The 54794-nt window shown below is 69.5% G+C and carries 53 protein-coding genes (2 of these 53 only partly in view); 20 read left to right on the top strand and 33 right to left on the bottom strand.

Features of this window, described 5'->3' with window-relative positions:
* On the bottom strand, nt 1–221 hold the start of the coding sequence (locus ABU113_RS04950; protein WP_454558376.1) for an SUF system Fe-S cluster assembly regulator. The gene continues 310 nt to the left of window position 1, outside the view; only the first 221 of its 531 coding nucleotides appear in the window; the start codon lies at nt 219–221; its stop codon lies beyond the left edge, outside the window.
* A 42-nt stretch (nt 222–263) separates the two neighbouring features.
* Nucleotides 264–1091, bottom strand: a complete 828-nt coding sequence (locus tag ABU113_RS04945; RefSeq protein WP_454558375.1) for a helix-turn-helix domain-containing protein — start codon at nt 1089–1091, stop codon at nt 264–266.
* A 340-nt stretch (nt 1092–1431) separates the two neighbouring features.
* Here ABU113_RS04945 and ABU113_RS04940 point away from each other — a divergent pair, with 340 nt between their 5' ends.
* On the top strand, nt 1432–1782 hold the full coding sequence (locus ABU113_RS04940) for a DUF952 domain-containing protein (RefSeq protein WP_454558374.1): 351 nt from the start codon (nt 1432–1434) through the stop codon (nt 1780–1782).
* Nucleotides 1775–2830, top strand: coding sequence for a quinone-dependent dihydroorotate dehydrogenase (locus ABU113_RS04935; RefSeq protein WP_454558373.1), 1056 nt, complete (start codon nt 1775–1777; stop codon nt 2828–2830). The genes ABU113_RS04940 and ABU113_RS04935 overlap by 8 nt, the downstream gene beginning before the upstream one ends.
* A gap of 2 nt (nt 2831–2832) precedes the next feature.
* On the opposite strand, the gene ABU113_RS04930 is transcribed toward ABU113_RS04935, so the two are convergent.
* On the bottom strand, nt 2833–3723 hold the full coding sequence (locus ABU113_RS04930; protein WP_454558372.1) for a ribose-phosphate diphosphokinase: 891 nt from the start codon (nt 3721–3723) through the stop codon (nt 2833–2835).
* Complete coding sequence (locus ABU113_RS04925) at nt 3723–5249, bottom strand: thymidine phosphorylase family protein (RefSeq protein WP_454558371.1); 1527 nt, start codon at nt 5247–5249, stop codon at nt 3723–3725. Before ABU113_RS04925 ends, ABU113_RS04930 begins: the two co-directional genes overlap by 1 nt.
* A 1-nt stretch (nt 5250) precedes the next feature.
* On the opposite strand from ABU113_RS04925, the gene ABU113_RS04920 reads away from it, so the two are divergent.
* Both ABU113_RS04920 and ABU113_RS04915 read left to right on the top strand, forming a co-directional pair.
* Nucleotides 5251–5376 carry a hypothetical protein gene (locus tag ABU113_RS04920; RefSeq protein WP_454558370.1) on the top strand — a complete coding sequence of 42 codons (126 nt, stop codon included), beginning with the start codon at nt 5251–5253 and terminating at the stop codon, nt 5374–5376.
* 79 nt (nt 5377–5455) lie between these two features.
* Entirely contained in the window at nt 5456–7444 is a 1989-nt protein-coding gene (locus tag ABU113_RS04915) for a putative bifunctional diguanylate cyclase/phosphodiesterase (protein WP_454558369.1), read from the top strand.
* Nucleotides 7445–7510: 66 nt separating this feature from the next.
* Here the strand turns inward: ABU113_RS04915 and ABU113_RS04910 are convergent, their stop codons facing one another.
* Nucleotides 7511–7963 carry an Lrp/AsnC ligand binding domain-containing protein gene (locus ABU113_RS04910; RefSeq protein WP_454558368.1) on the bottom strand — a complete coding sequence of 151 codons (453 nt, stop codon included), beginning with the start codon at nt 7961–7963 and terminating at the stop codon, nt 7511–7513.
* Nucleotides 7964–8084: 121 nt separating this feature from the next.
* Here ABU113_RS04910 and putA point away from each other — a divergent pair, with 121 nt between their 5' ends.
* Nucleotides 8085–11189, top strand: coding sequence for a bifunctional proline dehydrogenase/L-glutamate gamma-semialdehyde dehydrogenase PutA (gene putA / locus ABU113_RS04905; RefSeq protein WP_454558367.1), 3105 nt, complete (start codon nt 8085–8087; stop codon nt 11187–11189).
* Between the two features lie 24 nt (nt 11190–11213).
* Here the strand turns inward: putA and ABU113_RS04900 are convergent, their stop codons facing one another.
* The 3 genes from ABU113_RS04900 to ABU113_RS04890 are packed head-to-tail and all read right to left on the bottom strand — an operon-like array spanning nt 11214 to nt 14655.
* On the bottom strand, nt 11214–12620 hold the full coding sequence (locus ABU113_RS04900) for a 2-oxo acid dehydrogenase subunit E2 (RefSeq protein ID WP_454558366.1): 1407 nt from the start codon (nt 12618–12620) through the stop codon (nt 11214–11216).
* Nucleotides 12621–12642: 22 nt separating this feature from the next.
* Nucleotides 12643–13653 carry an alpha-ketoacid dehydrogenase subunit beta gene (locus ABU113_RS04895; protein WP_454558365.1) on the bottom strand — a complete coding sequence of 337 codons (1011 nt, stop codon included), beginning with the start codon at nt 13651–13653 and terminating at the stop codon, nt 12643–12645.
* Nucleotides 13654–13674: 21 nt separating this feature from the next.
* Nucleotides 13675–14655 carry a thiamine pyrophosphate-dependent dehydrogenase E1 component subunit alpha gene (locus ABU113_RS04890; protein ID WP_454558364.1) on the bottom strand — a complete coding sequence of 327 codons (981 nt, stop codon included), beginning with the start codon at nt 14653–14655 and terminating at the stop codon, nt 13675–13677.
* A gap of 194 nt (nt 14656–14849) precedes the next feature.
* On the opposite strand from ABU113_RS04890, the gene ABU113_RS04885 reads away from it, so the two are divergent.
* Entirely contained in the window at nt 14850–16259 is a 1410-nt protein-coding gene (locus ABU113_RS04885) for an amino acid permease (protein WP_454558363.1), read from the top strand.
* 18 nt (nt 16260–16277) lie between these two features.
* Here the strand turns inward: ABU113_RS04885 and ABU113_RS04880 are convergent, their stop codons facing one another.
* Nucleotides 16278–17393: an aminotransferase class V-fold PLP-dependent enzyme gene (locus ABU113_RS04880; protein WP_454558362.1), complete on the bottom strand. Its 1116-nt coding sequence runs from the start codon at nt 17391–17393 to the stop codon at nt 16278–16280.
* Nucleotides 17390–18166 carry a tryptophan 2,3-dioxygenase family protein gene (locus ABU113_RS04875; RefSeq protein ID WP_454558361.1) on the bottom strand — a complete coding sequence of 259 codons (777 nt, stop codon included), beginning with the start codon at nt 18164–18166 and terminating at the stop codon, nt 17390–17392. Before ABU113_RS04875 ends, ABU113_RS04880 begins: the two co-directional genes overlap by 4 nt.
* Nucleotides 18167–18302: 136 nt before the next feature.
* Between ABU113_RS04875 and ABU113_RS04870 the strand changes: the two genes are divergently transcribed.
* Nucleotides 18303–18764, top strand: a complete 462-nt coding sequence (locus tag ABU113_RS04870) for an Lrp/AsnC family transcriptional regulator (RefSeq protein WP_454558360.1) — start codon at nt 18303–18305, stop codon at nt 18762–18764.
* Between the two features lie 35 nt (nt 18765–18799).
* Here the strand turns inward: ABU113_RS04870 and cysQ are convergent, their stop codons facing one another.
* The 5 genes from cysQ to ABU113_RS04845 form a co-directional block, all read right to left on the bottom strand.
* The gene (gene cysQ / locus ABU113_RS04865) at nt 18800–19630 is read right to left on the bottom strand and encodes a 3'(2'),5'-bisphosphate nucleotidase CysQ (protein WP_454558359.1); all 831 of its coding nucleotides are present in this window, start codon (nt 19628–19630) and stop codon (nt 18800–18802) included.
* A gap of 41 nt (nt 19631–19671) precedes the next feature.
* A complete protein-coding gene (cysN, locus tag ABU113_RS04860; protein WP_454558358.1) occupies nt 19672–21561 on the bottom strand; it encodes a sulfate adenylyltransferase subunit CysN in 1890 nt (629 codons plus the stop codon).
* Nucleotides 21561–22508, bottom strand: a complete 948-nt coding sequence (gene cysD, locus ABU113_RS04855; RefSeq protein WP_454558357.1) for a sulfate adenylyltransferase subunit CysD — start codon at nt 22506–22508, stop codon at nt 21561–21563. Before cysD ends, cysN begins: the two co-directional genes overlap by 1 nt.
* 171 nt (nt 22509–22679) lie before the next feature.
* Nucleotides 22680–23222, bottom strand: a complete 543-nt coding sequence (locus tag ABU113_RS04850; RefSeq protein ID WP_454558356.1) for an ActR/PrrA/RegA family redox response regulator transcription factor — start codon at nt 23220–23222, stop codon at nt 22680–22682.
* On the bottom strand, nt 23219–24538 hold the full coding sequence (locus tag ABU113_RS04845; RefSeq protein WP_454558355.1) for an ActS/PrrB/RegB family redox-sensitive histidine kinase: 1320 nt from the start codon (nt 24536–24538) through the stop codon (nt 23219–23221). The genes ABU113_RS04850 and ABU113_RS04845 overlap by 4 nt, the downstream gene beginning before the upstream one ends.
* 49 nt (nt 24539–24587) lie before the next feature.
* Here ABU113_RS04845 and ABU113_RS04840 point away from each other — a divergent pair, with 49 nt between their 5' ends.
* Nucleotides 24588–25241, top strand: a complete 654-nt coding sequence (locus ABU113_RS04840; protein WP_454558354.1) for a histidine phosphatase family protein — start codon at nt 24588–24590, stop codon at nt 25239–25241.
* Nucleotides 25242–25313: 72 nt separating this feature from the next.
* Here the strand turns inward: ABU113_RS04840 and ABU113_RS04835 are convergent, their stop codons facing one another.
* Nucleotides 25314–25949 (bottom strand): ankyrin repeat domain-containing protein, encoded by a 636-nt coding sequence (locus ABU113_RS04835; protein WP_454558353.1) that lies wholly within the window; start codon nt 25947–25949, stop codon nt 25314–25316.
* Nucleotides 25950–26001: 52 nt separating this feature from the next.
* Here ABU113_RS04835 and ABU113_RS04830 point away from each other — a divergent pair, with 52 nt between their 5' ends.
* From ABU113_RS04830 to ABU113_RS04820, 3 genes are read left to right on the top strand one after another with little or no spacing between them, the layout of a single operon-like run.
* Nucleotides 26002–26631, top strand: coding sequence for an SCO family protein (locus ABU113_RS04830; RefSeq protein ID WP_454558352.1), 630 nt, complete (start codon nt 26002–26004; stop codon nt 26629–26631).
* Nucleotides 26628–27071: a YcgN family cysteine cluster protein gene (locus tag ABU113_RS04825; protein ID WP_454558351.1), complete on the top strand. Its 444-nt coding sequence runs from the start codon at nt 26628–26630 to the stop codon at nt 27069–27071. Before ABU113_RS04830 ends, ABU113_RS04825 begins: the two co-directional genes overlap by 4 nt.
* 58 nt (nt 27072–27129) lie before the next feature.
* On the top strand, nt 27130–27858 hold the full coding sequence (locus tag ABU113_RS04820; RefSeq protein ID WP_454558350.1) for a M48 family metallopeptidase: 729 nt from the start codon (nt 27130–27132) through the stop codon (nt 27856–27858).
* Here the strand turns inward: ABU113_RS04820 and ABU113_RS04815 are convergent.
* The 6 genes from ABU113_RS04815 to cobA all read right to left on the bottom strand — a co-directional run bounded on the left by ABU113_RS04815 (nt 27826) and on the right by cobA (nt 34200).
* Nucleotides 27826–29913 carry a transglycosylase domain-containing protein gene (locus ABU113_RS04815; protein ID WP_454558349.1) on the bottom strand — a complete coding sequence of 696 codons (2088 nt, stop codon included), beginning with the start codon at nt 29911–29913 and terminating at the stop codon, nt 27826–27828. The genes ABU113_RS04820 and ABU113_RS04815 overlap by 33 nt on opposite strands.
* Before the next feature lie 121 nt (nt 29914–30034).
* Nucleotides 30035–30814 carry a phosphoadenylyl-sulfate reductase gene (locus tag ABU113_RS04810; RefSeq protein ID WP_454558348.1) on the bottom strand — a complete coding sequence of 260 codons (780 nt, stop codon included), beginning with the start codon at nt 30812–30814 and terminating at the stop codon, nt 30035–30037.
* Between the two features lie 2 nt (nt 30815–30816).
* On the bottom strand, nt 30817–31368 hold the full coding sequence (locus tag ABU113_RS04805; protein WP_454558347.1) for a DUF934 domain-containing protein: 552 nt from the start codon (nt 31366–31368) through the stop codon (nt 30817–30819).
* Entirely contained in the window at nt 31361–33010 is a 1650-nt protein-coding gene (locus ABU113_RS04800) for a nitrite/sulfite reductase (RefSeq protein ID WP_454558346.1), read from the bottom strand. Before ABU113_RS04800 ends, ABU113_RS04805 begins: the two co-directional genes overlap by 8 nt.
* Before the next feature lie 3 nt (nt 33011–33013).
* Nucleotides 33014–33295, bottom strand: a complete 282-nt coding sequence (locus ABU113_RS04795; protein ID WP_454558345.1) for a DUF2849 domain-containing protein — start codon at nt 33293–33295, stop codon at nt 33014–33016.
* A 17-nt stretch (nt 33296–33312) separates the two neighbouring features.
* The gene (gene cobA, locus ABU113_RS04790) at nt 33313–34200 is read right to left on the bottom strand and encodes a uroporphyrinogen-III C-methyltransferase (protein WP_454558344.1); all 888 of its coding nucleotides are present in this window, start codon (nt 34198–34200) and stop codon (nt 33313–33315) included.
* Nucleotides 34201–34424: 224 nt separating this feature from the next.
* On the opposite strand from cobA, the gene ABU113_RS04785 reads away from it, so the two are divergent.
* Both ABU113_RS04785 and ABU113_RS04780 read left to right on the top strand, forming a co-directional pair.
* The gene (locus ABU113_RS04785; RefSeq protein WP_454558343.1) at nt 34425–35258 is read left to right on the top strand and encodes a universal stress protein; all 834 of its coding nucleotides are present in this window, start codon (nt 34425–34427) and stop codon (nt 35256–35258) included.
* A gap of 89 nt (nt 35259–35347) precedes the next feature.
* Nucleotides 35348–36055, top strand: coding sequence for a DUF4197 domain-containing protein (locus ABU113_RS04780; protein ID WP_454558342.1), 708 nt, complete (start codon nt 35348–35350; stop codon nt 36053–36055).
* Nucleotides 36056–36100: 45 nt separating this feature from the next.
* On the opposite strand, the gene ABU113_RS04775 is transcribed toward ABU113_RS04780, so the two are convergent.
* Genes ABU113_RS04775 through ABU113_RS04760 form a run of 4 tightly spaced genes read right to left on the bottom strand, consistent with a single transcriptional unit; the run spans nt 36101 to nt 41088 of the window.
* The gene (locus tag ABU113_RS04775) at nt 36101–37423 is read right to left on the bottom strand and encodes an N-succinylarginine dihydrolase (protein ID WP_454558341.1); all 1323 of its coding nucleotides are present in this window, start codon (nt 37421–37423) and stop codon (nt 36101–36103) included.
* Nucleotides 37420–38856, bottom strand: a complete 1437-nt coding sequence (gene astD / locus ABU113_RS04770; protein ID WP_454558340.1) for a succinylglutamate-semialdehyde dehydrogenase — start codon at nt 38854–38856, stop codon at nt 37420–37422. The genes ABU113_RS04775 and astD overlap by 4 nt, the downstream gene beginning before the upstream one ends.
* A complete protein-coding gene (locus tag ABU113_RS04765; RefSeq protein ID WP_454558339.1) occupies nt 38843–39850 on the bottom strand; it encodes an arginine N-succinyltransferase in 1008 nt (335 codons plus the stop codon). The genes astD and ABU113_RS04765 overlap by 14 nt, the downstream gene beginning before the upstream one ends.
* On the bottom strand, nt 39847–41088 hold the full coding sequence (locus ABU113_RS04760; RefSeq protein WP_454558338.1) for a hydrolase: 1242 nt from the start codon (nt 41086–41088) through the stop codon (nt 39847–39849). The genes ABU113_RS04765 and ABU113_RS04760 overlap by 4 nt, the downstream gene beginning before the upstream one ends.
* Nucleotides 41089–41190: 102 nt before the next feature.
* On the opposite strand from ABU113_RS04760, the gene ABU113_RS04755 reads away from it, so the two are divergent.
* Nucleotides 41191–41664, top strand: coding sequence for an Lrp/AsnC family transcriptional regulator (locus tag ABU113_RS04755; RefSeq protein ID WP_454558337.1), 474 nt, complete (start codon nt 41191–41193; stop codon nt 41662–41664).
* A gap of 91 nt (nt 41665–41755) precedes the next feature.
* Here ABU113_RS04755 and ABU113_RS04750 read toward each other — a convergent pair whose 3' ends face one another.
* Nucleotides 41756–42829, bottom strand: a complete 1074-nt coding sequence (locus ABU113_RS04750; RefSeq protein ID WP_454558336.1) for a ferritin-like domain-containing protein — start codon at nt 42827–42829, stop codon at nt 41756–41758.
* Nucleotides 42795–43664, bottom strand: a complete 870-nt coding sequence (locus ABU113_RS04745; RefSeq protein WP_454558335.1) for a MerR family transcriptional regulator — start codon at nt 43662–43664, stop codon at nt 42795–42797. The genes ABU113_RS04750 and ABU113_RS04745 overlap by 35 nt, the downstream gene beginning before the upstream one ends.
* A gap of 132 nt (nt 43665–43796) precedes the next feature.
* Here ABU113_RS04745 and ABU113_RS04740 point away from each other — a divergent pair, with 132 nt between their 5' ends.
* From ABU113_RS04740 to ABU113_RS04720, 5 genes are all read left to right on the top strand, one after another.
* A complete protein-coding gene (locus ABU113_RS04740; protein ID WP_454558334.1) occupies nt 43797–44720 on the top strand; it encodes a sulfite exporter TauE/SafE family protein in 924 nt (307 codons plus the stop codon).
* Entirely contained in the window at nt 44717–45472 is a 756-nt protein-coding gene (locus ABU113_RS04735) for a TIGR02186 family protein (RefSeq protein ID WP_454558333.1), read from the top strand. The genes ABU113_RS04740 and ABU113_RS04735 overlap by 4 nt, the downstream gene beginning before the upstream one ends.
* Nucleotides 45473–45630: 158 nt before the next feature.
* Nucleotides 45631–46629 (top strand): NAD-dependent epimerase/dehydratase family protein, encoded by a 999-nt coding sequence (locus ABU113_RS04730; RefSeq protein WP_454558332.1) that lies wholly within the window; start codon nt 45631–45633, stop codon nt 46627–46629.
* A gap of 174 nt (nt 46630–46803) precedes the next feature.
* Nucleotides 46804–48414, top strand: a complete 1611-nt coding sequence (locus ABU113_RS04725) for an ATP-binding protein (protein ID WP_454558402.1) — start codon at nt 46804–46806, stop codon at nt 48412–48414.
* 258 nt (nt 48415–48672) lie between these two features.
* The gene (locus tag ABU113_RS04720; RefSeq protein ID WP_454558331.1) at nt 48673–49494 is read left to right on the top strand and encodes a precorrin-2 dehydrogenase/sirohydrochlorin ferrochelatase family protein; all 822 of its coding nucleotides are present in this window, start codon (nt 48673–48675) and stop codon (nt 49492–49494) included.
* Here ABU113_RS04720 and ABU113_RS04715 read toward each other — a convergent pair.
* Nucleotides 49481–49669 (bottom strand): hypothetical protein, encoded by a 189-nt coding sequence (locus ABU113_RS04715; protein WP_454558330.1) that lies wholly within the window; start codon nt 49667–49669, stop codon nt 49481–49483. The two genes, ABU113_RS04720 and ABU113_RS04715, sit on opposite strands and share 14 nt — an antisense overlap.
* A 91-nt stretch (nt 49670–49760) precedes the next feature.
* On the opposite strand from ABU113_RS04715, the gene ABU113_RS04710 reads away from it, so the two are divergent.
* The gene (locus ABU113_RS04710; RefSeq protein ID WP_454558329.1) at nt 49761–50582 is read left to right on the top strand and encodes a class I SAM-dependent methyltransferase; all 822 of its coding nucleotides are present in this window, start codon (nt 49761–49763) and stop codon (nt 50580–50582) included.
* A 60-nt stretch (nt 50583–50642) separates the two neighbouring features.
* On the opposite strand, the gene amaB is transcribed toward ABU113_RS04710, so the two are convergent.
* The 4 genes from amaB to ABU113_RS04690 form a co-directional block, all read right to left on the bottom strand.
* Nucleotides 50643–52142, bottom strand: a complete 1500-nt coding sequence (gene amaB, locus ABU113_RS04705) for an L-piperidine-6-carboxylate dehydrogenase (protein WP_454558328.1) — start codon at nt 52140–52142, stop codon at nt 50643–50645.
* A gap of 11 nt (nt 52143–52153) precedes the next feature.
* Complete coding sequence (locus tag ABU113_RS04700) at nt 52154–53800, bottom strand: thiamine pyrophosphate-binding protein (protein ID WP_454558327.1); 1647 nt, start codon at nt 53798–53800, stop codon at nt 52154–52156.
* A gap of 112 nt (nt 53801–53912) precedes the next feature.
* Complete coding sequence (ppa, locus tag ABU113_RS04695; protein ID WP_454558326.1) at nt 53913–54446, bottom strand: inorganic diphosphatase; 534 nt, start codon at nt 54444–54446, stop codon at nt 53913–53915.
* Between the two features lie 138 nt (nt 54447–54584).
* Nucleotides 54585–54794, bottom strand: the end of a protein-coding gene (locus ABU113_RS04690; RefSeq protein ID WP_454558325.1) for a protein adenylyltransferase SelO family protein. 1245 nt of this gene lie beyond the right edge of the window; the window shows 210 of its 1455 coding nt (coding positions 1246–1455); its start codon lies off the right edge, out of view; it ends in the stop codon at nt 54585–54587.

Genomic DNA, 54794 nt, shown 5'->3' with positions numbered 1-54794 from the left:
ATCTTGCCCATCAGCTTGGCCACCGTCGGCGTCGGAATCGCCGTCGCGGCCGACACCGCCGCGGCCGACAGCCGGGTATCGGCGCTCATCGCCGCCTGACACATGACAACCACGGCGTAATCGGCTAGATTGGACAACCGCACCATGTGCGCGTCTCCTCGCAGGACTAAAATAAGACGAAAATCGTCTTGTTTATGTGTGAAACACAGGGCGGAAGTCAAGCCGGTTGCAGCCGACTTTCTGCGATTTTCCGGTATCGCCCGTCAACTGATGAGAGCGAGCGGCGACAATCCCGGCAGAGAGCGCTTGAGCGTCATGGTCACCCGGGCGATGGCGGCGTTCTGGGCCATGAACTGACCCGGCGTCATTCCTGAAAACGCCTTGAAATCCCTGATGAAATGCGACTGGTCGTAGAAATCGTCGCCGGCTGCGTCAAGCCAGCGGCTGTCGGCGTCGTTGACCATGACCGACACCGCGCGCAGGAAACGGTACTTGCGCACCAGCCGCTTGGGGCTGCAGCCATAGACGCCGTTGATCAGCCGCTCGACCTGGCGGGTGGACAGATCGAGCCGCGCCGCCAGCCCGTCCACCGAGGAATTGCCAGCACCGACCAGCCAGTTGTCCACGGCATCAATGAACCACGGCGATTCGCGCCGGCTCTGCCGCGCCATGGCCAGAAACAGATCATCGGCGGCAGCGGCCAGCGCCCCGTCGTCGCGCGCCTCCATCATCCGCCACAGCGCGCGATCAGCATCGGCACCAATGATGTCGCGCAGGTCATGGATGCCATCGGCCAGCTCGGACGCATCGACGCCGAACAGGGCATGCCAGCCCGCCGGCAGCAACCCGACACCCATCAGGCGAATGGGGCCATGGGCGCGAATCGCCAGCGGCTTGGTGCGCATGCCCACCAGCATGGCGCGCGGACACGGGCTGGGCGGGCTGCCCGGCAGCATCGCCGTCCAGCCACCCCGCAGACAGAAGCGGATGTTGGCCAGTTCCGGCAACAGCACGTCGTCCATCTGCTCCAGTGGCAGATCGAAGATGTAATAGCACGAAATATAGCGACGCAGCGGCAGCGCCGGCAGCACGTATCGCAATGGCGATGACACCATCAACCCACCGGCACCCGAAGTGCCCCCCCTCATGGCGCGCGGGCAGGCGCCACCTCAGGGGTTGTTTATAAGCGAGCCAAGGTATTAACGCCAGCGTGATTGCCGCGGCGCAACAAAAAGGACGCTCTCCGGCATCACGCCAGGAGCGCGGCCGGAGAGCGAAGTGAAAGGAGCGTTGCCCGTCCCGCGTGCGGAGTCGGCACGGGATGAACGCTCCCTGGGTCGCAGGCCGCTTGTGCCCCGGACAGACCGGCGGGTATTGGAAGAATCCGACGTCACGACACGAAACTGTCGTGACCCCTGAACAGGAGCAGGCGTGTTGAAGCTGGTCTACAAGCTCTTCCGACCGGAAGAATGGCAGCAATTCCAGAATGATATGGCTTTTTCCGGCTCGCCGGACGATCGTCGGGACGGGTTCATTCATTTCTCGACCGCCGAACAGCTCGCCGAGACCGCCCGCCGCCACTTCGCCCGCGACGACCTGATCATACTGGCGGAGGTGGAAGCCGACTCCCTGGGGAGCGCCCTGCGCTGGGAGCCCTCGCGCGGGGGCGCGCTGTTCCCTCACCTCTACGATCGGCTGCCGGCCGCCGCCGTGCGCCGCCACTGGCGCCTGACCCGTACGGACGCCGGCCACGCCCTGCCCGAGGACCTCACCCATGGCTGATTTCTACGCCCTGATTCGCCCGCTGCTGTTCACCCTCGACGCCGAGACCGCCCACGGACTGACCATCCGGGCCCTGAAGTCCGGGTTGCTGCCACCGGCGCCCGCCGACGACCCTGCCCTGGCCGTCGAGCTGTGGGGGTTGCGCTTCCCCAATCCAGTCGGCCTGGCGCCCGGTTTCGACAAGAACGCCGAGGTGCCCGACGCCATCCTGCGGCTGGGCTTCGGCTTCGCCGAGATCGGCACCGTGACGCCGCGCCCGCAGGCCGGCAACCCGCGCCCGCGCCTGTTCCGGCTGGTCGAGGATCGCGCGGTGATCAACCGCATGGGCTTCAACAACGAGGGGCTGGAGGCCGCACGGGTGCGGTTGACCCGCCGGCGCGACCGACCGGGGATCGTCGGCGGCAATGTCGGCGCCAACAAGGACAGCGACGACCGCATCGCCGACTATGCGGCGGGTATTCGCGGCATGCTGGGGCTGGCCGGCTACATCACCATCAACGTCTCCTCTCCCAACACGCCGGGCCTGCGCGCCTTGCAGTCCCGCGATGCGCTGGCCGAACTAGTCGGCCGCTGTGTGGAGGCGCGCGGCGCCGACCGCACGCCGCTGCTGCTGAAAGTGGCGCCGGACCTGACGGAGCAGGACGTGGAGGACATCGCGGCCGTGGTGCTGGCCAGCCGCATCGACGGTCTGATCGTCTCCAACACCACCATCGACCGGCCGGCGACACTGCGCAGCCCGCTGGCGGGCGAGACGGGCGGCCTGTCCGGCGCGCCGCTGTTCGTGCCCGCCACCGCGATGTTGCGCCGCTTCCGGCTGGCCCTCGGGCCGGCGGTGCCGCTGATCGGCGTCGGCGGCATCGGGTCGGGGGCCGAGGCCTACGCCAAGATTCGTGCCGGCGCCTCGCTGGTGCAGCTCTATTCCGCGCTGGTCTACGGCGGTCCGGGACTGGTGCGGCGGATCAAGGCCGAGTTGCTCGACCTGTTGCACCGGGACGGCTTCGCGTCCGTCCGCGACGCGGTGGGCATCGACACGCCGCTGACGCGCTGACGTCAGCGCGTCAGCAACCCCCTCACGCCCCCGGCCAGCAAGGGGGCCACGTCGATGGCGCCGGCGGGATGCGGCACGCTGTTGGTGGTGATGATGCGTCCCGCGCCGGCCTGGCGCAGCAAGGCCTCGGCGTTGCCGGCGAAGATGCCATGCACCGCCGCCACCACCGGCGGGCGGCAGCGGGCGGCGACCAGCTGCGCCACCACGCGGGCAACCGTGTGGCCGCTGGAAATCACGTCATCGACGATCACCGGCGTGCGGTCGCCGATGGCATCACGATCGACCGCCGACACCTCGACGTCGCGGTCGCCGTGGCGGACCTTGCTCAGCACCTGCCAGGGCGCGCCGATCGTCTCGGCGATCGCCGAGACCCACTGCGCGCTCTCGCTGTCCGGGCCGATCAGCACCGGCGCCTCGACTTCGGCGGCGATCCATGCCCCCAGCAGTGGCGCCGCCGCCAGTGTCGCCGTCGGAATGCTGTAGATCGAGGCCAGCGTCGGATGGCGATGCAGGTGCGGGTCGATGGTCACCAGCCAGTCCAGCCGCGCCGACAGCAGCCGCGCGAAGGTGACCGAGGTGATGGCCTCGCCGGCCTTGAAGCGCACGTCCTGGCGCATGTAGGGCAGATAGGGCAGCACCACGCCCACCGAGCGGGCCCCGAGTTCGCGGGCCGCGTCGGCAGCGAACAGCACCGCCAGCAGGCGGTCGTCGGGCGGACACAGATCCGCCAGCAACACCACGTCGCGACCGTCGACCGCGTTCAACAGACGAACATAGCGCTCGCCATCGGGGAAGCGACGCTGCTCGATGGCGCCCATTTCGGCGGGCAGCGCGGCGGCAAGGCCGGCCGCCAGTGCCGGCGTGTGGCCAAGCGGCAGGAGAAGCGGCGACATCATGCCGGATCCAGATCGAAGATGTCGGGATTTCTGGCGGCATACTCCAGGGCATAATGAAGTTCGCCCACCGTGTCGGCGTGGACCCAGCACAGCGGCTGCCCCAGTTCGACGCTGTCCCCCACGACCACGTCCAGTCGCAGGCCCGCCACCAGGTCGTCGGGAGCGCCGGCAAGCTTGGCCAGCCTTGACAGGCGGCGGTTGTCGATCGCCCGCAGGGTGCCCGCCCGCTCGGCGGTGATCGGCGCTCGCTGGCTGGCTTCCGCGGGCTCGCGCAGACCGCCTTGCGCTTCGCATATCGCCTGGAACTTGCTCCAGGCCTCGCCGCTGGCCAGCGCGTCCTCGGCGAGCAGCCGCCCGGCGGTCGGGGTGATGCCGCGCGCGGCGGCGACGACCGCACCGGCCACATCAATGGCGCGCGCGCGCAAGTCCTGCGGCGCCTCACGGTGGTTGCGCAGCACCGCCAGCACATCGCGGGCCTCCAGCGCCGGACCGATGCCCCGCCCCACCGGCCAGCGGCCATCGGAGAACAGCGGGATGACCTGCAGGTCGAAGTGGCTGGCGACGGCGACCAGATCATCGGCCAGCGACCGGGCGCCTTCCGACGACCGCACCTTGGCGGTCGGCCCCACCGGCACGTCGATCACCACATGGGTGGAACCGGCGGCGATCTTCTTCGACAGCACCGAGGCGACCATTTGACCCTCGCCATCGAGGTCGAGCGACCGCTCGATGCGGATCATGATGTCGTCGGCCGGACTGAGGTGCACCGCGCCGCCCCACACCAGACAGCCGCCCTCGCGCTCGACCACCCGCCGCATCACATCGAGTTCAAGATCGACGGTGGTCAGCGTCTCCATCACATCGGCGGTCCCCGCCGGCGAGGTGATGGCGCGCGACGACGTCTTGGGAATCAGGATGCCCAGCGCCGCGACGATGGCGACGACGATCGGCGTCGTCCGGTTGCCGGGCAGGCCGCCGATGCAGTGCTTGTCGGCGACAACCGGCGCCGACCAGCGCAGACGTTCGCCGGTATCGACCATCGCCGCCGTCAGCGCCCGCATTTCGTCCCGGTTGAGCGGCCGCGCCGCGCAGGCGGTGAGGAAGGCGGCGAGATCAACCGGCGAATAGCGCCCGGCGACGATGTCGGCGACAACACGCAGCGATGACGATTCGTCGAGGGGACGACCGAAAATCTTGCCGCGTACGTCGCCCAGCGACGTCAGCTGCGGCGCGTGTCGCACTTCCACCCAGTCGCCCTCGCGCACCCGCAGATCGTTCCAGGCCGCTTCCGTCAGGCCGACCTCATGCTTGGCCAGCATGTCTCCCGTCGCCAGGACCAGGGTGGCCAGCGCACGGTTGCCATTGCTGGCGATTTCGACGCGCGCCAGCGAGTCGAAGCCCTCCGCGCGACAGACATGGCAGTCCTTGTGCATCAGCACGACGCGCTCGGCGTGGGTATCGATCCCCAGCCGGCGTGCGCGATGCTGTAACGGACCGTGAGTGGATTCGGTGGTGCTGCCCACGATGATTGCTGCTCCCCGCTGGATCCTGTGCCGCGCCAACCGGCGGCTGGCCGGCTTCTATGGCGCCATCGACGCCCGCTGCCAACCCGTTGCCGACCCGGCGTGCGGCACGGCGTGCGTCCTTTAAGTCTCGTTAATACAGCGTCCCTAGTCTTTCTGGAGGTCGCGGTCACCGCGATTCGAGGGGAACAACGGACGATGCCTCTATGAACCAGCCCAGCGCCCTGCAGGCAGCCCAGACCGCCAAGCGTATCGTGCTGGCGTCGCTGCTGGGCGCGTGCGCGGTCATCGCGACGCTGCTGGGCGAGCGTGTGGCGTTCCAGCGTTCCTATGGCGAGGCCATGGTGCACGCCCGCGATGCCGCCGATCTCGGGCGCAAGATACTGCTGATCGACGAACGGCTGACGCTCACCGCCAAGCTGGCGGCGGAAACCGGCGAACGGCGCTGGCAGTTGCGCTACGAGGCCAACCTGCCGATCATGCGCCAGACCATCGATCAGGCGATCGCGCTGGCACCACCATCGATCGGCCGGCGGTTCAATGCCGCCATCACCGAGGCCAACGGTTCACTGGTCCGGCTGGAGCGGGAGGCGCTGTCGCTGGGCGCCCGCGGCGCGCGCGACGAAGCCCGCTCGATGCTGGAGGGCGATGCCTATCTCTCCGCGAAAAAACAGCTGGAACAGGCGTCACGCCAGTTCCGCGCCGCCATTGACGATCACGCCCGCGCCCAGGCCGCAACGGCGCAGCGCGAGGCCAACCTGCTGCAGACGATCGCGGTGGGCGCGGGCCTGCTGCTATTCGCCTTCCTGTGGCGCCGGCTGACCACCGATCTTGGCCGTACCGTTGTCGATTATGAACAGGCCACCGCCCAGATCGAGACCCTGGCGAACCAGGACGCACTGACCGGGCTGCTGAACCGGACGCGCCTGGCGGAGGAGCTCGAACAGATGATCGCCCGGTGCCAGCGCACCGGGGAGCAGGCCGCCCTCATCCTGCTCGACATCGACCGGCTGCGACCGATCAACGATCAGTACGGCCATGCGGTGGGCGACGGCGTGCTGAAATTCATCGGCCAGCGTATTGCCGCCACGGTCCGCAACGACGAGATCGCCGCCCGCCTCGGCGCCGACGAATTCGCCATCGCCGTCTACTGCGGTGACAACCCCGAAGCGCCGATGCGCGCGGCCCGCCGCCTGATCAACGCCATTTCAGTGCCGATGACGGTCGATGGCCATATCATCGAGGTCGGCGCCACCGCCGGTGTCGCGATGACGCCCACGGACTCGACCGATGCCAACGATCTGCTGCGCAAGGCCGACGTCGCCCTGGTCCGGGCCAAGATCGAGAGCCGGGGCAACGTCCGCTGCTTCCAGGGCCAGATGGACGCCGAGATCCGCGAACGCGGCCTGCTGCAAAGCGAACTGCGGCAAGCCATCGTCGATGGTCAGATCGTCCCCTATTTCCAGCCGCTGGTCGACCTCGCCACCGATACGGTGGTGGGTTTCGAGGTGCTGGCCCGCTGGCTGCACCCGACGCGGGGCCTGATTCCACCCGACACCTTCATACCGGTGGCGGAGGAGAGTGGCCTGATCGGCGAGTTGACGTTCGCCGTGACACGCGCGGCGCTGGAGCACAGCCACAACTGGGATCAGGCACTCACCATCGCCATCAATGTTTCCCAGCGCCAGCTGCACGACCCCTGGCTGGCCGAGAAAATCCTCGCGCTGCTGACGGAAACCGGCTTCCAGCCTCATCGCCTGGAAGTCGAGATCACCGAGAACGCGCTGGTCTCCGACCTCGGCACCGCGAAATACATCATCCAGTCGCTGCGCAACCAGGGCGTCAAGCTGGCGCTGGATGATTTCGGCACCGGCTACTCCAGCCTCAGCCACCTGGCGGAATTGCCGTTCGACAAGATCAAGATCGACCGCTCCTTCATCAAGACCATGAGGGAGCAGGCGCAGAGCGCCACCATCGTCCGCTCCATCGTCGGTCTGGGCCGCAGCCTCGGCCTGCCGACCCTGGCCGAGGGCGTGGAGACGATCGAGGACGCCAATACGCTGCGCGACATCGGCTGTACCATGGCGCAGGGCTATTATTACGCCCGCCCTCAGCCGGCGGCGGACGTGCCGGCGATGCTGCGGCAGCTGCACGACAATGCCCGAGGCACCAGCCGTCACAAACGCCGCGCCTGACAGCCGAGCCTGATCCGCCAGTGCTGCGCCGATCGGGCCGGCGCGTACCAGGATCGGCGCGCGGCTTCAGATCGGAATGGCCAGGCTGTTCTTCACTTCCTCCAGCACGGCATAGGTCCGGGTTTCCCGTACGCCGGGCAGCCGCACCAGCGTATCGCCGAGAAAGCGGCGGTAGGCCTCCATGTCCTTGACCCGCGCCTTGACCAGATAATCAAACCCGCCGGCCACCATGTGGCACTCCAGCACGTCCGGCATCCGGCGCACGGCGGCGGCGAAGTCGTCGAACACGTCCGCCGTGGTGCGGTCGAGCACGATCTCGACGAAGATCATCAGCGACCGCTCCAGCTTGGTCGCGTCCAGCAGCGCCGCGTAGCCGGTGATATAGCCCTGCTCCTTCAGCCGGCGCACCCGATCATGGCAGGCCGCCGGCGACAGGTGGTTGCGGCTGGCCAGTTCCTGGTTGGTGATGCGGCCGTTGAGCTGCAGATCGCGCAGCAGGCGACGATCAATGTCATCCATCCGAACATTCTCCAGAAAATCGCGATTTTGTCGACTAATATTCTTCAATATAAATCAACAAACAACGCACATTCGGCTGAATTGGCGCGATAAGGAATTTCATTCGGCCATGGAGTTCCTGATGTCCGCCAGCCTGTTGTCGGCCTGTCGCAATCGCCTGTCGCCGCTGTACCGCGCGCCCGAACCCGACGTGCTCGCCCGCCTGCTGCCGGCCGCCCGGCCGACACCGGAGGAGCGACCGGCTCGGACGGCGCGGGCACGCCATCTGATCGGCGCGGTGCGGGACGGCGCGCGCGGCGGCCTGATCGACCGTTTCCTGCAGCAGTACCGCCTCGACACCGACGAGGGCGTGGCGCTGCTGTCGCTGGCGGAGGCGTATCTGCGGGTGCCCGACAGCGCGACCGCCGACGATCTGATTCGCGACAAACTGGGCGGCGCCGACTGGGCGGCGCACAAGGGTCGGTCGGACTCGGCGCTGGTCAACAGCGCCACCATCGGTCTGGTGCTGACCCAGGCACTGGTGCGCGCCGACACGCAGGCCGGCGTGCTCAAACGCCTGATCGCGCGCACAAGCGAGCCGTTCGTGCGCGCCGGCGTCGCCGCCGCGATGCGGGTGATGGGCGAGCAGTTCGTCATGGGCCGCACCATCGAGGAAGCGCTCAAGCGCGCGGCCGGCAACGACCATCGCCCGTTCCGCCACAGCTTCGACATGCTGGGTGAGTCCGCCCGCACCCGTGCCGATGCCGGCCGCTACTTCGAGGCGTACCTCGCGGCCATCACCGCCGTCGGCGACGCCGCCGACCCCGCCGCCGACATCTGGGCCCGCGACACGGTCTCGGTGAAGCTCTCGGCGCTGCACCCGCGCTACGAGACGGCCCAGGCCGACCGCTGCGTGCCCGAGCTTGTCGACCAGGTGCTGCAGCTGGCGGTCGCCGCCCGCGACGCCGGCATCGGGCTGACCATCGACGCCGAGGAAGCCGACCGACTGGAGATGTCGCTCGACATCATCGCCGCCGTCGCCCGCTCGCCGCGGGTCGCCGGCTGGGACGGTCTCGGCATGGCGATCCAGGCCTACCAGAAACGCGCCAGCGCCGTGATCGACTGGGCCGACGCGCTGGCGGCGGCGACCGGCCGCCGGCTGACCACCCGGCTGGTCAAGGGCGCCTACTGGGATGCCGAGATCAAGCGGGCGCAGGAGCGCGGCCTGAGCGATTACCCGGTGTTCACCCGCAAGGCGGCCACCGATGTTTCCTACCTCGCCTGTGCCCGCGCGATGCTGGCCAAGCGCCACCTCTATCCGGCCTTCGCCACCCACAACGCCCTGACCGTGGCGTCCGTGCTCGCCTGCGCCGGCGACCGCCGCGATTTCGAGTTCCAGCGCCTGCACGGCATGGGACCGGGTCTGTACGACGGCCTGATCGCCCAAGGCTATGCCGCGCGCATCTACGCGCCGGTGGGCGGGCACCGTGATCTGCTGGCCTATCTCGTGCGCCGGCTGCTGGAAAATGGCGCCAATTCAAGCTTCGTGTACCAGCTGGCCGACGCCCGCGTTTCCGAGGATGAGCTGATGAAAGACCCCGTTGAGAGCATCGAGGCGGCCGGCCGCGCGCCCCACCCCGCCATCCCTGCCCCACGCGCCCTGTTCGGCGGCGAGCGCGCCAATTCGGCCGGCCTTGACCTGTCCGATACCCCGACCGTCGAGGCGCTGATGGCCGGCATGCGGGCGGTGTGGGCGCATCAGCCACTGGCGGCGCCGGTCATCGGCGGCCACACCATCAACGGCGTGCAGGTGCCGGTGCGTGACCCGGCGGACACCGACCGTGTGGTGGGCTATGTCATCCCCGCCACCATCGCCGATGTCGGCCACGCCATCACGCTGGCGGCCGGCGCCGCGCCCGTCTGGTCGGCGCGACCGGTGGCCGAGCGTGCCGCCTGCCTCGACCGGCTGGCCGACCTGCTGGAACGCGACCAGGTGGCGCTGATGGCGATCGCCGTGCGCGAAGCGGGCAAGAGCATCCCCGATGCCCTGGCCGAAGTGCGCGAGGCGGTGGACTTCTGCCGCTACTACGCCGCCCAGGCCCGCCGGCAGTTCGTCCCGCTGCCACTGCCCGGCCCGACCGGCGAACGCAACGAGCTGCATCTTGCCGGGCGCGGCGTGTTCGCCTGCGTCAGCCCGTGGAACTTCCCGCTGGCGATCTTTCTCGGCCAGGTGACGGCCGCCCTGGTGGCCGGCAACGCGGTGGTGGCGAAGCCGGCGCCGCAGACGCCGCTGATCGCCGCCCATGCCGCGCGCCTGATCCTGGAGGCCGGCGTGCCGGCCGACGTCTTCCACCTGCTGCCCGGCGGCCCCGAGGTCGGCCAGGCGCTGACCGCCGACCCGCGCGTGATGGGTGTCGCCTTCACCGGCTCCACCGCCACCGCCCGGCGCATCGCCCGCACCCTGCTGGAGGATGAGTCCCGGCCGATCGTGCCGCTGATCGCCGAGACCGGCGGCTTGAACGCCATGATCGTCGATTCCACCGCCCTGCCGGAACAGGTGGTGGCGGATGTCATCGTCTCCGCCTTCCAGAGCGCCGGCCAGCGCTGCTCGGCGCTGCGGCTGCTATGCCTGCAGGAGGATGTCGCGCCGCGTATTCTCGACATGCTGGCCGGCGCCGTCGCCGAGCTGCGGCTGGGCGACCCCGGCATGCTGTCGACCGATGTCGGCCCGGTGATCGACGCCGCGGCGCGGGCCAGGATCGAGGCCCACGTCGAGCGATTCGCCGACCGGCGGCTGTTCGGGCTCACCCCCGGCGAGGACGCCGCGCGCGGCCATTTCGTCGGGCCGGTGGCGCTGCGACTCGACTCGGTCGAGCAGCTGGGCGAGGAAATCTTCGGCCCCGTGCTGCACGTCGTCACCTGGAAGGCCGGCGAACTGGAGTCGCTGGTCGCCCGCATCAACGCCCGCGGCTACGGCCTCACCATGGGTCTGCACAGCCGCCTGGCGAGCGTCGCCGAGACGGTGCGCCGAAGCGCCCATGTCGGCAACCTCTACGTCAACCGCTCGATGATCGGCGCCGTGGTCGGCGTCCAGCCATTCGGCGGCGAAGGCCTGTCGGGCACCGGCCCCAAGGCCGGCGGCCCGCACTATCTGCTGCGCTTCGCCACCGAGCGGACGGTCTCGACCGACACCACGTCGGCCGGCGGCAACGCCAGCCTGCTCACCCTGCGCGAGGAGGCGGCCTGACCTCGGCCGACCCGGCCAACCGGATCAGTCGGCCAGCCTGTCGGGCTTCTCGATCAGGCCACGCAGCACGCTCATGAACTGGGCGCCCACCGCGCCGTCGATGGCCCGGTGATCGCACGACAGCGACAGGCTGAGCATCGAGGCGAAGGCCAGCGCGTAGCCGGTCTCGATCGGCGTCCGCCGGGTGGCGCCCACCGCGAGGATGGCGCCCTGGGGCGGATTGATGATGGCGTCGAACTGGTCGATGCCGAACATGCCGAGATTGGACAGCGAGAAGCTGCCGCCCTCGAACTCCGCCGGCTGCAGCTTGCCATCGCGGGCGCGGGCGGCCAGCGCCCGCACCTCCTCGGCGATCTGCGTCACCGTCTTGGTGTCGGCGGCGCGCACGATCGGCGTCAGCAGACCCTTGTCGGTGGCCACCGCGACGGCGATGTCGGCGTGCGGCAGGCGGTGGATCTCGTCGCCATGGACCTGGATGTTGACGTCCGGGCACTGCCTGAGCGCCAGCGCCACCGCCCGCACCAGATAGTCGTTGATGCTGCAGCGGGTGCCGCGCAGCATGTTGACCCGCTCGCGCAGCGCCAGCAGCGCGTCCATCCGCACGTCCATGCGCAGGTAGAAGTGCGGGATGGTGGTCTTCGACTCCGTCAGCCGGCGGGCGATCGCCTTGCGCATCGGCGACATCCGCACCACCTCGACACCGGCCGATGGTGCCGGCGCCGGCGTGGCCGCCGGCGCACGGGCGTCAATCACCGCCAGCACGTCGGCCTTGCGGATGCGGCCGCGCGCGCCGGTGCCGGTGATGCCGGCAAGCTCGACGCCGTGCAGCACCGCCAGCCGCTTGGCCATCGGCGAGGCATAGACGCCCTCGACCGAGGCGGTGGTCACGTCCACCGACACCGGGCCGTTGCCGCCCACCGGCCGCGCCGGCTTGCTCGCCTGGTCGACGTCCTGGAGCGTGATGCGCCCCCCCCGGCCGGAGCCGGCGATGGCGCCAACGTCGACGCCGGTGCGTTCCGCCAGCGCCCGCGCCGCCGGGCTGATGCGGGCATCGGCGGGAATCGCCGCCGCCGGTGCGACGGCCGGGCTGGCGGGCGCCGGCGCGGACACCGCGCCGGAGACGACCGGTTTGCCATCGAGGCCGCGGAAAGCACCGACGAAGGCGTCGATGTCCGCCTGCGGCACGTCGAGCGGGGCGAATACCGCCAGCAGCGCGCCGACCGGATAGGTCTCGCCCTCGGTGGCGACGATGCGGCGCAGGGCGCTGTCGAACTCGGCCTCGACCTCGTTGGTGATCTTGTCTGATTCGATCAGCGCGATGATCTGTCCCTTGGTGAAGGCCTCGCCCTCGGCGATCTTCCATTCGCCGACGACGCCCTCCACCATCTCGATGCCCCACTTGGGCATGGTGAATGCGCGGATGCTGCTCATGGTGCTGGGGCTCCCGCTTGGCTTACCGGTAGGACAGCGACTTGACGACCGCCGCCCGGACCTGGTCGACCGACGGCAGATACGCCCGTTCCAGCTCGCGGGCGAACGGGATCGGCGTGTGCGGCGGCGTCACCATCTCGACGGGCGCGCGCAGGGCGGCGAACGCCTTGCTGGCGACCAGACCGGCGATGTCGGTGGCAAGGCCGCAGCGCGGCGGGCATTCGTCCACCACCACCAGCCGGCCGGTCAGCTCGACACTGTCGAGAATCGCCTCCTCGTCCAGCGGGCTGGTGGTGCGCAGGTCCAGCACGTCGCAGCCGATGCCGTCCTTGGCCAGCGCGTCGGCGGCCTTCTCGGCCAGCCGCACCATCTGGCCAGTGGCGACGATGGTGGCATCCCGGCCCTCGCGGCAGACCCGGGCATGGCCGAACGGCACCAGATGCTCGCCGTCGGGCACCTCGCCCTTCACCTGGTAGAGTGCCTTGTGCTCGAAGAACATCACCGGGTCGTCGTCGCGGATCGCCTGGGTCAGCAGGCCCTTGGCGTCGGCGGGCGTGGTCGGCATCACCACCTTGAGGCCGGGGATGGCGGTCAGCAGGTTGTAGAAGGCCTGGCTGTGCTGGGCGGCGGCGTTCATGCCGGCGCCATAGACCAGCCGCACCACCACCGGGCAGCGGGACTTGCCGCCGAACATATAGCGGAACTTGGCGATCTGGTTGATCAGCTGGTCCATGCAGACGCCGATGAAGTCGGCGAACATCAGTTCGGCGATCGGCCGCTTGCCGGCAAGCGCCGCGCCGGCGGCGGCGCCGATGATGGCGGATTCGGAAATCGGGGTGTCGATCACCCGGTTCTCGCCGAACTGGGCATACAGGCCGGTGGAGGTGCCCCAGATGCCGCCGATCGCCTCGCGGCCGCCCGGTGTGCCGGAGCCGCCGACAATGTCTTCGCCCAGCATGATGACACGCTCGTCGCGGGCCATTTCAGCACGGATGGTGTCGAGGATCGCCTCGCGGATGGTCATGACTGCCATGATGTGGTGCTCCCCGGCGGCTCAGTAGGACACATAGACGTCGGTGAGGACGTCCTCGGCGGTGGGCACGGGCGCGCTGCGCGCCTCCTGGGTCGCCTCCTCGATCAGCGCCAGCACCTCGGTGTCGATGGCGTCCAGCACGTCGTGGCCAAGCAGGCCGGCCGCCGTCACCTTGTCGCGGAAGATCTTGAGGCAGTCGCGTTCGGCGCGGATGCGCTCCATCTCGCCCGGGCCGCGATAGCGCTGCGGATCGCCCTCGAAGTGGCCGAAGAAGCGTTCGGTATCCAGTTCCACCGCCGCCGGGCCGTTGCCCGCGCGGACATACTCCACCACCTCGCGCATCAGCGCGTAGGTTTCCAGGAAGTCGCAGCCGTTGCCGCGCCACACCTTCATGCCGAACGCCTCGGCGCGCCGCGCGATGTCCTTGGAGCCGACGGCATAGTCGTGGCCGGTATGCTCGGAATAATGGTTGTTCTCGAACACGAAGATCACCGGCGCCTTGACGACGACCGCCATGTTCATGGCCTCGAAGGTGGTGCCCTGGTTGCAGGCGCCGTCGCCGGAGAAGGTGACGGAGACGTTGAACGTGCCGTCGGCGCGCGGGTCGAGCTTGGCGGCGATGCCGGCGCCCACCGCCTGGGGCGCGCCGGCGCCGACGATACCGTTGGCGCCAAGCATGCCGACATTGATGTCGGCGATGTGCATGGAGCCGCCCTTGCCCTTGCCCAGGCCGTCGCGGCGGCCGTAAATTTCCTTCATCATCCCCTTCACGTCGCAGCCCTTGGCGATGCAGTGGCCATGGCCGCGATGGGTGGAAACGATGTAGTCGGCGTCGGTGAGATTCTCGCACACGCCGACGGCCACCGCTTCCTGGCCGCAATAGAGATGGGTGAAGCCGGCGATCTCGCCGGTCATGATCTCGGCGTGCAGACGTTCCTCGAATTCGCGGATCGTCTTCATCTGGCGGTAGGCCCGCTCTAGATGCTCCCGACTGAGCTGCATGGACTGCTCCCCTTGGTTTTGTCGCGCGTGTCTGACGTCAATAGACTGCCGTGGTTCCCCTGCAATCCACTGGAAATGATAGGGCCGCGATCCCGCGCGGCCAGCCGATGGCGTGGCATGACAAGTGGCGCGCCATCGCGTAACAATCTTGCGCAGGCGGCGCGCCGCCGCGCAAGGACATCGCCGGGGGGCTCATGACGTTCTGGAACCGACGTAAATCGCTGGACGCACTGGCGGGGCAACACCCGCACCATGGACTGCACCGGACACTGGGCTGGCCGCACCTGGTGGCGATGGGGGTGGGCGCCATCGTCGGCACCGGCATCTACACGCTGACCGGCATCGGCGCCGGCCTGGCGGGGCCGGGCGTCATCCTCTCCTTCGCCATCGCCGGGCTGGTGTGCGCCTGCGCGGCGCTCGCCTATGCCGAACTGGCGACGCTGATTCCCGCCGCCGGCAGCGCCTACACCTACAGCTACGCCGTGCTGGGCGAGGGGCTGGCGTGGATCGTCGGCTGGAGCCTGATTCTCGAATACACCGTGGTGTGCAGCGCGGTGGCGGTCGGCTGGTCGGGCTACATGGCGGGCTTCCTTGACTGGCTCGGTTTGCCGCTGTCGCCGGCGCTGCTGGCCGGGCCGCATGGCGGCGGGATCATCAACCTGCCGGCGGTGCTGATCTCGCTGGCGGTCGCCGGCCTGCTGATGCTGGGCACAAGGGAAAGCGCCACGGTCAACTTCGCGCTGGTGCTGGTGAAGCTGGCGGCGCTGGCGCTGTTCATCGTGCTCGCCCTGCCGGCCTTCGATCCGGACCGCTTCCAGCCCTTCATGCCCTATGGTTTTGCCTCGGTGGACGCCGAGGGGGTGAAGCGCGGGGTGATGCCGGCGGCGGCGCTGATCTTCTTCGCCTTCTACGGCTTCGACGCCATCTCGACGGCGGCGGAGGAAGCCCGCGATCCGGGGCGCGACCTCAAGATCGGCATCATCGGCTCGATGCTGATCTGCACCCTGCTCTACATGCTGGTGGCGGCCGCCGGCCTTGGCGCGGTGCCGTTCGCCGAGATGGCGGCGAGTTCGGAACCGCTGGCGTTCGTCTTGAAGTCGCTCGACCATCCGCTGGCGGCCAACCTGATCGCCTGGGCGGCGATTCTGGCGCTGCCGACGGTGATCCTGGTGTTCATGTACGGCCAGAGCCGCATCTTCTTCGTGATGGGCCGCGACGGCCTGCTGCCCTCGGCGTTGGCGCGGATCAACAGTCGCACTGGTACGCCGACGCTGGTGACCGGTGTTACCGGCGTGGTGGTGGCGGTGATCGCCGGCCTGCTGCCACTGAAGGAAATCGCCGAGCTGGCCAATGCCGGCACGCTGGTCGCCTTCGTCGCGGTGGGCACCTGCCTGCTGGTGCTGCGGCGACGCGAGCCCGCCCGTCCCCGGCTGTTCCGCGCCCCGGCGGCGTGGCTGATCGGCCCGCTGGCGATCGCCGGCTGCCTCTACCTGTTCGTCAGCCTGCCCACCGCCACCATCGTCCGCTTCCTGATCTGGAACGTGGTCGGGCTGGCGGTCTATCTCGCCTACAGCGCCCGGGCGAGCCACCTCAACGCGCGATAGCGGGGCAGGCGCCCCGGCTCAGGCGCTGAAGCAGTCGGCGACGCGGTCGGCCTCGTCGTCGGTGTTGCCGGCGTGGAAGGACAGCCGCAGCACCGCGCCGCGCTGGTCGAACCGGCAGCCGATGGCGCGCAGCCGCCCGACGAGGCCCGCCTCGTCGTCGGCCAAGGGCAGGCACAGCGTGCCGCCGCGTGCGGTGACGTCGAGCCGGTCGTGCCAGCGTGCCGGCACCGCCGCCCGCAGCCGGGCGATCAGCCGGCGGTTATGCTGCAGAATCTGCTGCACGCCCAGTGCCGCGACGGTCTCGATGCCGGCGGTGGCCAGCACATAGGGCGCCACCGACGGGGTGCCGCCCCAGAAGCGGCGCGCGTCGGGCGCGTAGCGGAAATCGTGGATGTCGAAGGCGAACGGTTCGGCGTGGGAGAACCAGCCGACGTCGAGCGGTTGCACCGCCTCGACGAGGCCTGGCGCCACCCACAGGAAGCCGGCGCCGGGGCCGCCGCACAGCCATTTGACGCACGAGCCGAGCACCGCGTCCGCCCCCCAGGCGGTGACGTCGATGGGCAGGATGCCGGCGGACTGGGCGACGTCGACGATGCTGACGATGCCCCGCGCGCGCGCCAGCGCGGCGATCTCGGTCACTGGCGAGACGGCGCCGCTGTTGGAGTGGACGTGCATGGTCAGCACCGCCGCCACGTCGTCGGTCAGCGCCGCCGCCCAGACCCCGGCGTCGGTGACATCGGCGGCGCGTGGCAGCCAGCGCAGCTGGTAACCGAGCCGGGTCATCTGCTGCAGCACGAAGCCGAGCGAGGGGAAACTCGCCTCCGCCGCCAGCAGCACCGGTCGGCGCGGGTCGACGGTCAGACCGGTGAGCAGGCGGGTGAGCCCGGCCGACAGATTGGCCTGCGGGCAGTAGTCCGCCGGCGCGCCGCCCAGCAGTCCGGCCAGGCTGGCGCGAAACCGGTCGATGGCGGCCAGCCAGTCGCCCCAGGCCTCGCCGCCTTTGGCCGCCCACGGCGCCAGCAACGCCTGGTGCAGCAGGGGCGCGGCGGCGACCGGCTGCGGGCCGACCGAATGGCTGAGCAGATAGGGCCCGCCCGGCGGCGTCAGGAAGCGGTCGCGCCAGTCGTCGTTCACGCGCGCGGCTCCGCGCCGGGGGTTTCGCTGACCCGGCTGGCCTCGCCCAGGCTGTCGCGCACCCGGCCGTAGCTGCCTCCCCAACTGTCGGTCATGGTGGCGCGGACCTCCCACAGGGCGGGGAAGAAGCGGTGCTTGGCGCCGGCCTGCAGCAGGTCGACCGAGCGGCCCTTGAGCGACGCGGCGCCCATGCCGATCGAGCGATGGATGAGGAAGATGTGGTGCCAGCGGAACTTCTGGAACAGCTCGTCGAACTCCATCAGCGCTTCCGCCAGCATATAGGCGTCGTCGTGCTGGTAGTCGCCGTCGTAGACCTGCTCGACGCTGCGGCCGGCGGGGTCGAGATAGACCCGCCGGTAGGTCTCCCACAGGCTGGGGGGAATCTGCAGCACGGCGCGGAAGCCCGGTGACTCCTGGCCGCTGCCATTGCCGAGCTGCAGGCGGATTTGCTGGTAGTCCTTGGGCGACATGGTCTCCAGCAGGCCGAGCTGGTCGATCATCAGCCGCAGGATCTGGTGCACCCGGCCGAACAGGGTGAGCGCGCGGTGGACGCGACCGGCGGCCATGTGCTCGTCGATGTCGAGCAGCGTGTAGCCCATCAGCTTCATCCACAGCTCCTCGACCTGATGGACGATCTGGAACTGCAGCTCATCGCGGTTGCAGAAGTCCTCGAACGGCTTCTGGCAGGCCAGCAGGGCCCCGGTGTTGATGTAGAGTTCGTAGTCGAGCGTCGGCTCGGCGGTCATCAGGTCGTAGAAACGCTGCCGGTCCATCCCTTGTTCTCCCTGTACGGCATGATGTTATGCCGCAGTGTAACGGGCAGCGGCCGGGACATTGTGCCTAATCGGACTTGAAAAAGCCGAAAACGAAGAACAATGTTCTGAGAATTCTGCTTGTAAGGAAAACGATATGCCGCTGGATCGCCTCGATCGCGCCATGCTGCGGGCGCTGGAAGAGGATGCCCGGTTGTCCTACGCCGATCTTGGCGAGCGGGTCGGCCTGTCCAAGTCGCCGTGCTGGAAGCGGGTGCAGGCGCTGGAGGCCGCCGGCGTCATCGAGGGCTATGGCGCGCGGCTGTCGCCGGCGGCGCTGGGGCTCGACCTGCATGCCTTCGTGCAGGTGCAGATCGCCTTTGCCCAGCACGAGGCGTTCGAGGCGGCGGTGCGGCGCCAGCCGGCGATCCTGAGCTGCCACGCCACCACCGGTGACGCGGACTATCTGCTGCAGGTGATGGCGCGCAGCATGGCCGACCTCGACCAGCTGCTGCGGCGGGATTTGTGGCGGCTGCCCGGCGTGCAGCGGTTCACCACAACGATGGTGACACGCGCCATCAAGGCACACGCGCCGCTGATGGCGGTGGTGGACGACTGACAAGCGCAGGCGGAACGCCGCCCCGCCCGCCTGGCCTACCAGGGCAGCACGCCCAGTCGTGCGGCACCCGTCGCGTCACCGACGGCGAAGAACGGCCCGTTGCTGAAGCGCTGCTTGCCATAGGCGAACGGCGCGCCGGTGGCGGGGTCGAACACCTGGCCGCCGGCGCCCAGCAGCACGGCATGGCCGGCGGCGGTATCCCATTCCGAGGTCGGGCCGAAGCGCGGGTAGATGTCCGCCTGGGCTTCCGCCAGCAGGCAGAATTTCAGGCTGGAGCCCTTGGAGACGATGGCCGGCGCGTCGAGGCGGGCGAGATAGGCGTCGGTCTCGGCGTCGCGATGGCTTTTCGAGGCGACCACCGCCAGCGGGTGGCCGGCGATGGCGCGGGCACGGATCGGCGCGAGATCGGCCTCGGCGTCGTTCTGGCGGAAGGCGCCGAAGCCCGGCCCGCCAACCCACAGCACGCCGTCGGCCGGGGTCATGACGATGCCGAACACCGGCGTGCCGTCGACGACGAGGCCGATGTTCACCGTGTAGTCGGTGCCGCCGTTGAGGAACTCCTTGGTGCCGTCCACCGGGTCAACCAGCCAGAAGCGGCTGCCGGCGTCGGTGGGGGCGACGCCGGCCGCGAACGCTTCCTCGCCAACCACGGGGATGGTCGGCGTCAGTGCCTTCAGCGCCGCCTCAAGGATGGCCTCGGCCGCCTCGTCGGCCTCGGTGACCGGCGACTTGTCGGCTTTCTCGCGGGCAACGACGCCACGGGCGCGCACGGCTTCCACCGCCGCACCCGCCTCGCGTACCGGCGCGATCAGCGCCACGCACAGGCTGCGCAGGGTTTCCTTGGCGGTGAGATCGATCGTCGTCATCGGGCGCTCCTGCGCGTGAAGGGCGGTGGCGTCCCTGCCTGTCAGATGAGCCCCTGCCTGTCGAGATAATCGACGATGCGATCGGCCGCGTCCTGCGCGCCGCCCTCGCCGGGGTGGACGACGATCTCCGGCGCTTCCGGGGCCTCGTAGGGGCTGTCGATGCCGGTGAAGTTCTTGATCTGCCCGGCCTGGGCCTTGGCGTAGAGGCCCTTGGGGTCGCGGCGGATACACTCCTCGATCGGCGTGTCGACGAACACCTCGATGAACTCGCCCTCGCCCAGCAGCTCGCGCGCCATGCGGCGCTCGGCGCGGAACGGCGAGATGAAGCTGGTCAGCACGACCAGGCCCGCATCGACGAACAGCTTGGCGACCTCGCCGACGCGGCGGATATTCTCCACCCGGTCGGCCTCGGTGAAGCCGAGGTCACCGCACAGGCCATGGCGGACGTTGTCGCCGTCCAGCATGGTGGTGTGGATGCCGCGGGCGTTGAGCTTCTGCTCGACGATGTTGGCGATGGTCGACTTGCCGGCGCCCGACAGGCCGGTGAACCACAGCACCGCCGGCTTGTGCCCTTTGATGCGGCTGCGCGCCGCCCGGTCCACCAGCAGGTCCTGGCGGTGGACGTTGGTCGCCCGGCGCAGGCCGAAGCTGATCATGCCGGCCCCCACCGTGGCGTTGGTGAAGCGGTCGATCAGGATGAAGGCGCCGGTCTCGCGGTTGTCGGCGTAGGCGTCGATGGCGACCGGGCTGGCCGTCGCCAGGTTGCAGAAGCCGATCTCGTTGAGCTCCAGCGTCTTGCCGGCCAGATGCTGCTGGGTGTTGACGCACACCTTGTGCTTGAGCGCGGTGACGCGCGCCGGCACATACTTGTTGCCGATGCGCATGAGGTATTGCCGCTCCGGCAGCAGCGCCTCTTCGCTCATCCACAGCAGGTGGGCGGCGAACTGGTCGGTCACTTCCGGCCGGGCGGTGGCCAGCGCCAGCACATCGCCCCGGGCGATGTCGATCTCGTCGGCGAGCGTCAGCGTCACCGCGTCGCCGGGGCCGGCGGTGGCGAGGTCGCCATCGGCGGTGACAATGCGGGCGACCGTCGATTCCTTGGCCGAGCTGGCGACCACCACGCGATCCCCCACCGACACGGTGCCGGCGGCGATGGTGCCGGCAAAGCCGCGGAAATCGAGGTTGGGGCGGTTGACCCACTGCACCGGGAAGCGCAGCGGCCGGGCCGCGAGGTCGGTATCGACGTCGAGACCTTCCAGCCAGTCGAGCAGCGTCGGGCCATCATACCAGGCCAGCGCGTCGGACCGGCCGGTGACATTGTCGCCAAAGCGGGCCGACAGCGGAATCGGCGTCACCGAGGCGAAGCCCAGCGTGTCGGCGAAGGCGCGGTAGTCGGCGAGAATGCGCTCGAAGGTCGCCTGGTCGTAGTCCACCAGATCGATCTTGTTGATCGCCAGCGCGACGTGGCGGATGCCCAGCAGCGCGCAGATGATGCTGTGCCGCTTGGTCTGGGTCAGCACCCCCTTGCGGGCGTCGATCAGAATGACGGCGGCGTCGGAGTTGGAGGCACCGGTCGCCATGTTGCGGGTGAACTGCTCGTGGCCCGGCGTGTCGGCGACGATGAAGGCGCGCCGGTCGGTGGTGAAGAAGCGGTAGGCGACATCGATGGTGATGCCCTGTTCGCGCTCGGCCTCCAGCCCGTCGACCAGCAGCGCGAAATCGATGTCCTCGCCGGTGGTGCCGTGCTTCTTCGAATCCTTCTCCAGCGTCGCCAGCTGGTCCTCGAAGATCAGCTTGGTGTCGTAGAGCAGGCGGCCGATCAGCGTCGACTTGCCGTCGTCCACCGAGCCGCAGGTGAGGAAGCGCAGCAGCCCCTTGGTGGGGTCTCCGGGATTGATGGGGCCCGGCGTGATGCGGAGGTCCGGTTTCATCAGAAATAGCCCTCCTTCTTCTTCTTCTCCATCGAGGCCGCCTCGTCGCTGTCGATCAGCCGGCCCTGGCGTTCGGAGGTGCGGCTGGCGCGCATTTCGGCGATGATGTCATCAAGCGACGCTGCGTCGGATTCCACCGCCGCCGACAGCGGGTAGCAGCCCAGCGAACGAAAGCGGACCATACGGATTTCCGGCTCCTCGCCGGGCAGCAGCGGCAGCCGCTCGTCGTCGCGCATGATCAGCACGCCCTGGCGCCGCACCACCGGCCGGGGGGCGGCGAAATACAGCGGCACAACGGGGATGTTTTCGGCGCGGGTGTAGTCCCAGATGTCGTATTCGGTCCAGTTGGACAGCGGGAAGACGCGGATGGTCTCGCCCTGGCGGATCCGGGTGTTGTACAGCCGCCAGAGTTCCGGCCGCTGGTTGCGCGGGTCCCAGACGTGGCCGGCGGAGCGGAACGAGAACACCCGCTCCTTGGCGCGGCTCTTCTCCTCGTCGCGGCGGGCGCCGCCGAAGGCGGCATCGAAGCCGTATTTGTCCAGCGCCTGCTTCAGCGCCTCGGTCTTCATCACCTGGGTGTGCAGCGATGACCCGGAGTCGACCGGGTTGATGCCGCGCGCCACGCCTTCTTCGTTGACGTGGACGATGAGGTCGACGCCGTAGCGCTCGGCGATCATGTCGCGGTGGGCGATCATGTCGCGGAACTTCCAGGTGGTGTCGACGTGCAGCAGCGGGAATGGCGGCTTGGCCGGGTAGAAGGCCTTCATGGCGAGATGCAGCATCACGCCGGAGTCCTTGCCGATGGAATAGAGCATCACCGGGTTGGCGAACTCGGCCGCCACCTCGCGGATGATGGCGATCGATTCGGCCTCCAGCCGGCGCAGGTGCGCCGTCAGCGGGGAGGTCCGGGGTGCTGCGTCGGCAGCGCGTGCGGTTTGTTCGGCCATGGGCGGGTCCGTGTCGATGGGCACGCCACGATAGCAGTGCCCGACTGTGGACATCACTCATGTCCGGCTCGCGGCCGTGTCGCAAAGCAGAAATTCTTGGGTGAGCTAAAGCTGGACGCGGGTATGCCCGACCATGATCCGCCAGCAGCCGTCAGCGGGCGGCGGCGTCCGTCACTTCGGTGACCGCTTGGCGAGAATGCGCTGGAGAGTGCGGCGGTGCATCTTCAGCCGCCGCGCGGTTTCCGAGACGTTGCGGCCACACAGTTCATAGACCCGCTGGATATGCTCCCAGCGCACCCGGTCGGCCGACATCGGCTCCTCCGGCGGCTCTGGCCGCTCGCCTTCCTCGGCGAGCAGGGCGCGGATGATGTCCTCCGGCTCCGCCGGCTTGGCAAGATAGTCGACAGCACCGGTCTTCACCGCCGCCACGGCGGTGGCAAGGTTGCCATAGCCGGTGAGGATGACGGCGCGCACGTCCTCGCGCACCTGCCGCAACTCGGCCACCACGTCGAGGCCGTTGCCGTCCTCAAGCCGCATGTCGACCACCGCATAGGCCGGCCGGAGCTGGGCGGCGAGCTTGCACGCCGCCGCGACGCCTTCGGCCGCCGTCACCTGGAAGCCACGCCGCTCCAGCATCACCGCCAGTCGCTGGCGGAACGCCGCATCGTCGTCCACCAGCAACAGGGTCCGCTCGTCGGCCGCTGCATCCGTCATGCCCTGGTCTCCTCCGGGTCCAATGTGTGTCTTGTCCAGCGAATGTCCACCCGCGCGCCGCCCTCGGGCACGTTGGCGAAAGTCAGCGTGCCGCCGGTGCGCTCCAGCAGCGTGGTGGCGATGAACACGCCAAGCCCGGTGCCGCCCGAACGCGACTGCGACGGCCCGAGATAGGGCTCGCCCAGCCGGGGCAGCAGTGCGGGATCGAAGCCGTCGCCATCGTCGCGCACCGTCAGCCGCACCTCGTCGCGGCCGGCCTCGATGTCGATGTCGACCTGGGCGCGGGCATGGCGCACCGCGTTGGAGACGATGTTGGCAAGCCCGTGCAACAGCTCCGGCGTGCGGGCCGCCAACACCGGCGCGGCACCCTTCAGCAGGCTCTGGCGCACGGTCAGCGCCACCCGGCCGCCCTCGAACGGTTTGACAACCTCATAGACCAGCGCTTCCAGCGGCAAGCGCGGAAACGGCTGGTCGGCCTCGGCCCGGCGGGCGATGCCGACCAGGATCTCGCGGCAGCGGGCGGCTTCCTGGCGCAGCAGCTTCACGTCGTCGCCGAAATCGGGATCGTTGCCGAGCTGGTCGTCGAGGTCGCGGGCGATCAGCGTGATGGTGCCCAGTGGCCCGCCCAGCTCGTGCGCGGCCGCCGCCGCCAGCGACCCCAGCGCCGACATCTTCTGCTCGCGTGCCAGTGCGGTCTGGGTGGCGATCAGCGCCTGCTGGCGCCGGCGGGCCTCCGCCGACACCCGCCAGGCATAGGCGGCCAGAAAGGTCATGCCGATCAGCAGCGCCACGCCCTGGCCGGCCTGATAGAGCGGCGGCAGCGCCAGCGCCGGCCCGTGCCAGGGCAGCGGCAGCGCCCACAGCGCCAGCGCCGCCAGGCAGGCGATGGCGATGCTGATCAGGATGATGGTGGAACGCAGCGACAGCAAGGTCGCCGAAATGGTCACCGGCACCAGGATGAGCACCGCGAACGGATTGTTGAGACCGCCGGTGAGGAACAGCAGCACCGCCAGCTGCAGCAGATCGAAGGCGAGATGGATGGTCGCCTCGCGACCGTTCAGCTCGGCGGTGCGCGGGTAGAGCAGGGTTGAGCCGATGTTGACGCCGACCGACGCGGCGATCGCCGCCAGCGGCGGCCAAGGCGCCAGTGGAAACCCCAGTCCGGGGCCGATGATGGCCAGCGTCGCAAGCTGCCCGGTGATGGCGATCCAGCGCAGGATGACCAGCGTGCGCACCCGTACGCCCGGCAGGCCGAGCCCTTCCGGGCCGGCGGCCGTGTCTGAAACACGATAGGATCGATCTTCTGCCCCGCTCACGCTTTCGCTATACGCCGGTGAACGCAGGAAGCAAACAGGCCGCGCGCGCGTGCCGACACAGGTGGAAGAAACATTGATGATCACCCGCTGGCACTTTGTCCGTCACGCCCCCGTCGCCACCCTCCGCGAGGCTGGCGCCGTCGTTTACGACACCCACGACGAACCCGCCGATGTCTCCGATACCCCGGCCTTCCAGGCACTGGCCGGCTTCCTGCCGAAGAACGCCGTGTGGGTGACCAGCCCGCTGATGCGCGCGGTGCAGACCGCCGACGCCATCGCCGACGCCGGGCTCGCTCCGGCCGAACGACTGGCGGACGAGCGGCTTGCCGAGCAGCACTATGGCGCCTGGCACGGCATGACCATGGAGGCGCTCAAGGCAACGCTGGCGGGCCGGCCACGCCACAAGACCTGGTTCACCACCGCCGCCGACCAGCCGCCGGGCGGCGAGAGCTTCGTCACCCAGGCGGCGCGCGTCCGCGCGGCGATGGACCAGCTGACCGCCCGCTTCGCCGGCCGGCCGATCGTCGCCGTCGCCCATGGCGGCACCATCCGGGCGGCGCTGGCGCACGCGCTGGGCATCGACCTCGACCGGGCGCTGACCATCAGTGTCGACAACCTGTCGACCACCCGCATCGATCACGTGCCCGGCGAGGGTATCGGCGGCGACTGGCGGCTGGTCTACACCAACCGCCGTGCCGGCTGAACCGGCGCGGCGGGCATGAGCCCGCGCCGTCCAGGCCCGCCCGCCCAAAACCTGGCCTCAGCGGGTCTGGCCTCAGCGGGTCTGGGGCGGGCTGACGGGCGGCGGCGCGGCCGGGGCCTGGCGTGACGCCTCCGCGTCCCTGAGCAGCCGGCGGATGTTGCCGGCCCGGCGATCCTGCTCGGCATAGTCGAGCGCGGTGTACCCGGCGACGTTGTCCGGGATGTCAACCCGGGCGCCCCCGGCGAGCAGCAACCGCACGATCTGGTCCTGGCGTGCCTGCACGGCCTTGATGAGCGCGGTCTCGCCGGCGCGGTTGCGGGCATCGGGGTCGGCCCGGCGATTGATCAGCTGGGTCACGCCGTCACCATAGCCCTGGGCGGCGGCGAGGATCAGCGGCGTGTTACCGTCGCGGTCCTCGACATTGGGGTTGGCGCCGCGCGCCAGCAGATACTCCAGCCAGCCGCCGTCGCGGCGCTTGACCACCACATGCAGCGCGGCCTCGCCGGTATCGCCGTCACGGGCGTCGATGATCGCCGAGCCCGGTTCGGACAGCAGCGTGTTGGCTTTCATGATATCCTTGTCGCGTACGGCCTTGAGAAACTGGTAGATGTTGCCGCCAACCTCGGCCCGGGCCGGCGGCGCCGCCAGCGCCAGTCCGGCACAGGCCAGCAGCATGGCGGGAATCGAGCGGATAAGCCTACGCGTCATTTTTTCCTCTCCGACTTTCGCGACAAGTCTATATACCGGGACGAGCTGAACCATGAAATCCAAACGCACCCTGTCCTTCACTCTGGTCGTCGCATTGCTGGCGGCGCTGGTGCTTGCCGCCGGCGTCGCGCTGTGGCTTGGCCCCGACAGCCGGTCCGCCGGCAGCCGCGAGGGCGACGGCGACGTGCTGATCGGCGGCCCGTTCACGCTGGTGGACCAGGACGGCCGCACCGTCACCGAGAAGAACTGGCCGGGCCAGTATCTGCTGGTGTACTTCGGCTATACCTACTGCCCCGACGTCTGCCCCACCGACCTGCAGCGCAATGCCCAGGCGATGGTGGCGCTGGAGGCCAGCAAGCCGGCCGCAGCCGCCCGGGTGCAGCCGGTTTTCATCACCGTCGACCCGGAACGCGACACCGTGGCGGTGATGAAGGCCTATGTGACCGCCTTTCACCCGCGTCTGGTGGGGCTGACGGGCAGCCAGGCGCAGGTGGATGCCGCCAAGCGGGCCTATCGCGTCTATTCCGCCAAGGCCCAGCAGGGCGAAACGGCGGCCGACTATCTGGTCGACCATTCGGCGCTGACCTACCTGATGACGCCGGACGGCAAGTATGCCGCCCATTTCTCCTCCACCGTCACCCCGGAGGAGGTCGCCGCGCGACTCGGCGACCTGGTGCGGTGAACGACAGCCCGCTGCCATTCTGGAAGCGCAAGACCCTGCGCCAGATGTCCCCTGCCGAGTGGGAGTCGCTGTGCGACGGCTGCGCCAAATGCTGCCTGCACAAGCTGGAGGACGAGGACACCGGCGAGGTGCACCACACCAACGTCGCCTGCCGGCTGCTCGACCTCTCGACCGGCCGTTGCGCCAACTACCGCCAGCGCAAGCTGCTGGTGCCGGATTGCCTGAAGCTCACGGTCGACCGCATCCGCCGCAGCGACTGGCTGCCGGCCACCTGCGCCTACCGGCTGGTGGCCGAGGGCAAGGATCTGCCGGACTGGCACCCCCTGATCACCGGCGACACCGAGTCGACCCGGCGACGCGGCCATTCAGTGGTCGGCTGGGCGGTATCGGAACGCGACGCCGGGCCGCTGGAGCAGCATGTGGTGGATGAAACGCCATGATCGCACCGCCAGCCGCGCCGGCCCCCATGCCCCGGCCGGTGTCGGGACAGAGACGGTCATGAGCATCGAGCGGCGCACGCTCGACCTCGGCGACCTCACGGTGCCACTGGAGATCCGCCGTCTGCCGCAGGCCCGGCGCCTGACGCTGACCGCGCTGGCGACCACCGGAACGCTGCGGCTGAGCATGCCGCGCCGGGTCTCGCTCACCGAGGCGCTGGCGTTCATCGACCAGCGACGGGACTGGATCGCCGCCGCCGTCGACCGCTGGCAGCCGCTGCTGCCGATCGCGCCGGGCACGCGCATTCCGGTCAACGGCGTCGAGACCCTGATCGACTGGCTCCCGGACGCGCCGCGCCGGGTGATCCACGACGGCGACCGGCTGGTGGTCGGCGGCCCGCGGGCGCGGGTGGCGGCACGGGTGGTCCGGCATCTGCGCGCGGCGGCGCTGGCCGACCTCGGCGCCCGCGTCACCGGGCTCGCCTCGGCCCCCGCCCTGCCGCGCCATGCCCGGCCGCTGGGGCGGGTCGGCATCGGCGATCCGCGCGCCCGCTGGGGCAGCTGTGCGGCGTCCGGCGACCTGCGTTTTTCGTGGCGGCTGATCCTGGCGCCGGAGCCGGTCCGTCATTACGTGGCGGCGCACGAGGTGGCGCATCTGGCCCACATGGACCACAGCCAGGCCTTCTGGTCGCTGGCCGAGCAGCTCAACGGCGGCCCCGTGCGGCCGGCACGCGCCTGGTTGCGCCAGCACGGCGCCTCACTGCACCGGGTTGTTGCCACCCCCGCCTGAGCTTGCGGCGTTACCCGGCTCCTTCAGCACCCCTTCCAGCCAGGCATCGTCAAGGCGCGGCGGCGCGGCGCGTGATGACCCGGCAGCGCCGGGGGCGGTTGTCTGGGACGGCGCGGCCGCCGGCGGGGCGCTTTGCGTCTCGGGGTCCCACACCGGCTCGACCGCCTCGATACCCTCACCCTCCGGCACCAGGCCATAGGTCTCGGCATCGGGCTCGACGCCGTCCAGCGTACTGGAATCAGCGAACAGCGGCTGGGCCGGCAGGCCCTGCGTCGCCCGGCTCATGAACGCGGCCCAGGCACGCGCCGGGGTGCGCCCCCCGGCCAGGCCGGGCACCGCCTTGTTGTCGTCACGCCCCATCCAGACACCGGCGGTCAGGTCGGCGGTGAAACCCATGAACCAGCCATCGCGGTTGGACTGGGTGGTGCCGGTCTTGCCGGCGGCGGGCCGGTCGATGCTGGCGGCGCGCGCCGTGCCTTCGTTGACAGCGGCCTCCAGCATACGCGTCATGCCGGCGGCGACTTCGGGTGTCACCAGCCCGCGCGGCGCGTCGGGCTGGTAGCTGTAGAGCGGCTTGCCGGCAACGGTGCGGATGGACCGGATGCCGTAGGGGCGGGCCTCGACGCCACCGCGGGCGAGACTGGCGTAGGCGGCGGTCATGTCGAGCAGCGTCACTTCCGAGGCACCCAGCGCCATCGCCGGCTGGCGGGAAATCGGCGTCGAGATGCCGAACCGCCGCGCCATTGCCGCCACGGTGTCGAACCCCACCTCGTCCGCGAGCCTGACCGCGATCGTGTTGATCGACTGGGCGAAGGCCTGGGTCAGCGTCACCTCGCCCTGAAAGCTACGGGTGGAATTGACCGGCGACCATTTTCCGAACGTCACCGGCTCGTCCACATAGATGGAATCCGGCGTCGCGCCGGCTTCCAGCGCCGCCAGGTAGACAAACAGCTTGAACGCGGAGCCCGGCTGCCGGCGGGCCGCCACCGCCCGGTTATAGGGGCTGGTGACATAGTCGACGCCACCGACCATCGCCCGGATGGCGCCATCATGCGCCATGGCGACCAGACCACCCTGCAACCCCGCGGGCACGTTCCATTTCAGCGCGAGCTCCGCCGCCTGCTGGGTGCGCGGGTCGAGCGTGGTTTCCACCTCCAGCGGCTGGGCCGTCTCATCGGTGAGCGTCTCCACCTGTGCCAGCACCCAGTCGGTGAAGTAGCGCACGTTGTTCTCGCGCGGCTGCGGCACAAAGCGCACCCGGTCGATCAGCGCGTTGTCGACGTCACCCGCATCCAGCAAGTTGGCATCCACCAGCGCCGCCACCACCAGCTTCGCCCGTTGCCGGGCCTGCTCGGGGTCGGACGACGGTGCGTAGCGGGTCGGCGCCTTGACCAGGCCGGCGATGATCGCCGCCTCGCCGAGGCTGAGCTGGCGGGCGGAATGACCGAAGAACTTGCGCGAGGCGGCATCGACGCCATAGGCGCCGCCGCCGAAATAGACCCGGTTGAGGTAGAGTTCGAGAATCTGCGGTTTGGAGAACTTCCACTCCAGCGCCAGCGCCAGCACCATTTCGCGGGCCTTGCGGGCGAACGTGCGCTCGGAGGTGAGGAAGATGTTCTTCACCACCTGCTGGGTGATGGTGGACCCGCCCTGGACGAAACGGCCCGCCCTGGCGTTCCGGGCCATGGCGCGGGCGATGCCGATGGGGTCGATACCGGGGTGATGATAGAAGCGCCGGTCCTCGATCGCCACCATGGCGGTCTTGATGCTCAGCGGCAGGTCGGCGGACGACAGCCATTCGCCGTAGGACGGGCCGAAGGTGATCAGCGTCGAGCCATCGGAGGCCTTGACGACGATCATCTGGCCGCGCGGCTCGCGGACGAGGGTATCGAAACTGGGCAGCGACTGGGCCGCCAGCCAGACCACGAAGGTCAGGGCGAGCGCCGTGACGGCCGCCAGCGCGCCGCCCGCCTGGAGCAGGATCAGCCACACCGGCTTGCGCCGGCGCGCGGCGCGACGGGGCCTGGGACTATCCGAGGAAGGCTGCTTCGCCATGTGTTCCCGCCGTAGCCCCAGTTCGTGGCGACTGCAAGGCCACACGGCTGACGCCGGTCACGTTTTGCCGTCCTGTCGGCTCAGCCTGTCGCCGGGGCGGCGGGACCACCGATGCCGCGGCTCAGAAAACCGGCTCATCCTCCGGCTTGTCGAGGCCGGGCAGGTGGATGCCGCATTCGGTCTTGTCCCAGCCACGCCAGCGCCCGGCGCGCGGATCCTCGCCCGGTTTCACCGGCGTGGTGCACGGCATGCAGCCGATCGACAGGTAGCCGTCGGCCTCCAGCGGGTGACGCGGCAGGTTGTAGCGGTCCATGTAGGCGTCGAGGTCGGCCTTGGTCCAGCGGGCCAGCGGGTTGATCTTCAGCCGGCCGTCGGCGATTTCGAACAGCGGCAGGTGGGATCGGGTCGAGGACTGGAACGCCTTGCGACCCGACACCCAGGCGGTCACGCCCTCCAGCCCGCGCGCCAGCGGCGCCACCTTGCGCACCGCGCAGCAGGCATCGGGATCGTAGGACCACAGCAGATACTTGGGATCGGCGGCCGCCAGCGCCACCGGCTCCGGTTCCAGCGTATGCACGCCGGTCAGCCCGAGCAGCCGGACCAGCTGGTCACGGTAGCGCAGCGTCTCGGGGAACAGGCGCAGCGTGTCGACGAACAGCACCGGCGCGGTGGGGTCGGCGGCCGCCAGCATGTGCAGCAGTACCGAGGATTCGGTGCCGAAGGAAGACACCACCGAGACCTGGCCGGCCAGCTCGCCGGTGAGCAGCCGGTGCAGCATTTCCGCCGCCGGCACCTGGTCGTAGATCGCGTTGAGCCGGTCGGCGTCCGCCTGGGTGAAGGCGCGCGGCCCCACCGGCGACACCGCCGCGTCCGTGGCAACCTTGGCGCTCAGGCTGGACATGTTCAGGCTCCCCGCTCGGCCCACACCGGCGCCCGGGCGTCGGCGGCTTTCTGGTAGACGAGCTGGAAGCGCTCCAGCTCACGCAGCGCGGTTTCCTCGCGCACGCTGGGGTCCAGCTCCAGCGCATCGAACCCGCAGCGGACCATGAAGAACAGCTGGTCGGCCAGCACCTGGCCGACGGCGCGGATCTCGCCGGAGAACTTCAGGTCGTCGCGCAGGATACGCGCCGCCGAATAGCCGCGACCGTCGCGGAAGGTGAGGAAGCCGATCTCCACCAGCGCCAGCCGGGTCAGATAGGGGGCCAGCGCCCGGGCGTCGTCGGCTGGCGCCAGCCGCACGCCGACGGCCGCGAAGCGGTTGAGGTCGAGCGTTTCCGCCAGGCGCGCCAGCGGCACCACCACGGCGCCGCCGTCCGGCAGGTCGGCATCGCCCTCGACATGCCGCCAGTCATGGTCGGCGTCGTCACGGAAGCGCAGGGTGATGCCGCCGCTGACGATCTCGCCGGCGGCGGTCGCTTCCTCGGCCGACTTGCGCTTGATTTCCACTCTAGCCATAGACGGCCTCCTTGAACGGCTGGGCGCCGACCCGGCGGTAGGTGTCGAGGAAACGCTCGCCCTCCTGCCGGATCGCGCGGTACTTCTCGATCAGCTTCTCGACGGCATCGACGACACCGGCATCGTTGAAGCCGGGGCCGATCAGCTCGCCGAGGCTGGCATCTTCCGCGCCCGAACCGCCCAGCGAGATCTGGTAGTTCTCGACGCCCTTGCGGTCGACGCCGAGGATGCCGATGTGGCCGGCGTGATGGTGGCCGCAGGCGTTGATGCAGCCGGAGATCTTGATCTTCAGCTCGCCGATGTCGCGCTGGCGCTCCAGGTCGGCGAAGCGGTTGGCGATGTCCTGCGCGATGGGGATCGAGCGGGCATTGGCGAGCGTGCAATAGTCGAGGCCCGGGCAGGCGATGATGTCGGAGACCAGCCCGGCGTTGGGCGTGGCGACCTCGATCTCCACCAGCTTGCGCCACACGGCGTGCAGGTCGGCCAGGCGGACATGCGGCAGCACCAGGTTCTGCTCGTGGGTCACCCGCACGTCGCCGAAGCTGTACTGGTCGGCGAGATCGGCAATGGCGTCCATCTGGTCGGCGGACGCGTCACCGGGGATGCCGCCCACCGGTTTCAGGCTGATGGTGGCGATGGCGTAGCCCGGCACCTTGTGGGCCACCACGTTGCGCGCCACCCAGTGGGCGAAGGCGGGATCGGCCTTCAGCGCCGCCTCATGCGCCGCCACCGGCGGCACGATGGTCTCGAACGCCGGGGGCGTGAAATAGGCGGCGATGCGCGCGACTTCCGCCGCCGGCACGTCGATGTGGGTCGGCAGTACCTGCTGCCACTCGGCCTCGACCTCCTCGCGGAACTTCTCGATGCCGATCTCGTGCACGAGGATCTTGATGCGTGCCTTGTAGATGTTGTCGCGCCGGCCATAGCGGTTGTAGACCCGCATGATCGCCTCGATGTAGCTCAGGAAGTGCTCGGCCGGCAGCCACTCGCGCACCACCTTGGCGATGATCGGCGTCCGGCCCATGCCGCCGCCGGCCAGCACCTTGAAGCCGATCTCGCCGGCCGCGTTCTTCAGGATCTCGATGCCGATGTCGTGCCACTGCACGGCGGCGCGGTCCTGCTCGGTGGCGGTGACGGCGATCTTGAACTTGCGCGGCAGGAACGAGAATTCCGGGTGGAAGGTCGACCACTGGCGCAGCACTTCCGACCAGATGCGCGGGTCCACCACCTCGCCGGCGACGGCACCGGCGAACTGGTCGGTGGTGATGTTGCGGATGCAGTTGCCCGAGGTCTGGATGGCGTGCATCTCGACGGCCGCCAGGTCGGCGAGGATGTCCGGTCCGTCCTCCAGCCGGATCCAGTTGTACTGGATGTTCTGCCGGGTGGTGAAATGGCCGTAGCCCTTGTCATACTTGCGGGCGATGTGGGCCAGCGCCCGCAGCTGCGTCGAGGACAGGGTGCCATAGGGCACCGCCACCCGCAGCATGTAGGCGTGGAGCTGGAGGTAGAAGCCGTTCATCAGCCGCAGCGGGCGGAACTGCTCTTCCGAGAGTTCGCCCGACAGGCGGCGGGCCACCTGGTCGCGAAACTGCTCGACCCGGGTCTGGACGATGGCGGCGTCGAAGCTGTCATACTGGTACATGGCTCAAAGCTCCGCTTGCTTGCCGAGATCGGTGCGCACCGACGGGCCGGAGGCGCGGACGATTTCCCGATAGCGGGTCGGCCACGGCTTGCCGTCGACGAGTTCGATGTCGATGAGATAGGGGTCGATGACACGGCGGGCCTTCACTTCGGCCTTGCCCAGCGCCTCGGCGGCGGCGGTGTCGGTGACGAGTGCCGCCTCGCGGGCGTCACGGGTCCAGCCGGCGCCGGTCCAGTAGACGACGTCGCCGGTCGGCAGGTCATTGGCAGTGATGATCTGGGACATGTTCCTGGTCTCGGTGTTTATTCAGCGGCCAGCGCCAGGCTGAGCGTGGAGGGGACGAACGGCGCCAGCACGCCGGGGCGTTCCACCGCCAGGCGGGCGACGGCGCCCACCACCAGCAGCGCCGGGCTGCGCACGGCGTTGGCCGCCAGCGTCGCCGGCAGGTCGGCCAGCGTGGTGCGGAAGGTGCGGGCGTCGGGGCGGGTGCCGCCTTCCAGCACGGCGGCCGGGGTGTGCGGCGACAGGCCGTCGGCGACCAGCTTGGCGGCGATGTCGGCGGCGGCGGCGATGCCCATGTACACCACCAGCGTGCGGCCCTCGCCGGCGAGGCCGCGCCAGTCCTGTTCGGCGAGCCCCTTGCACTGGCCGGCAACGAAGGTGACGGCGCTGGCATGATCGCGGTGGGTGAGCGGCAGCAGGCTCTCGGCGGCGCAGCCCAGCGCGGCGGTGACGCCGGGCACCACCTCGACGGCGATGCCGGCATCGCGGGCGGCCTCGACCTCCTCGCCACCGCGCCCGAAGACGAACGGATCGCCGCCCTTCAGGCGCACCACCACATGGCCGGCACGCGCCTTGGCCACCAGCAGGGCGTTGATGTCGGTCTGCGCCATGGTGTGGCGCGAGCGCGCCTTGGCGACCGAGATCATCTCGGCACCCGCCGGCGCCATCGCCAGGATGCGGGCATCGACCAGGCCGTCATGGACCACGACGTCGGCCAGCGCCAGCGCCCTGACCGCCTTCACGGTCAGCAGGTCGGGGTCGCCGGGGCCGGCACCGACGAGGATGATCCGGCCGGGGGCCTGCGCGCGCAGGCCGTCCACCGCCAGCAGATCGGCGATGGACGCTGTATAACGGGCGGTGTGGCCGGTCACGATATCGCTCCAGCCCTTCCCGGCCTTCTGAGTCATGGCATGGACTCCTCACTCCTGAGCGTGCACATTTGGCGGACCATGCCATCATGGGCAAACGAGCTTTTCTTGGGGCTGGCGTAGTCCAGCTTGTATCGGGGCAAATCATCGTGTGGTGACAAGCGGTTGAGACGCCCTCGGGCGGCGGGGGAAGTTGATTCAACGCAACGCGGCTGTCGCCTTCACGCCCTAGGGTAGCGTGACAGCCTGACAAGGAGGGAAGCATGCTGAAGGACATCGTCGTGCTGGTGGGCGACAACGGCGCCGAGGAACCGGCGCTGAAGCTGGGCCTCGACCTGGCGGCAGCGCGCGGGGCTTATCTCAACGTCGTGGTCTGCGGCGGCGTGCCCCTGTATCAGGAGTATCTGCTCGGCACGGTCATCTACGAGGCCTACCAGAGCGAGGTCGAGCGCCAGACCAAGAAGGCCAGGGCGGCCGCCGAGGCGATCGAGGCCGCCATGGGCAAGGCCGGTGTCTCCGGCGAGGTGCGCACACTGGTGGTGGACGTCGATATCCTGCCGATGGACGCGGTGGTGCACTCGCGCTACGCCGACATGGTGCTGGTCTCGGCCCGCGCCGCGTACCCCGATGGCCGCTTCTGGGACCGCCTGGTCCAGACCGTACTGTTCCACGCCGGCCGGCCAATCCTCATTGTGCCGGAAGGCGCCAAGCTGCCGCTGGCCAAGGTGGCGATTGCCTGGAACGCCAGCCGCGAGGCGATCCGCGCCGTGCATGACGGCATGGGGCTGATCACCCAGGCGACCGACGTCAACGTCGTGCTGGTGGACCCCGCGCCGTCGGACGACGGTCACGGTGCCGAGCCGGGCGCGGATCTGGCGGCCCACCTGGCGCGCCATGTCGACACGGTGAACGTGCATCGCATTCCCAGCGCCGGCCGGGCGCTGGGCCAGGCGCTCCAGCAGTTCGCGGTGGACATCGGCTGCGACGTCATGGTGATGGGCGCCTACGGTCACTCGCGGATGTGGGAGATGCTGCTGGGCGGCGCCACCCGCGACGTGTTGCTGGACACCAGGCTGCCGCTGCTGATCTCGCACTGACAACCCGTCGGCCAGGCCCCGGTTTTGCTGGCGGTCGACGGTCCGTGCGTTATGCTTCACCCATCTGGTGAATGAGGGGAGACGTTGTCATGGCGCACGGAAACCGGAGGCGAGTCGCCCTGCTGGGGCTTGGTCTGGCCGTTGTCGCGCTGGGCCTGCCCGCCGGTCTGCCGGCGGCACGGGCGGCCGAGGTGGCGCCCGCCGCGCTCGGTGGCGCCGGCGATGCCGTCAAGGAACTGATCGGCGGCGCGTCCGATGCCGCGCTTGACCGGCTGGGCAAGTCGGGCGGCTTCTGGAACGACCCGCTGGCGCGCATCGCCCTGCCGGGGCCGCTCAAGAAGGCCGACAAGCTGCTGAAATACACCGACAAGGTCGGGCTGACCGATGGCCTGAAGCGATCGCTCAACACAGCCGCCGAGCGGGCGACGGCGGTCGCCAAGCCGGTGTTCCGCAAGGCCGTCGACGACATGAGCTGGCAGGACGCCGCCGGCATCCTCACCGGCGGTGACGGGGCCGCCACCCAGTATTTCCGCGACTCGGCCGGCGACACGCTGCGCGGCAAGATGCGGCCGCTGGTCGATAAGGCGCTGCGCGACGCCGGGGCGACGCGCCAGTTCGCCAAGCTGACCAGGTCCGTACCGCTGCCGCTGGGCATGACCGACGCTGACCTTACCAACTACGTCACCGACAAGGCGACCGACGGCATCTTCCAGGCCATGGCGGCGGAGGAGAAAGCGTTGCGGGCCGATCCGGTGAAGGCCGGCAAGGCCCTGCTCAAGGCGCTGACCAACCAGTAGGACCGCCCGAACAAGCAGGGCCGTTGGGACAGGCGGGCCCCGCCGTCAGAACCCGGCGGCGGCGAGCAGCGCCTGGCGGGCGGCGCGGGCCTGGCGCCACAGGTCGGGGTTGGCGAGATCGTCCGGCCCGATGGTCTCCGGCCATTGCGCCTCGACGACGCGGGCCAGCCGGTCGCAGCGGGCCTCGTCAAGCAGGAAGCGCGGATCGACGGCGGCCAGTGCCGCCGGGCTCAAGGCGACGCGCAACCGCAGGCAGGCAGGCCCGCCGCCATTGCGCATGCTCTCCCGCACATCGATGACAATGGCGCGCCGGATCGGCGTCGCCTCGCCCAGCAGGTCCTGCACATAGGCCCAGACGCGCGGGTTCTGCTCGCACTCGCGCGGCAGCACCAGCGCCATCGTGCCATCCGGCAGGGTGACGAGCTGGGAGTTGAACAGGTAGGAACCGATGGCGTCCGCCAGGCTGACGCGGGCCGCCGGCACCTCGACGATCACCGCCTCCGGCAGTGCCGCGCGCAGGTCGGTGTACAGCCGGCCGGGGTCGGCGAAGGCCTGTTCGTGGGCGAACAGCACCCGTTCGTTGGCGACCGCCACCACATCGTTGTGAAAGGCCCCGGCCTGGATCGCGGTGTCCGACTGGGCGACGAACAGCGCCTGTGCCGGCGCCAGTCCGTGCCGGCGCGCCACCGCCTCGCTGGCCCGGCGGCGCTGGCGGGCGGGGAAGCGGCCGCCCGGCTGATCGCCAGCAACATCCTCGCCATAAACGAACACCTCGACACCCGGCGCGCCGTGGTGCGGGCACAGCCGCATGTGGTTGGCCGCGCCCTCGTCGGCGAGATGCTGGCCCCACGGCAGCGCGTCATGGACCTGAAAGAAGCGCGGATCAGCGAAAGCCAGACGCAGCCAACCGGCGGTCTCCTCGGCCTCGGTCGCCCGGTGGGCCATGGTGGCGAGGTTGGCGACGCTGAAATGCACCCGGCCGTCCGCCGTGTCGGGTGCCGGCGACACGGTGGCGGCGTTGGCGGTCCACATCGGCGAGGCCGAGCACAGCAGCCGGAACAGCGCCGGGTCGGCGGCGAAGGCGGCCGCGCACACCGCGCCATCGTCGCCGGCGAAGCCGAGCTGGCGCAGGGCCGCGACATTGGGCCGGTCGTGCGGCGGCAGGAAGCCCTGCGGCAGCCCGAGCGCCAGCAGCGCCCGCATCTTGGCCAGTCCCTGCAGCGCGGCCTGGCGCGGCCGGCTGGTTTCGCCGGCATTGCTGGCCGAGGCGACGTTGCCCAGACTCAGGCCGGCGTAATTATGGGTCGGGCCGATCAGGCCGTCGAAGTTGACCTCGACGTGGCGGCGCGTGTCGTTGTCGTGGCTCATGGACGCAATCCGGTGGTGATGGGGGCCTGCGCGACGGGCTGGGTCAGGCTGGCGACCGGCCAGGCGCAATAGTCGGCGGCATAGGCGGCACTGGGGCGATGGTTGCCGGAGTCGCCGACGCCGCCGAACGGCAGGGCGGAGGAGGCGCCGGTGGTCGGCCGGTTCCAGTTGACCACGCCGGCGCGGCTGGTGGCCCAGAAGCGCCGCCACAACGCCTCGTCGTCGCTGATCAGGCCGGCGGCCAGGCCGAAGCGCGTGGCGTTGGCCTCGTCCAGCGCGGCGGCGAAGTCGGTGACGTGGACCACCTGCAGCAGCGGGCCGAAATGCTCCTCGTCCGGCCGGTCGGCGACATGGGTGACGTCGATCAGCGCCGGCGCCAGGAACGGCAGTGGCCGGCCGGGGAGAGCCAGCCGGCGGATGGCGCGGCCGCCGCGCGCCATCAGGGCATCCTCGGCGGCGCACAGCCGGCTGGCGGCCTGGACGTCGATCACCGGCCCCATGAACGGTGGCGGCTCGTCGAACGGCGCGCCGACGATCAACCGGTCGACCACCGCCACCAGTGCTTCGAGCACGGCGTTGCCGGCGGCGCCGGCGGGCAGGATCAGTCGCCGGGCGCAGGTGCAGCGCTGGCCCGCCGACAGATAGGCCGACTGGGCGATGACATGGGCGGCGGCGTCGAGGTCGGCCACGTCCCACACCACCAGCGGCGCGTTGCCGCCCATTTCCAGCGCCAGCATCTTGTGCGGCGTCTCGGCGAACTGGCGGGCGAGCAGCCGGCCTGTCGTCGCGCTGCCAGTGAACAGCAGTCCGTCGATGTCCGGGTGGCTGCTGAGCAGCCGGCCGGTCTCGGCGCCGCCGGTCACCACCCCCATGAGCCCGTCGGGCAGGCCGGCGCGGCGCCACAGGTCGACCATCGCCAGGCCGCAGGCGGGCGTCAGTTCGCTGGGCTTGAACACCACCGCGTTGCCGGCGATCAGCGCCGGCACGATGTGGCCGTTGGCCAGGTGCATCGGGAAATTGTACGGCCCCAGCACCGCCAGCACGCCGTGTGGCTTGTGCGCCAGCGCGCTGGTGATGCCGGCGGCTTCGCTGGAGCGTGACCCGGCGCGGGCGTCGCGCACGGCGATGGCGATGTCCACCTTGGCCGCCACCGAGTCGACCTCGGTGCGCGCCTCCCACAGCGGCTTGCCGGTCTCGCGGGCGATCAGCGCCGCCAGCGGTTCCCTGTCCGCCCGGGCCAGCGCGGCGAAGCGGCGGGCGACGGTGTCGCGGGCGTCGTCCGGCAGCAGGGCCCAGGCCGGCTGGGCGGCGCGGGCCGCCTCCAGCGCGGCGCCTACGTCCGTGATGCCGGCCATCGGGCCGCGCCACAGCACGTCGCCGGTGCAGGGGTCGGTCGAGACCAGCTCGGCCAGCGGCGCCTCAGAAAGCGACATGACGCATCTCCATGCCTGGTTCGAGGGAAAGGGTGGCGGCCAGCTCGGGTGTCACCCGCGCCTGGTCGCCCGCCAGCGGCAGCACGCCGCCACGGGCGGCGCGGAACTCCTGATTCTCGCCGGCCGCCACCAGCGCCGGCGCCCGCCCGCCGGGAATGCCGCCGATCTCGGCGACCACGGCCCGGCGTTGTTCGCGCAGGGCCTTGAGATCATCGACATAGGCGACCACGGTGGGGCCGGCGTCGAAGATGTCGACATAACCCTCCTGGCGGAAGCCCTCCTCCGCCAGCAGCGCCAGCGCCCGTTCGCCGTCGCGGTGCGGCCGGCCGAGGGCGGCCTGGGCGGCGGGCGGCAGCAGGCGGACGTAGATGGGATATTTCGGCATCAGGTCGGCGATGAACTGGTTGCCGTGCAGGCCATTGAAGCGGTCGGCCTCCTCGAACGGCATGTCGAAGAAGTGGCGACCCAGTCCCTCCCAGAACGGCCAGCTGCCGTCCTCGGCCTGGTAGCCGCGCAGGTCGGCGATCACCCGGGCGGCGAAGCGGTCGCGGTGGGCCGCCATGTAGAGGTAGCGGCTGCGGGCGATCAGCCGGCCGATGCCGCTCGCGCGCGCGGCGGGGTCGACGAACAGGCCGCCGACCTCGGAACAGCCGTCGAAGTCATTGACCAGATGCAGCACCTCGGAGGTCAGGGTCTTGCCCAGTTCCTTGCAGGTCTGCGACAGGCGGTTGATCTTGTAGCTGTAGAACGGCCAGGTCCGCCCGAGCCGCGAGAACAGCCCGGCGGTGCCGATGACCCGCGCCGCCGGCACGTCCTCCAGCACCAGCAGGGTGAGGTCGTCGCCGGCCATGCTGGCGGCGACGCGGCGGGCAAGATCGTCGCGATCGGGCGGCAGGTTGGTGAGACCGCCGCCGGTCTGACGCGCCAGCGCCAGCAAGGCGTCAACGTCGTCGGCGCGCGCCGGGCGGACCCGGTGTCGGGAAGATGTCGTCATGGCCGTGGCCCCCGGGCCGGCCAGGCGAGGGCGCCGCTGGCCAGCCGCATCAGCAGCAGCGCCGACAGCCGGGCACGCTCGGTCATGCTGTCAACGATCAAGAATTCCTCCGCCGAGTGAATGGCGCCGCCGCGTACACCCAGACTGTCGACCACCGGCAGGCCCTGCGCCGCCAGGTTGTTGCCGTCGCAGCAGCCGCCCGAGGGCGCCCAGTCGACGGCCAGACCCAGATCGGCGCCGCAGCCCCTCACGGCCTCGAACAGCCCCGCCTGCACCGCATCCAGCGGCTTGGGCGGCCGGTTGAAGCCGCCGTGCACGGTCAGGCTGACGTCATGATGGCCTGCGACCTCGGCGACAATGGCGGCCACCTGTGCCTGCGCCCAATGGCGATCCTCATGGCTCCAGCAACGGACCTCGAAGCGGCCCACCGCCTGGGCCGGCACCACGTTGGTCGGCCCGCCGCCGCCCAGCGACGCGACATTGACCGTCAGCCCGTCGCGCACGCGCGGCAACCGCGCCAGCCGCACGAACAGGTCGGCCACCGCCAGCACCGCGTTGCGACCGGCCTCCGGGTTGCGGCCGGCGTGCGCGGCCCGGCCCTGCGCCAGCACCGCGTAGGTGCCGATGCCCTTGCGGGCGCCGGCCAGCCGGCCATCCGGCAAGGCGGGTTCATAGACCAGGCCGATGTCAGCGCGGCGGGCGGCCGCCGCCAGCAGCGCGGCCGAGCCCAGCGAGGACACCTCCTCGTCGGCGTTGATGACCACCTCGTAGCCAAGGCCGCCGGCCCACGGTGACTGTTCGAGCGCCAGCAGGGCGTGCAGCATCACCAGCAGGCCGCCCTTCATGTCGGCGACGCCGGGGCCGTTCAGCACGCCCGGCTCGCGCCAGCGCGGGGCCTGGAACGGGTGGTCGGCGGCGAACACGGTGTCCATGTGGCCGGCCAGCAGCACCCGATGCCGAGCCTCCGGCCGGACCGTCAGGTGGAAGATGCGGCCATGCGGCAGCGGTTGCAGGCAGCCGTCGTTATCAGGCGCCGACACCGGCTCGGGCGCCACCAGCCGCACCGGCCCCAGCGCGCCGAAAGCCTGTTCCAGGGCGGTGGCCATGCGGTCGAGGCCGGCCAGGTTGCGACTGCCCGAATTGATGGCGCTCCAGGCCATTACCGTCTCGGTCATCGCGGCCTGACGCTCGGCGATCCAGTCCAGCGGCCGGGCTTCCTCTCGGGTGATGGACAGCATGATCTACGTCTCCCCAGGCGCGCAGTATGTCACGCTTGCGGCCGCAGGGGTGACGGAAGGCGGGGCTTGCCGCCGCAGAATCTGCGGGCCATCATGGCGGCCATGAAAGACTCTGCGCCCGACGCCATCGACCTGCGCATCCTGGCCCTGCTGCAGGCCAATGCGCGGCTGACCAACCAGGCCCTGGCCGATGCCGTGCATCTGTCGCCCAGCGCCTGCCTTGCCCGGGTGCGGCGGCTGGAGAAGGCCGGCGTCGTGCAAGGCGCGCACGCGGCGATTGACGTCGAGCGGGTGCGGCCGCTGCTGGTGGTGTTTGCCGAGGTGACGCTGGCCAACCACCGGCTGGAGGATTTCACCCGCTTCGAGGCGGCGATCGCCGCCCTGCCGGAGGTGGTGGCGGCCGACCAGGTGAGCGGCGGCTTCGATTACCTGCTCAAGGTGGCGGTGGCGGACATCAACGCCTGGCGCCAGCTCGCCGACCGGCTGCTGGTGGACGGCTCGGGCGTGGCCAAGATCATCAGCCATGTGCGCATGGCCGAGACCAAGCGCTTCTCGGGCTATCCGCTGACGCGCTGACCGTGACTGACGCGCGGACAGACGAACGCCCCCGATCCTGGGGACCGGGGGCGTTGTTCAGGCCGGGCCGCAGCCCTGAACCGTGCGCGCCTCATTCGGCGGCGACGGCGGCGACTTCCTCGATATGTTTGCGGCGGGCGTCGAACTGGGCGGCGATTTCCTCGTCCTGCGCCTGCAGCGCGTCGACGTTGACATCGGCGAACGCCAGCACGCCCATCTGCTCATAGCCCTTGACCACCCGCGGCCCCCACAGGCCGATGTCCTTGACCACCGGCACGATGCGGTTGAACAGGAAGGTGCGGAACATCTTCTGCCCTTCGCTGTGCTTCATGTGCTCGACGCACTCATCGACCGGCAGGTCGAGATGCGCCCACACTTCGCGCGATTCGAAGCGGTCACGCATCAGGTAGCAGGCCTCGACGAGGAACTCCTCGCGTTCATCGCGCTCCTTCTGGGTGAGCTGCGGATAATAGTCGCGCAGCGACAGCCGGCCGAAGGCGACGTGGCGCGCCTCGTCCTGCATCACATAGGCGTTGACGGAGGCCGCCATCTGGTTGGTGGCGTGGTCACGGATGCCGGCGAAGGCCGCCAGCGCCAGACCCTCGATCACCACCTGCATGCCGAGGTAGGTCATGTCCCAGCGGCTGTCGCGCAGCACCTGGTCCAGCAGCTCCTGCAGCGGGCCGGTCATCGGGTAGGCCAGCTCGAACTTCTCCAGCAGCTTCTTGTAGGCCTCGACGTGGCGGGCCTCGTCGATGGTCTGCGAGGCGGCGTAGAGCTTGGCCTCAAGGTCGGGGACCGACTGCACGATCTTGGCGGCGCAGAACAAGGCACCCTGCTCGCCGTGCAGGAACTGCGACAGCGTCCAGCACTGGTGATGACGACGGACGACACCCTTTTCCTTGTCCGACATCTTCTCGTAGAGCGGCATCCCCTTCAGCGCGAACAGCTCCTCCGGCATCCCCATCGGGTTGCCCTCGTCGATGTCGCCGCTCCAGTCGATGCGGGTCTGGGCGTCCCACTGCATCCGCTTGCCCTTGTCGTAGAGCTGCAGCAGATCGGTGCGCGAGTCGCTGTACTGCCAGTTGAAGATCGCCTCGTAGGCTTCATCAACCCGGTGTTCGAGGCCTTCAGGTTTTAAGGAATATCGGTCCGTCAGACTCATTTATGGTCTCCTCTCCATCCCCATGCGATTGTGCCGGGCCTTTCCTCGTGGCCCGGTCCTGGTCTGTGTGCTGGACGGCATGGAGGCGACGCAGCAAGGCCCGCGTCCGCATCATGCCCAACACGTCGTTGATGATGCCAATGCCGCGCTCGGCGGCGGTCGCCGCCTCCTCTTCCAGCGCCTGGCCCACCATGTGTCCGAAGAATACCCGCACTTCCTCCGCCGCCAGCCATTCGACGAACTCGACATAGAGGCGGCTTTCGTCGGGCATGAAGCCGCGCTCGCGGGTGAAGCCGACCGACCGCAGCTCGCTCCAGCGGGCGGCGATGGCGGCGTCGCGGCCATCGACCGTGCCGTCAGGGGCGATGCTGATGAGGCCGATGCGGTCCATTTCGCGGATCTCGTGCTCGCTCTGGCCCGTCTGCTCGCTCAACTCGGCGAGGGTGCGCCGGCTGTCGGCGGCCTGCGCGTCGAGCCGGGTCAGCAGCAGTGTGTCGAGATTCGGGAAGGCGGTGTAATCGACGCCGCCGGTCTCGTTGGCGTTCAGCAGCGCCTTGATGACCGACAGCGGCAGGAAACGTTCTTCCTGCAGGCGCTTGATCGCCTTCACGCGCACCACATGATCCTCCGAGTAGCGCGCCGAGTTGCGGCTGGCGCGCTCCGGCTCGGGCAGCAAGCCCTCGCGGATATAGAAGCGGATGGTCTCCCGCCCCACACCGGTTCGTTGTTCAAGCTCCCGCATGCGCATGGCCTGCCTCGTTTTCTGAGTATCACTTAACATATTTTGCGGAGCATTGATACGCATAAAGCGCAGCCCCCGCCGGCTGCGTTTCATATCTGCATGGGAGCGTCAACCACTAGCGGCACCGCAGGCCGCGGGGCGGCCACAATTATTTCGACACTGCCCCTCGACCGCCATGATTTGCCGGTTAAAGATACGCCCGCGCTCAGTCATCACGGCCTTCCCATGGACCTTTACCTGCCCATCGCCGAAATGTCGGTGAACGCGCTGGTCATCGCTGGCCTGGGCGGTCTGGTCGGCTTTCTGTCCGGCATGTTCGGTGTCGGCGGTGGTTTCCTGACCACGCCGCTGCTGATCTTCTACGGCATCCCGCCTTCGGTGGCGGTGGCATCGGCCGCCACCCAGATCACCGGCGCCTCGCTGTCGGGGGTGCGCGCCCACTGGCGACGCGGCGGCGTCGATCCGAAAATGGGGGTGGTGCTCATCGTCGGCGGCGTCATCGGCTCGACCCTGGGCTCGTTCGTGTTCAAGGCGCTGAAGGCGGTCGGCCAGATCGATTTCATCATTTCGGTGTCCTACGTGCTGTTCCTCGGTGTCGTCGGCGGACTGATGCTGGTGGAGTCGACCCGCGCCATCCTGCGCGCGCGCAGCGGCGTCGCCCGTCCGCCATCACGGCGACATCATCACGGGTTGCTGCACCGGCTGCCGTTCCGGATGCGCTTTCCGCGCTCGGGGCTCTACATCAGCCCGCTGGCGCCGCTGGCACTGGGGGCGGCGGTGGGCATGATGACCGCGATCATGGGAGTCGGCGGCGGCTTCCTGCTGGTGCCGGCGATGATCTACCTGCTCGGCATGTCGACGGCGGTGGTGGTGGGCACCTCGCTGTTCCAGATCATCTTCGTCACCGCGGCGGTGACGGTGCTGCACGCGGTCAATACCCGGAGCGTCGACATCATCCTCGCCATCCTGCTCTTGGTGGGCGGCGTGGTTGGCGCGCAGTTCGGCGCCCGCGTGGCGCAGCGGCTGGGTGGCGAGCACCTGCGGGCGGCGCTGGGCCTCATCGTGTTTCTGGTGTCGGCGCGACTGGCGGTGGAGCTGATGATCCGCCCCAGCGAGATTTTTTCCGTGGTGCTGGAGACCGCGCTGTGATTCGCGCGTTCGCCGGCCTGTTGCTGCTGGTCATGCTGGGCGGCGCGGCGGCGGGGCCGCGGCTGATCACCGATCTGTCGCAGAGCCGCATCGACATCGAGTACACCTTCGCCGGCGCCGATCTGCTGATGTTCGGCGCCATCGACCGTACCACCATGCGGCCCGACCGGAAGCTCGACCTGGTGGTGGTCGTGCGCAGCCCCGCCCAGCCGGTGGTGGTGCGCCAGAAGGAGCGCGTCGCCGGCGTGTGGCTCAACACCCGCTCGGTGCGGTTCCAGACCGTGCCCGGCTACTACAGTGTCTCGACGACACGGCCGATCGGCGACCTCGTCGATCCGAGGATGGCCGCCATCTACGAGTTCGGCATCGACAACCTGCATTTCTCGCCGGCCGAAACCGAACGCAGCGCCGAGGAGCTGCGCACGTTCCAGGCCGGCCTGATCGACCTGCGCCGGCGCGGCGGCCTCTTCACCGAGACCATCGGCGGCGTCCGGGTGGTGGAGGGCGTGCTGTTCCGCGCCCGCGCCCGGCTGCCCGGTGACGTGCCGGTGGGCGAGTATCGCGTCTATGTCTTCCTGGTCGAGAAAGGCCGGGTGATCGCCCAGACCTCGGTGCCGCTGACCGTTGGCAAGAGCGGCTTCGAGCGGGCCGTCTATACCTTCGCCCAGGAAAACAGCGTCTCCTACGGCCTGCTGGCGGTGGCGATCGCCCTGGCGGCAGGCTGGGTCGCCGGCGCGATCATGCGCAAATAGTGTCGCCAGGTGCCGTTAGGCATGATTCCGCACGCAAAACGGTTGCGGGCAGGTGCTGATTTGGCGATCAATGCGCAAGGGCCCGAGTCACCGGCCGCGCGGCGCGCGGACCGGGAGCGCGGGCCGAGGGGGCGCTCCGGAAGGACGCAGGGGGCATCATGGCAACAGCGTTGGTGTTTGGCGCGACCGGCTTTCTCGGCCATAACCTGGTGGGCGAGCTGAAAGCGCAGGGCTGGCGGGTGATCGCGGTGCACCGGCATAGTGCCGAGACCAGCGCGCTGGCGAGCCTGGGCGCGGAACTGGCGCCGGCCAACCTGCTCGACCGGCGCAGCATCATGAACGTCATGCCCGCCAGTGCCGACGTGGTGTTCCACTGCGCCGCCGACCGCGCGCTCTGGCGTCCGCGCAATGGCGTGCAGCGGCGCTTCAACGTCAAGTCGATGCGCAACATCCACTACATCGCCCAGAACATGGGCGCCTCCTGCCTGGTCCACGCCTCGTGCGCCCATGTTTTCATGCCCGGGCGCGGCCGTGTCGCCACCGAGACCAGCCCGCAATATTCCACCGACTTCTGGGTCGGCGGCGTCGCCGCCAAGGTCGCGGCCGAGAACATGCTGCGCACCCTGTGCAATCGCGGCGTCGAGGGCATCATCGTCAACCCCGGCGTGCTGCTCGGCCCGTATGATCGCGGGCAATGGCTGACCCTGTGCCAGCAGCTGCTGAGCGACCGGCTGCCGGCGGTGTTGCCGGGCATCCAGCGCTACGCCCATGCCCCCAGTGTCGCCCGGGCCATGATCGCCGCCGCCGAACGCGGCGGCAATGGCGAGAATTACCTGCTGGGCGGACCGCGCGCCAGCCAGGCGGAGATGCTGGAGAAACTGGCGGCGCTGCTGGACGTACCGGTGCCTGGCGGGCCCATGCCCGGCTGGCGGCTGCGGCTGGCGACCGCGCTCGATGAATGGCGCGCCCGGTTTCGCGGCCGCGAGCCGGCCCTGACCCGCGACGCACTGTGGCTGGGCAGCCAGCAGCTGGACTTCGACGACGCCAAGGCCCGGGCCGAACTGGGCTACGACACCCCCGATCTCGACACCTGCCTGGCGGAGACCGTCGACTGGCTGTCGCGGCACGACCTGCTCGGCAGCGACCCCCTGTCCTGACACATAACGGCGGTCCGGCGCGCCGGCGTCGTAACAATTCACCGACCATTAAGGGCCGGGTGATACCGCTCAAGGATTGCAAATCACTGTGAGGGGTGCACCTTGACCGCGACCGATCTTGCCCATCTCGATGCCGCGGAGCGGTTGCATCGCCTGTCGGAAGAGTTCGGCCCGATGACCAATGCCGCGCCGGCCGTGCTTGGCCAGATCACCGAAGTCAGCGGCGGCCGCGCCGTCTGCACGCTGGCGCGCGCCGCCATCGACACGGTAGCGGGGCATGACGACCTCGCCACCCGCATGGCCGGCCAGGTCGGCTCGCAGGTCAAAACCATGGTCGACGGCCTGTGGGTGGTCTCGACGGTGCGGGCGGTGCGACTCGACGCCGCCGATTCCGCGCGGATCATCGCCGACCTCGATTTCGTCGGCGAAGGCAAACCGGGCGCGACGCCCGGCAGCCTCGGCGAGTTCAAGCGCGGCATCACCCGCTACCCCATCCCCGGCAGCACCCTGAGCCCGGTGACACTGGCCGATGTCGAGCAGATCTTCTCCGCCAAGGGCCGGCCGCACATCGAGATCGGTGCCGTCTACCCGACCGACACCGTGCGGGCCTCGCTGTTCATCGATCCGCTGCTGGGCAAGCATTTCGCGCTGCTGGGCTCCACCGGTACCGGTAAATCCACCACCACAGCACTGCTGCTGCACCGGATCATCGAGCAGGCGCCCAACGGCCATATCCTGATGCTCGATCCGCATGGCGAATATGCCAAGGCGTTCTCCCAGGTCGGCGCGGTCTATGACGTCAACAACCTCGAACTGCCCTACTGGCTGATGAACTTCGACGAGCATGTGGAGGTGCTGGTTGGCGCCCGCACGCCGGAGAAGGAAGCCGACATCGACATCCTGCAGAAGTGCCTGGCGCAGGCACGCTCCAAGTCGCGCATCGCCGCCGACCTCGGCAAGGTGACCGTGGACAGCCCGCTGCCCTATCTGCTGTCAGACCTGCTGAACGCCATCCAGACCAACATGGGCAAGCTCGACAAGCCGGAGAAGGTGATCCCCTATCTGCGGCTGAAGGCGAAGCTGGAGGAGCTGAAGGGCGACCCGCGCTACAGCTTCATGTTCTCCGGCCTGCTGGTGCAGGACAATTTCGCCGATTTCCTCTCCCGCATCTTCCGGATGCCGGGCAACGGCAAGCCGATCTCGATCATCGACCTCTCCGGCGTGCCGTCGGACATCGTCAACGTCGTGGTGGCGGTGCTGTCGCGCCTGGTGTTCGATTTCGCCATCTGGTCGCGTTTCGAGCCGCAGCGGCCGATCCTGCTGGTGTGCGAGGAAGCCCATCGCTATGTGCCGGCCGAGCGGCTCGACACCTTCGGGGCCGCCCGCAAGGTGCTGGAACGCATCGCCAAGGAAGGCCGCAAGTACGGCGTGTCGCTCGGGCTGGTGTCGCAGCGGCCGTCGGACCTGTCGGAATCGGTGCTCTCCCAGTGCGGCACCATCATTTCCATGCGCCTGAACAACGACCGCGACCAGGCCTATGTCCGCAACGCCATGCCGGAAGGCGCGCGCGGCTTCCTCGACGCCATCCCCAGCCTGCGCAACCGCGAATGCATCATCTGCGGCGAAGGCGTGGCGATCCCCATCCGTGCCCGGCTCGACGATCTTGAACCGGAAAAGCGCCCTGCCTCGGAAGACCCGGTGTTCTCCGACCTGTGGGCCAGCAGTGGCGGCGAGGGCGAGCTGATCCAGCGCACCATCCGGCGCTGGCGCACCCAGAGCAAGTAGGCCGCCCCCCCAAAGCCCGCCGGGCGGTGCCCGGCCCTGATAACCGGCCCGGCCCTGATAACCGACAATGAGAAAGAGCGCTGCCGGCACGCCGGCATTGCCACCCTTGTGATTGTTTTTTTCCTATATGTCAAGAGTTAAATTCCTCTAACCCGGCAGGAGAGGCGTCGGAGAAGATGGTTAAGCCGCCAATTGGCGGATGGCTTCCCGGCAAAATCGGCTACATTGGGGCTCCCTCCGGCAACGCGGCGCCGCTCCATGCGTGTTCTTCCCCTCAGTTTCGACGTTCGCGGCAAGCCCGTGCTGGTGGTGGGCGACGGCGAACCGGCGGCGGCGCGGATACGCCTGCTGGAAGCCGCCGGCGCCGATGTCCAGCGCCTGGCCGGTGACCGGCTCGACACCCTCACCGACGCCCGGCTGGCCTTCGTCGCGCTGGAGGACGTGGCGCTCGCCGAGCTTTGGGCCATGCACCTGCGCGCGGCCGGCCTGCTGGTCAACGTCACCGACCAGCCGGCGTTGTGCGACTTCCAGGTGCCGGCACTGATCGACCGCGGCACCGTGACCATCGCGATCGCGACCGGCGGTGCCTCGGCCTCGCTGGCCAAGGCGCTGCGCGAGCGGCTGGAGAGCTGGCTGCCGGCGACGCTGGGTCCGCTCGCCGAGGCGATCAGCCAGTGGCGACCGAAGGTCGCCGAGCGGCTGGCGACGCCCGTGCTGCGGCGCGCCTTCTGGGACCGGCTGCTGGCGCCGGGCGGGGCGCTCGACCCGCTGCGCGACCAGCCGGACCCCGAGAGCGCCATTGCGCGCGCGCTCGACGGCGCCGACCGGCCCTTCGCCGGCGAACTCCAGACGCTGGAACTGGCCAGCGATCAGGCGGACCGGGTGACCCTGCGCCAGCTGCGCCTGCTGCAGCGCGCCGACCTGCTGCTGCATGAAGCGGACGCGCCGGCGGCCATTCTCGACCTCGCCCGGCGCGACGCCGCGCGCCGGCGGCTGACCGAAGCCGGGGTGGAAATCACGGTGGCGGAGGTACTGGCGGCCGGTGGCATGGTGCTGCGGCTGACGGTCAGAACGGCGTAGGGGCCGGCACGGTACGACCGGTCAGCTCGTTGAACAGGTGCCCGGCCAGCACCAGGAACAGGATCAGCCCGACCAGTTGCACGACATCGGCCGGAATCAGCGCCACCCGTCCCAGCCGCCGCGGTCGCCGGCCGGCGATGTTGGCGGCTATCGTCACCGCTGCGACGAATGCCATTGCCCATGCGGTCGACTGCCAGTCCATCCCTTGCCCTCGGTCGCCATTGGGCTACCCTGTTACACAAGGGATCAACCGAGGGGAATCATCCATGTTAGCCCGTACACTGACGGTGGCGGCGGCAGTCGCCACCACTTTTTTTGCCGCTCCCGCGCTGGCGGCCGACACTGCCGCCGTGACCACCCCCGCCATCGACTCGGTGCTGGCCAGTAACCATCGGTCGCCCGAGAACAAGGGGCGCGACGCCTTCCGGCATCCCAAGGAAACACTGGCCTTCTTCGGCCTCAAGCCGGACATGACCGTGGTGGAGATCGCGCCGGGCGGCGGCTGGTACACCGAGATTCTCGCCCCGCGGCTCAAGGACCAGGGCAAGCTGGTGCTGGCCCACGCCGACCCCAACGCCGGCACCTATGGACGCCGCACGCTGGGCGCCTTCCTGACCAAGCTGGCCGGTCAGCCCGATGTCTACGGCAAGGCCGAGGTGGCGACCTTCGTCCCCGGCAAGACTCTCACCGTGGCGCCGGGCAGCGCCGACATGGTGCTGACCTTCCGCAACGTCCATAACTGGATGGGCGGCGGCCAGGCCGACGCCGCCTTCAAGCAGTTCTTCGCCGCGCTGAAACCCGGCGGCGTGCTGGGCGTGGTCGAGCATCGCTGGCCGGAGAGCGGCGTCGACGACCCCAAGGGCAGCAAGGGCTATGTCAAGGAATCGGCGGTGATCCGCATGGCGGAGGCCGCCGGGTTCAAGCTGGCCGCCCGGTCGGAGATCAACGCCAACCCGAAGGATACCAAGGACTACGCCAAGGGCGTTTGGACCCTGCCCCCCGGCTTCGCCGAAGGCGACAAGGATCGGGCGCGTTATGCCGCCATCGGTGAATCCGACCGCATGACGCTGAAGTTCGTGAAGCCCTGAAGGGCTGTCTTGGTCGCTGGCCGGAGCGTCGCCTGAACAGGGGACGCCCCGGCCGCCCCCTTACAGGTCGAACTTGACGCCCTGGGCCAGTGGCAGCGTCCGGCCGTAATTGATGGTCTGGGTCTGGCGCCGCATGTAGCTCTTCCAGGCATCCGAGCCGGACTCGCGGCCGCCGCCGGTCTCCTTCTCGCCGCCGAAGGCTCCGCCAATCTCGGCGCCCGAGGTGCCCATGTTGACGTTGGCGATGCCGCAGTCGCTGCCCAGCGCCGAGGTGAAATATTCCGCCTCGCGCATGTCGTTGGTGATGATCGACGACGACAGACCCTGCGGCACGTCGCGCTGCAGGCGGATCGCCTCGGCGAAATCGCTGTACTTGAGAATGTAGAGGATCGGCGCGAAGGTCTCCTCGCGGACGATGTCGGTCTGGCCCGGCATCGCCACCAGCGCCGGCTCGACATAGTGGCCGCCGGGCACGCGCGGAATGCTGCGGCCGCCGGTGAGCACGGTGCCGCCCTGGGCGCGCGCATGGTCGAGCGCGCTCATCATGGCGTCGACCGCCTGGCCGTCGACCAGCGGGCCGATGAGGTTCTTCGGGTCCAGCGGATCGCCGATCGACAGACTCTGGTAGGCCGCCACCAGGCGCGGCACCAGCGCGTCATAGACCGAGTCATGGACGATCAGCCGCCGCATGGTGGTGCAGCGCTGGCCGGTGGTGCCGGCGGCACCGAAGGTGATGGCGCGCAACGCCAGATCGAGGTCGGCGGTCGGGCAGACGATGGTGGCGGCGTTCCCCCCCAGCTCCAGCAGGCTGCGGCCCAACCGGGCGGCGACGGCCTGGGCGACGGCGCGGCCCATGCGCACGCTGCCGGTGGCCGAGACCAGCGGCACCCGGCCATCGGCGGTCAGCCGTGCGCCGACATCGGCGCGGCCCTGGATGACCTGCGACAGGTTGGCCGGCGCCTCGTCGAAGGCCGCGGCCGTCTGCTCGAACAGCGCCTGCACCGCCAGCGCGGTCAGCGGCGTCTTTTCCGACGGCTTCCACAGCAGGCTGTTGCCGCACACCAGCGCCAGCGCGGCGTTCCAGCACCACACCGCGACCGGGAAGTTGAACGCCGAAATGATGGCGACCGGCCCCAGCGGGTGCCACATCTCGCGCAGGTGATGGCTCGGGCGCTCGGAAGCGATGGTCAGGCCGTAGAGCTGGCGCGACAGACCGACCGCGAAGTCGCAGATGTCGATCATCTCCTGCACCTCGCCCAGACCCTCGGAGATCGGCTTGCCGGTCTCGATGGTCACCAGCTGGCCCAGCGCCTCCTTGTTGTCGCGCAGCATGTTGCCGAACCGGCGCACCAGTTCGCCGCGCACCGGCGCCGGCACCGTCGACCAGGCGGTGAACGCCTCGACGCTGCGGGCGATCTTGGCGTCAACCTCGTCCAGGCTGTCGATCGCGACCCGACCGGTCACCGAGCCGTCGACCGGCGAGTGGGCAGTGATGTCGCCGTCGGCATAAGCGGCGGGCGACACGCCAAGGGCGGTCAGGAGAGCGGAAACGTCGGCCATCGGTCGGTCCTTCAGAGATCGGAAAGGGTCTTGGTGGGTGAAATGAACTTGGGGCTGACCGCCAGATCGAGCACCGCCAGCGTGCCGGCGGCGCGCGCCTGCGCGAAGGCTGCCGGGAAATCCTCGGTGCGCTCGACCCGCGCGCCATGCCCGCCATAAGCCCGGGCCAGAGCGGCGAAATCAGGGTTCATCATGGTGGTGCCGGAAACGCGCCCGGGATACTCGCGGTCCTGGTGCATGCGGATGGTGCCATAGACGCCGTTGTTGGCCACCAGCACGATGATCGCCGCACCATATTGCGCTGCCGTGCTCAGCTCCTGGAACGACATCTGGAAGTCGCCGTCGCCGGCGATGCACACGACGGTGCGCGCCGGGTCCACCAGCTTGGCCGCCACCGCCGCCGGCAGGCCGTAGCCCATGGCGCCATTGGTGGGCGCCAGCTGGGTGCCGGGCCTGCGGTGCTCGTAGAAGCGATGCAGCCAGGCGGCGAAATTGCCGGCGCCGTTGGTGAGGATGGCGTCCTCGGGCAGCACCTCGGCCAGATGCGCCATCACGGCGGCAAGGTTGACGCCCTCGCCCACCGCCACCGGCGCCACCCAGGCTTCGTAGTCGGCGCGGGCCGTGGCCGTGTCGGCGGCCCAGGCGGCGGAGTCGACGCGCACGGCGGCGAGTGCGGCCGCCACGCAGTCGAGGCTGGCGGCGATGCCGACCTCGGCCTGATAGACGCGGCCGATCTCGCCGCTGTCGGGGTGGACATGCACCAGCGTCTGGCGCGGCAGCGGTGCCTCCACCAGCGTGTAGCCGCTGGTCACCACCTCGGAGAGGCGCGAGCCCAGCACGATCAGCAGATCGGCCTCGCGGGTCCGGGCGGCGAGTTTGGGATTGGGGCCCAGCCCCAGTTCACCGACGTAGCAGGGGTGGCGGTTGTCGATCAGCGCCTTGCGGCGGAACCCGGTGGCCACCGGCAGCCGGTTGGCCTCGGCGAAAGCCTGCACCGCCGCCAGCCCGGCCGCGCTCCAGCCCGAACCGCCCAGCACCACCAGCGGGCGCCGGGCGCGGGCCAGCAGCGCCTCGATGCGCGCGATGTCGGCGGGCACCGCCGCCGCACGCACCGGCTCGACCCGCGGCGGCACCCGCGCGGGCACCGCTTCCACCAGCATGTCCTCCGGCAGCGCCAGCACCACCGGACCCGGCCGGCCGTTCATCGCCACGGCGAAGGCCCGCGTGACATATTCGGCCATGCGGGAGGCATCGTCGATCTCGGCGACCCACTTGGCGACGGTGCCGAACATCGCCCGATAGTCGACTTCCTGGAACGCCTCGCGGTCGCGGGTGGCGCGATCGATCTGGCCGATGAACAGGATCAGCGGCGTCGAGTCCTGTTTGGCGGTATGCACGCCGATGGCAGCATGGGTGGCGCCGGGTCCGCGGGTGACGAACGCAACACCGGGCCGGCCGGTCAGTTTGCCATGTGCTTCCGCCATATTGGCGACACCCGCCTCGTGGCGGCCGGTGACGAGCTGGATGCTGTTGCGGGCGTCGTACAGCGCGTCGAGCACCGCGAGATAGCTCTCGCCCGGCACGCAGAAGGCATGGCTGGTGCCCTGTGCGACAAGGCAATCGACAAGGATCTGGGCGGCGGTGCGGGTCTCGGTCATGCACGCTGTGGTGCGATGCCAACCGGCCGGAGTCAACCGACGCCTTGCCCCCCGTCAACGACAAAGGCCGGCACAATGGCCGGCCTTCGCGTCAGTCTGCCAGACGGCGGGATCAGACCTTGCCGCCCGCGCGCTCGATGGCCTGGACGATCCGCTCCTTGGCGACGTCAGCACCTTCCCACTTCACGATGGTGACCCACTTGCCCTTTTCCAAGTCTTTGTAATGCTGGAAGAAGTGAGCAACCTTGTCGAGCAGGATCTGCGGCAGGTCACTGTGATCCTTCACGCCGGCATAGAAGGGGTGCAGTTTGTCGACGGGCACCGCGAGAATCTTCTCGTCCGGCCCCGCCTCGTCTTCCATCAGCAGAACGCCGATCGGACGCGCCGGAATGACAGCACCCGGCACCACAGCGGTCTCGCTCACCACCAGCACGTCGATGGGGTCGCCATCTTCCGACAGGGTGTGCGGCACGAAGCCGTAGTTGGCCGGATAGACCATCGAGGTGTTGAGGAAGCGATCGACGAACAGCGCGCCCGACTTCTTGTCGATCTCGTACTTCACCGGCTCGCCGCCGCGCGGGATCTCGACGATGACGTTGATGTCGTGGGGCGGGTTCTTGCCGACCGGAATGAAGCGGATGTCCATACTGACCTCGGGAGCTGCCCTCCGCGCGGAGGGGAGATTGGAAACGCGCCCGGTCGATAGCCTTTCGCACATGCAAAAGGCAATGCCCAATTGGTGGAGCGCGGCACGGACCCGGCCGAAATCCTGCGGTCTGCCGTTCTACAGGTCGCCTGCCAGGCCCGCCGCCGCGCCCATCCGGCGGATCGCCGCGACCTTGGCAGTGAACGGCGTCCAGTCATCGCTGGCATCAATCGCCGCCCAGATCGCCTCGATCTCGTCGATCAACAGACTGCAAGGCGCGGCGTCGGCGAAATAGTCAGCGGCCAGCCGGTCGGTGACACCTGCCGCCGGTTCCCGGTCGGCCATGTC

It is taken from the genome of Parapedomonas caeni (assembly GCF_041060555.1).
Taxonomy (GTDB): domain Bacteria; phylum Pseudomonadota; class Alphaproteobacteria; order Sphingomonadales; family Sphingomonadaceae; genus CAUJIW01.
Note: the sequence above shows the minus strand (reverse complement) of the source record. Positions and strands in the feature narration are given on the sequence as shown.

What these genes read in the sequence shown, in the direction of transcription:
- ABU113_RS04850 (WP_454558356.1), bottom strand. Translation starts at nt 23,222, where the DNA reads ATGACGGATGCAGCGGCCGACGAGCGGACCCTGTTGCTGGTGGACGAC.
- ABU113_RS04910 (WP_454558368.1), bottom strand. Translation starts at nt 7,963, where the DNA reads ATGGATGACATTGATCGTCGCCTGCTGCGCGATCTGCAGCTCAACGGC.
- amaB (WP_454558328.1), bottom strand. Translation starts at nt 52,142, where the DNA reads ATGGCCGACGTTTCCGCTCTCCTGACCGCCCTTGGCGTGTCGCCCGCC.
- ABU113_RS04870 (WP_454558360.1), top strand. Translation starts at nt 18,303, where the DNA reads ATGCCGCTGGATCGCCTCGATCGCGCCATGCTGCGGGCGCTGGAAGAG.
- ABU113_RS04730 (WP_454558332.1), top strand. Translation starts at nt 45,631, where the DNA reads ATGGCAACAGCGTTGGTGTTTGGCGCGACCGGCTTTCTCGGCCATAAC.
- ABU113_RS04900 (WP_454558366.1), bottom strand. Translation starts at nt 12,620, where the DNA reads ATGAGCAGCATCCGCGCATTCACCATGCCCAAGTGGGGCATCGAGATG.
- ABU113_RS04885 (WP_454558363.1), top strand. Translation starts at nt 14,850, where the DNA reads ATGACGTTCTGGAACCGACGTAAATCGCTGGACGCACTGGCGGGGCAA.
- ABU113_RS04720 (WP_454558331.1), top strand. Translation starts at nt 48,673, where the DNA reads ATGCGTGTTCTTCCCCTCAGTTTCGACGTTCGCGGCAAGCCCGTGCTG.
- ABU113_RS04725 (WP_454558402.1), top strand. Translation starts at nt 46,804, where the DNA reads ATGACCAATGCCGCGCCGGCCGTGCTTGGCCAGATCACCGAAGTCAGC.
- ABU113_RS04745 (WP_454558335.1), bottom strand. Translation starts at nt 43,664, where the DNA reads ATGAAACGCAGCCGGCGGGGGCTGCGCTTTATGCGTATCAATGCTCCG.
- ABU113_RS04775 (WP_454558341.1), bottom strand. Translation starts at nt 37,423, where the DNA reads ATGAGCCACGACAACGACACGCGCCGCCACGTCGAGGTCAACTTCGAC.
- ABU113_RS04930 (WP_454558372.1), bottom strand. Translation starts at nt 3,723, where the DNA reads ATGTCGCCGCTTCTCCTGCCGCTTGGCCACACGCCGGCACTGGCGGCC.
- ABU113_RS04920 (WP_454558370.1), top strand. Translation starts at nt 5,251, where the DNA reads ATGATTGCTGCTCCCCGCTGGATCCTGTGCCGCGCCAACCGGCGGCTG.
- ABU113_RS04810 (WP_454558348.1), bottom strand. Translation starts at nt 30,814, where the DNA reads ATGTCCAGCCTGAGCGCCAAGGTTGCCACGGACGCGGCGGTGTCGCCG.
- ABU113_RS04785 (WP_454558343.1), top strand. Translation starts at nt 34,425, where the DNA reads ATGCTGAAGGACATCGTCGTGCTGGTGGGCGACAACGGCGCCGAGGAA.
- ABU113_RS04935 (WP_454558373.1), top strand. Translation starts at nt 1,775, where the DNA reads ATGGCTGATTTCTACGCCCTGATTCGCCCGCTGCTGTTCACCCTCGAC.
- ABU113_RS04765 (WP_454558339.1), bottom strand. Translation starts at nt 39,850, where the DNA reads ATGACGACATCTTCCCGACACCGGGTCCGCCCGGCGCGCGCCGACGAC.
- ABU113_RS04760 (WP_454558338.1), bottom strand. Translation starts at nt 41,088, where the DNA reads ATGCTGTCCATCACCCGAGAGGAAGCCCGGCCGCTGGACTGGATCGCC.
- ABU113_RS04895 (WP_454558365.1), bottom strand. Translation starts at nt 13,653, where the DNA reads ATGGCAGTCATGACCATCCGCGAGGCGATCCTCGACACCATCCGTGCT.
- ABU113_RS04875 (WP_454558361.1), bottom strand. Translation starts at nt 18,166, where the DNA reads ATGGACCGGCAGCGTTTCTACGACCTGATGACCGCCGAGCCGACGCTC.
- ABU113_RS04795 (WP_454558345.1), bottom strand. Translation starts at nt 33,295, where the DNA reads ATGTCCCAGATCATCACTGCCAATGACCTGCCGACCGGCGACGTCGTC.
- ABU113_RS04805 (WP_454558347.1), bottom strand. Translation starts at nt 31,368, where the DNA reads ATGGCTAGAGTGGAAATCAAGCGCAAGTCGGCCGAGGAAGCGACCGCC.
- ABU113_RS04800 (WP_454558346.1), bottom strand. Translation starts at nt 33,010, where the DNA reads ATGTACCAGTATGACAGCTTCGACGCCGCCATCGTCCAGACCCGGGTC.
- ABU113_RS04820 (WP_454558350.1), top strand. Translation starts at nt 27,130, where the DNA reads ATGAGCATCGAGCGGCGCACGCTCGACCTCGGCGACCTCACGGTGCCA.
- ABU113_RS04915 (WP_454558369.1), top strand. Translation starts at nt 5,456, where the DNA reads ATGAACCAGCCCAGCGCCCTGCAGGCAGCCCAGACCGCCAAGCGTATC.
- putA (WP_454558367.1), top strand. Translation starts at nt 8,085, where the DNA reads ATGTCCGCCAGCCTGTTGTCGGCCTGTCGCAATCGCCTGTCGCCGCTG.
- ABU113_RS04700 (WP_454558327.1), bottom strand. Translation starts at nt 53,800, where the DNA reads ATGACCGAGACCCGCACCGCCGCCCAGATCCTTGTCGATTGCCTTGTC.
- ABU113_RS04710 (WP_454558329.1), top strand. Translation starts at nt 49,761, where the DNA reads ATGTTAGCCCGTACACTGACGGTGGCGGCGGCAGTCGCCACCACTTTT.
- ABU113_RS04740 (WP_454558334.1), top strand. Translation starts at nt 43,797, where the DNA reads ATGGACCTTTACCTGCCCATCGCCGAAATGTCGGTGAACGCGCTGGTC.
- ppa (WP_454558326.1), bottom strand. Translation starts at nt 54,446, where the DNA reads ATGGACATCCGCTTCATTCCGGTCGGCAAGAACCCGCCCCACGACATC.
- cysD (WP_454558357.1), bottom strand. Translation starts at nt 22,508, where the DNA reads ATGGCCGAACAAACCGCACGCGCTGCCGACGCAGCACCCCGGACCTCC.
- cysQ (WP_454558359.1), bottom strand. Translation starts at nt 19,630, where the DNA reads ATGACGACGATCGATCTCACCGCCAAGGAAACCCTGCGCAGCCTGTGC.
- ABU113_RS04715 (WP_454558330.1), bottom strand. Translation starts at nt 49,669, where the DNA reads ATGGCATTCGTCGCAGCGGTGACGATAGCCGCCAACATCGCCGGCCGG.
- ABU113_RS04890 (WP_454558364.1), bottom strand. Translation starts at nt 14,655, where the DNA reads ATGCAGCTCAGTCGGGAGCATCTAGAGCGGGCCTACCGCCAGATGAAG.
- ABU113_RS04830 (WP_454558352.1), top strand. Translation starts at nt 26,002, where the DNA reads ATGAAATCCAAACGCACCCTGTCCTTCACTCTGGTCGTCGCATTGCTG.
- ABU113_RS04815 (WP_454558349.1), bottom strand. Translation starts at nt 29,913, where the DNA reads ATGGCGAAGCAGCCTTCCTCGGATAGTCCCAGGCCCCGTCGCGCCGCG.
- cysN (WP_454558358.1), bottom strand. Translation starts at nt 21,561, where the DNA reads ATGAAACCGGACCTCCGCATCACGCCGGGCCCCATCAATCCCGGAGAC.
- ABU113_RS04750 (WP_454558336.1), bottom strand. Translation starts at nt 42,829, where the DNA reads ATGAGTCTGACGGACCGATATTCCTTAAAACCTGAAGGCCTCGAACAC.
- astD (WP_454558340.1), bottom strand. Translation starts at nt 38,856, where the DNA reads ATGTCGCTTTCTGAGGCGCCGCTGGCCGAGCTGGTCTCGACCGACCCC.
- ABU113_RS04835 (WP_454558353.1), bottom strand. Translation starts at nt 25,949, where the DNA reads ATGACGCGTAGGCTTATCCGCTCGATTCCCGCCATGCTGCTGGCCTGT.
- cobA (WP_454558344.1), bottom strand. Translation starts at nt 34,200, where the DNA reads ATGACTCAGAAGGCCGGGAAGGGCTGGAGCGATATCGTGACCGGCCAC.
- ABU113_RS04755 (WP_454558337.1), top strand. Translation starts at nt 41,191, where the DNA reads ATGAAAGACTCTGCGCCCGACGCCATCGACCTGCGCATCCTGGCCCTG.
- ABU113_RS04780 (WP_454558342.1), top strand. Translation starts at nt 35,348, where the DNA reads ATGGCGCACGGAAACCGGAGGCGAGTCGCCCTGCTGGGGCTTGGTCTG.